Origin of the sequence: Pseudomonas guariconensis (assembly GCF_024127895.1) — a bacterium.
Lineage (GTDB): Bacteria > Pseudomonadota > Gammaproteobacteria > Pseudomonadales > Pseudomonadaceae > Aquipseudomonas > Aquipseudomonas guariconensis_B.
This window is the reverse complement of sequence record NZ_JAMYBK010000035.1, coordinates 1-44,679: the sequence shown is the minus strand read 5'-3', so window position 1 is coordinate 44,679 and position 44,679 is coordinate 1. Positions and strand designations below refer to the sequence as shown.

Below are 44,679 nucleotides of genomic sequence, written 5' to 3'. Positions count from 1 at the left end.
ATCGTCGCTTGGCGACCCGTTACTGCAAGCTCGCGAAAAGCTATGCCGCCATGGTCACATTGGCCTGCTGGCGGCGATGTCTACGACAGTACTTTTCGTACAGAGCCTAGCGCTGCATCGAGCGCCTGTTGCAACAGCATCCGATCAGAAGACTGTCCAGTACGTAGAACCATATTCAGCTCATTGGAAGACGGCGATTTTCTCCGAGCGGGCTCCCCTCCCGCTCGCCCGACCGTGACTTGGTACAGGCCGTGTTTTACTTCCAATCGAGCAGCCGCAGCCTCCCACAAGCGGAAATCCATCCGAGGGTTCCAGATGCGCCCCCCAAGCTCGACGGTTGAGAAAACGATATGGACGTGCAAATGCGCTTTATCGCCGTGGACAACGTACAAAACTTGCCTCTCTCCCGGAGCCACCTCAGCCATCGCCTCTTTCGCAAGCTCAACAGCCTGCTCGGCAGTGAGTTGATCTGCCTCATGTACAGCGTTACCCGGGAAAAAACTCATAACCGAGTGAACAAAATAATCTTCTGGAGGCTTTTTTCCGACACGCTCTTGGGCGCTGAATGACCACAGCTCGGAAGCCCATTGCTTGGCGTAGCCGAGCGGAGTTTCGCCGGGCAGCATGGGTAATGCGAGGAGCGATTCGTGTCGCAAAACCCGCTCATTCGATTTGCTCTTACGAGACAGAAGATACCGGACGAGGTTGCGCAAATGCCGCCTCGAACGATGCTTGCGAACCTTAAAAATCATCCAGAAGCCCCCGCAAAGCTCGCAACTCGACCGCTACTTCACGCAGAGCCTCCTCATCTATATGCACTCCACAGTTGGCCCAGTGGGCTAACTGGTTGAGGTTATTGCCAATACGCGAGAGCTGATTGATCGACTGCGCATCCCACACTGATCTCGGGGGGATGATTTCGCGGTCTAGGGCAGAGCGGATCAGCCAATCGGCCGTGCTGAGATGAAGATTACGAGCCTTCGCGACGATGGCCTTCTTGTCGGACGGGGTGATTCGGAGGCACAGCCTCGCTGTTTTTCTATCCATGATGAGCACCTTGTTATTATTTTTATGTCAATGCTATTGACGTATTAAGTACACCTTTCTTTTTCAAGCGAAGCGCCGAAAAAGCGAGCCGCGCTGGGAGGAACGAAGTGACGTACAACGCCTTTGCTCGCAAATCCGCAGCTCGATAAAAAGTATCTCATAAAGAAAACCGAAAAAAACATGACCGAGGAAACTTGGTCGTTTTCGACGGAAATTCGGTAATTTCCCTTCATTTTCTTCGCTTTAATTAACACCACTCTCTTCGAGAGTGTTTCCCAATTTGGCCTTTTCTTTCCAAATTTGGACGCCTAACGTCCGAATTCGGCCCAGCCTTTCCGCATTTGGAATCGCATGGCCAAGCGCGGCCACCGAATTCCGTATTCGGATCACGAAAGGCCAAATTAATCGCAGGAGAACCGAAATGAGAAGGCTAGTACCACTAGTGCAACTACACATGATCAACGAGCCCAGCCTCGCCGAGCAGTTGAAATCCAATTTGCGCGAAGCTACCGGTAGCATCTCCCTGACCGAAGTCAGAAACTGCATCTCGAACCCCAGAATCCGGGATTTCTACGTGCGGGACTTCGACTCCTCGGGTCTTCCGCTGGCCGGTGTAAGCGCCCTGAGCGAAATCAGCATGCTAGCGGACGACTTGCAGAAAACCTATGCCATCAGCATCAGCGACTGGCGCGTTAGAGAGAGAACGCTGGAACTGGTCGAAGATTTCCACTTCCAAGACCCAAGCATCTCGATAGTGCAGGTCTGGTATTGCGATCCACGCGAGATTCACCTGCATGAGCTGACCTGGCTGCTGGCCCTCACAGCATCCTTTACCGATTGCGAACTGCGCCGCTGTGAACGCACCTGTGGCGCAATTAACGAGGTACTCAAACCTCACGGTTTTGCACTTGAGGATTCCTGGTTCTAAGGGCGTATCACCAGGCCACTAAATGGGAAACGCATATGAATGAACAGTTGGAATCCTATCTTAGCTCCCGCTACCCCGCGCTACTGCCGGCAGAGGGACGGGGATGCCTTTCGTTGTTCGGCTTCGAGTGCCAAGACGGCTGGTTCGCGCTTATCTACGCAGCCTGCGAACTGATCCAGACAAACTCCAATCATCGGGACTCAGAGCAAGTAGTTGCATCGCAGGTGAAAGAGAAGTTTGGGGGGCTTCGTTTCTACTACCACGGTGGTGACGACTACATCGAAGCTGTAGTTGATCTCGTAGAAAGGTTGTCGGAATCCATCTGCGAGCTATGCGGCGCCCCGGGTCTCATCCGAGAGCGCAATGGCTGGCTGAGCGCCCGCTGCGAGGCCCATGAGAGAGAATGCGCAATGCCAACACCAGAATTGGATGAGTGGATCAGGCAGGGGAATTCGATGGCGAAAGTACTAGGCTCTGCTCTCAAACTCTTCGCCTTCAACGCGACCGAAACTTCACGCTGGCTGACATCGCCAGCAATGGCAGCGGGCATGAAATCCCCACTCGAACTTCTGCTAATGCGCAATGACCATCGTGATGTATTGAACCTGATTGGGCATATCGAATACGGATTGCCTCTCTAGCGGCAACCAACGTTTACGCTCGGCAATCCGTTACCGGGAGTTCTCCCCCCCCCCTTCACTCGCCAAATTCTGCCGTTCCTCAGAAACACCAGAGAAAGCTAGCAACGATGACTTCGTTACCACCCTATTCCACTGGGACCCTGCTACGGGGCCAAACACTAATGTGAGGAGACGAAGAACGAAGGCCTGTTGGACTCAGGTAATGAGTATGTCGCTTTCATCCACGCGATCTCGGCGTGAGGGGTGCGGCCGAAGAAACGTTTGAATTCCCGGCTGAATTGCGATGGGCTTTCATAGCCGACATCGAATGCCGCTGCTGCCGCCGAAATGTCGTCACGCAACATCAGCAAACGTGCCTGGTGCAGTCGAGTCGATTTCAAGTATTGCATAGGCGACGAGTTAGTCACCGTCCTGAAGTGAAGGTGGAAATTAGGCACGCTCATACTGGCTTCCTGAGCCAGCGCTTCGACGCTCAACTGCTCTTGATAAGAGCTGTGGATCTTGCGGATGGCACGGGTGACTTTGCCGAAATGCCCCTGTTTACTGAGCGCCGCGCGCATCGAGCCGCCCTGCTCGCCAGCAATGATGCGGTAGTAAATCTCACGTACCAGCGAGGGGCCCAAGATCTGCGCATCGACTGGATGACTCATGACTTCAAGAAAGCGCAAGGTGGATTCACGCAATCGGTCGTCCATCAGCGAGGAATACATACCTCTGGGCGGTGCAGCCGTCGGGCCGAATGTTTCATCGATTTCCAGAATCAGCTCGCCCGCCAGCTTAAAATCCAGCCGCATGTATACGGCGAACATCGGTTCTTCTTCACTGGCGTCGGTTTCCATCGTGAACGGAACAGGCACCGCCACCACCAGATAATGCTGAGCGTCGTAGATGTAGACGTCGTTCCCCAGGTAACCATGCTTGCGCCCCTGACACAGGATCACGATGCCGGGCTCATAGAGCACTGGCGTGCGCGTCAACGGTCGGTTGGAGCGCAAAAACCGTATATCGTCCAGGGGGCTGAGGTTGTATCCTTCGAGCGGCGCCAACTGCGCCATCAATTCAACCATACGTCGGGTGCCGTGTGCCTCATTGCTCATATTCAATCCTTCTGCTTGAGCGTTCAGCTATCGGTAGAGCGGGTCAGGGCTTCCCACTGCTCGAGCTCTTTCAGCGACTGCTCAAGCTTGCCTCGGACCAGGCCCAGCGCATCGCTGCCAAGCAGAAGGTGGGCGGGCGGATTAGCGTTGTCGATGAGTTGCAGCATCGCTTGTGCGGCTTTTTGCGGGTCTCCCAGCTGTTTGCCACTCTTCTCTTTTCGTGCCTGGCGCACCGGATCGAAGCTAGCATCGTAGTCGGCAATGCTGCGTGGCGTACGCTGCATTGAACGGCCGGCCCAGTCGGTGCGGAACGAGCCCGGCGCAACAGCAGTCACTAAGATGTTGAACGGTGCAAGCTCCTTGCTCAATGTGTCGGAGATCCCTTCCAAGGCAAACTTGCTGCCGCAATAGTAGGCGATACCCGGCATTGTGATGGTGCCGCCCATCGACGTGATGTTGATGATGTGCCCGCCGCGACGCTGACGAAAGTACGGTAAAAACGCCTTGATCATGGCGGCCGCACCAAACACGTTGACATCGAATTGGCGGCGCATTTCTTCAAGCGGCGACTCTTCAAAAATGCCTTCATGGCCATAGCCCGCGTTGTTGACTAGGACATCTACCGGACCATGACAGCTTTCCACGTTAGCGACGACGCTGTCGATGCGTTCAAAATCGGTGACATCCAAGATTACACCGTGGGCACGTTCAGCAGACAGCGCTTCGAACGCCTGCAACGCCTCCTGGTTTCTAACCGTACCGATGACACGATGACCAGCAACCAATGCCTCACTGGCAAGGGCCTTGCCGAAGCCGCTGCTAATGCCGGTTATGAACAGTGTTTTAGAATGATTCATGAGCATCTCCTCTCGGTTGAGTGATGCCCATGGTAGTGAAGCTACTTACAGCGACGTATGCCGGAACGTCTGCAATCTTTGCCTATTCCTATCAGTCCCGTGGGTAATGCACCGCCTACGAGTTACTGCCTCCTGGCAAAACCGGCTCGCACAACCTGTCGATGATCGTCAGCAGGGTCCGGCGACAGCCATTCTCGGCCAGCCACCACCGTGCCGTGCGCGTCCGGCTAAGTCACCTTCCGCACTCCAGCATTAAGGACGATGGTGTCCGCGTCTTTTTAAGCGGGCGCGATAGCCCTTATCGCCGGGATTTCCATGCACCAACGAAGCTCTTACCCTAAACCGTTCAAGGCCCAGGTTTTTCAGGTGCCTGCAATCCGGTGCGACCGTCTCCAGCGTCGCCATCAGCCACGACATCAACGCCAACGTCATTCGCAAGTGGCTACAGCTTGACCGAGATCAACCACCAGCGGCGTTGCCGGCGTTCGTTCCAGTGAGAGCTACGCCGAAGCGACCGGCTGAAGGTGACTATCGAGTTACCGCTTGGTGAGCAATCGGTCACGGTGAAATGGCCAACCCTCGATCCTGAAGGCTGCGCCCGCGTTGTCCGTGGACTTGCCCAGTGATCCATATCGATAGCATCTAACTCGCCACCGAGCCGATGGATATGCGTGCTGGCACTGAAACAGCGTTGGCCCGCGTGATCGCGGTGTTCGGTGCGGCATCACCCGCAGAAATCCTAGACAGCGGCAAAAGAGCTATCGAGGCCCTCTGTTTCTAACCCCTTTCCTCTAAATCTGACCGATCATAAAGATCGCTCTCGACTGAAGAGGGCTTGCGACGGCGCAAATTCCGGATTTTGGGTGATCGTAGTGGCGCTCGAACAATCTCCGTTGGTATCCAGGTGAGGATTATTACGGACAGAGCCACTGCAATTGCGAATGCATTCAGCCCCCATCCGCAGTTAACTTCAGGGGGCAATTCACTTTCTTCGCCAGCAGAAGCACACACGGCCAGGTCATTAAAAGACTTCAAATAGAGCTTCCCACCCTCCTCATTTAGGCAGCTCTGTTGGATGACCTCCCCGGTAGCCAAAACGCCTCGAACGGGGAAGTTAAAGCTCGCAATATCCACGCCACTGGCTTGAGCATCTGGTACTGATGGACCTGGTCTACTGGGAGCGCTGTCCGTACGCTTGCGCCATGCCAACATTTGAAGCATTGCTTCCATACCCGGTCGACGTGACAAGTTCGTGGACGAGTCCGATAACACCTGTGCGCTTGTTGTCTCTAGCTGCTGCACATGTGACCTGGACTGAGCCTCCAAGTGGGAGCGGAAATCCGATCCATTGGTAGTAGCTTGTATTTTATTTCCTGAAGTCGGCAACACTGTTGGAACTGACGGTAGCGCAGAAACACCAATCATAAGAGCACCTCATGCCAAAGCTAATGTCATCACTCACTCCGATGCTCCTGGCGTGACTATGCACTTCCAGGACTGAACTGCGCTGCCTAAACCTGCCTGACGGGAATCAATTGTGGCTAGTAGCGCGAATGAGATGGGCAAGTGAAGGCGCATCCAAGAAATAACTGATTCGGCTGTGAGTGTTGGGAACAGGTTCCAAATCGGACGCCGCTGTTTAGGTTCTGTACCTCATCAGATCCCGCTGAACCAGTTGTATCCCTGGTCTTCCCAATACCCGCCCGGGTTGTTGTTACTCACGAAAATCTCGACAACATGCTTGGGGTTTTTAAAACCCAACTTGGTCGGCACTCGAACCCTGAGGGGATAGCCGTACTCAGGCGGCAACGCGGCTTCACCGTAATCCAGTGCCAGCAGTGTCTGTGGGTGCAAGGCCGTTGGCATGTCCAGGCTGGAGTAGTAACGGTCAGCACATTTGAAACCGACAAATTTCGCTGTGGTGTCGGCCCCGATGTGTTCCAGGAAAGTTTTAAGCGATACGCCTCCCCATTGCCCAATCGCACTCCAACCCTCCACACAGATCAGCCGGGTGATGTCGCTACGTTGCGGCAGTCTGCGTAACCGTTCGAGTGTCCATGGTGCCTTGTCCCTGACCCGGCCGGAGACGGCAAGCGAGTAACTTGCCAGGTCCACTTCAGGGATATCGTCCTGACCATAGAATGCGTTGAACGGAAATGGCGCAGTGATCTGCGCACGGGTGAAGGTCGGTGCCAGTTTCTGTCCACTGAAGAGCCACGCCTGGACCCGATCATTCCAGCGCGACATGGCCCAAAGGACCTTGTCGACCTGATCGCCGTCCTGCAGGTTGCAACCGGTCAACATCGACATCGCGCCAACGGTCAAGCCGGCACGAAGGAAATGGCGGCGCTGGATATTCTCCAGTTCAAGCTGTTGCGCAGGCTCAAGCCTGACGCGCTGCACAGTTCTTTTTTCAGTTTCAATCATGGCCGTGTTTCCCGGTATCAAGCGACCGCACACCACCTGTAATCATTGGCAGCAGGGTTTTGGGCACCAGCATTACCAACGCAAGATGAATCACAACGAATGCAGCAATCATCACCATCGCCGCAAAATGTACGTAACGAGCGACGTCATAGCCGCCCAGTAGCGCGACCAACTCTTGAAGTTGAATGGGTTTCCAGATCGCCACGCCCGAGATGACGACGAGTGCACCTGCGGCCAGCACCATCCAGTACATCAGGCGCTGCACTGCGTTGTAGACACCCTTTTCATGGACCAGCCGGAAACGCAAAGCCTCCGTCAGATCACGCTTCAATGCAGCAAGCCCCATGGGCAGCAACGCATGTCTGAAATGGCGGCTGACGATCCCATACAGCACATAAATTGAGCCGTTGATCAGCAGCAGCCACATGAATGCGAAATGCCAAGCCAGCGCCCCACCCAGCCAGCCACCCACGGTCAGCGCCACCGGAAACCTGAAGCCGAACAGTGGCGAAGCGTTGTAAATCGCCCAACCGCTCATGAACATACAGACCATGCAGACGGCGTTGAGCCAGTGGGTGAGGCGAACCGGCCACGGATGAATTTGTTTTTGTCTCACGGTTTTCCCCTTCGAAACCATCGATGGACCGGAGCGTTGTCATAGGCACTGCTCCAGGCCCGTCAGGTGATTACATCGGTGGTTGGAAGCCATCCTTGCCAACCGCAATACCGCGTGCTGTGGTTCCATCTGCAGCCGGGAACACGACGATTTTCGCACCTTTGACCAGTTCATCGGCTTTGCCTGGCTCGACGTAGGCGATAGGCACATCATCCGGTACGACGATTTGTTTCTCGCCACCCTTGTAATTGACGGTCAATGTGCGGCCGTCAGTTTTGGAGAGTTTCCCCACGGTACCGTTGGTCATGGTGCCCGTGCTGCCATCCGCGTTTTGCCAGCCGTAATGACCTTCGCCGCTGCCCTTGAGGCTGGCATCGAATACCGTCACCTCCAGCGCCTTCAATGTTCCGTTGGCCTGCGGGATGGCCGCAGAACCAATGAAACTGTCGGATTTGATCGAGTCGATATCGGCTTTCGATACCAGGTTGATACCGGTCTTGTCAGTCAGTCCGATAGTCTGCTGGGCGCCAGAGCGGACAGTGAATGTCAGTGTATTGTTGCTGAAGCTATCCACCGTACCGCGCAGTGGTTTGATGACCGGCATGTCGGCTGCGGTGGCAACGACGGCAGCACTGAGCATCAACAAACCGAACGTGGTAGACAGGGCTTGTTTGAGTGGCATGGCGACAATTCCTCATGGGTTGATGTGCCGCCATCCTCGACCGCAGATCGGGACGCCACGATGACCGCCGAATGACATTTTTGTCATTCGCCAGCCCTGCCATTAAATGACAGAAATGTAACCGACTGCGCCCGCTCATCTCGTTACACTCCAAGGCCGAGATACCGATATCGCGGGCTGAATCCTGTCATGAAGAGACCCGAGCGCGCCTCACGATGCATATCCTGCTGATCGAAGACGACACCAAAACAGGTGAGTACCTCAAAAAGGGCCTCGGCGAGTCCGGTTACAACGTCGACTGGACCGAGCATGGTGCCGACGGCCTGCACATGGCCTTGCATACAACCTACGACCTGATCGTGCTGGACGTGATGTTGCCCGGGATCGACGGGTTTCAGATCATTGAGCTTTTGCGCGCCAGACAAGACGTTCCCGTGCTGTTCCTCACTGCGCGCGACCAGTTGCAGGACCGTATTCGCGGTCTGGAACTGGGCGCCGATGATTATCTGGTCAAACCTTTTTCGTTTACCGAACTGCTGTTACGCATCCGAACTATTTTGCGTCGCGGTGTCGTGCGCGAAGCCGACCATTTCCACCTCGCCGACCTCGAACTGGACCTAGTACGACGCCGTGTTACACGCCAGCAGCAGGTGATTATGCTGACCAACAAAGAGTTCGCCCTTCTGCATCTGTTTCTGCGGCGGGCAGGCGATGTGCTGTCCAGGACGCAGATCGCCTCGGAAGTCTGGGACATGAATTTCGACAGCGATACCAACGTGGTGGACGTTGCGGTCAAGCGCCTGCGCAACAAGGTCGACCAGCCCTATCCGGTCAAGCTGATCCATACCATTCGCGGTATCGGCTATGTCTGCGAGGTGAGGACATGCGGTCCCGACGCCAACCTTCTCTGACCCTGCGATCAACCGTGGCGTTTTCCATGGTAGCGATGCTGGCCGTGGCCGGTGCGGGCTTTTATCTGTATCAGACGATGAAAGCGTCGGTATTGGTGTATAGCGATCATGCTGTCATGGGCCGTCTGGAGCATTTTCGCAAGCTGCTGCACTACGAACTCGCCATCGAAAAGCTGCGCGACGGCCCGCAGATTTTCAAGAACATGCTCGACAGCGAAGACGACATCTTCATCATTGAAGAGCCGGGGCAGCCACCGGTAATTCAGGTCAACCCACTCAACGTCACGCTGCCTGAACTGCCGGTGATCGGTCAGGATACAAAGCTTAGCGTCAGTGACCTGCGCAGCGGCGTAACCGACTCGGGAATAATGCTGCGCGCCGCCACCGTCGTCACTACATCGGGGGGGCGTGAAGTGCACCTGACCGCCGCGCACCTAATGGGCAAGGAAATGGCGATGCTCGCGGCGTATCGCGAGCGTATCTACCTGGCAGTTGCCCTTGCCTTCCTGGTTACCGCGTTGCTGGGTTACCTGGTACTGCATCGAGGGCTGCGCCCGTTGCGCAAGATGGCCGCCCATGCGGCAGCGATAACACCTGAGCGTCTGCACAGCCGCATGGACAGCGCCGATACGCCGGTTGAACTGCAACAGCTGAGTGACGCCTATAACGCGATGCTCGATCGCCTTGCCCAGGGTTATCAGCGATTGACGCAGTTTTCCGCCGACCTTGCCCATGAAATCCGCACGCCGGTGGGGTCGCTGATGGGGCATTGCCAGGTCGCCCTTCGCCAGCGCCGCAGCGAGGACGACTACCAGGCACTGATCGCTTCGAACCTTGAAGAACTGGAACGGATATCGCGCATCGTCGAAAGCATTCTGTTCCTTGCCCGCGCTGATGAAGCGCAAGCCGTGGTGGCGCGCCAGAAACTATCACTGCATAACGAATCACAGCGCATTGCCGACTATTTTGAAGGCTTGGCTGAAGAGCGACAAATGACCTTTCAGATAACAGGCAATGGCAGCGTCCTCGCTGACCCCTTGCTGCTGCGCAGAGCCTTGAGCAACCTGGTAGCGAACGCGATTCGTTACGCCGACGAGGGCACCGAGATTCTGATGCGGGTAACACAAACCCACCGCGGTGCGCGGATTGAGGTCGAGAACCAAGGGCCGGTGCTGAGCGACGAAACCCTGAGCAAACTCTTCGATCGCTTTTACCGCGGCGATGCGTCACGCCACCAACACTCCGACTCCTACGGTCTTGGCCTCGCCATTGTCGTGGCAATCATGCAACTGCATGGGGGCCAGGTGGATGTCGAACAGCCGAGACCCGGGATCATACGTTTTTCGCTGTCGTTTCCTGGGGCTTGAACACCATCGACGGGCAATGCTTGTCGCTCGCTTCCCGCACCCAAAGTCATGCGCGCAGATCAACTATTCCAGGACTTATCCACGCCCTGGATGCTCGACCGGAGCATACTTTTCTTCGCCATCCACGGGTACCCAATCCCTCAACGGTGTAAGAAAGTGCAGTTCAAAACGCCGTCGTCCATCAGTTCCACACCGTTGACATATTTCACATCATCTGATGTAAGGAACAGCGTCGACGAGACGATTTTTTGGGCTGGGCCTGTACCCCAGCCAACTCATTCTTCTCCAGCAGTCGACGGAAATTGAGGATGCTCTTTTCGTCCGGTATACGCTCTAGGCTCAAGCCTGCGAATAGGTGCAGGATGGTTTCATACAGCGCCTCCTCCATTGCTGAATCGCTGTGGCCGAACCAGTTCTGCATCAGATACGCACGTAAGCATGGCCATCAACGGATAGGCCGGTCGACCGCCTTCACCTTTGGTGATAGTGCGGCTCGACCAGCGCTACCAACCCTTTCCAAGGTACGACCTGATCCATCTCAATCAGGAACAGCTCCTTCTGGGTTTGCTTGCGTTTGCTGGCGTATTCGGCGTCGGCGTAAGTCATCTGCTCCATTGGGCAACTCAAGCAACGGGATCGGCCTATTTCCCCAGAAACGTCCAAAAGCGGACGATCCCACAGGGGCCGAGCAGACCGCCCTTGCGCTGGAAAGCATCTATGAAACTAGGGACGGTGCACCAGATAGTGGACTTGTCCACGGCGGTTTTGTCAGTCTATGTTGTTCTATAGCCAGGGCCTTATTCGATGGAGCATTGGCCTTGTGTCAGACTATTATTTTGCCGGGGCAGACACCTAAAGCCTCGTCTTTCCTAGGTTTCTCAAAGAGGCTTATGTCAATCTATGTCGTTGCCAACTATCGCCCAGCTCGGGCCGATCGAGCAGTTGCATGCAGGCAGGTTGCCGCGCCGGCTCGTGCAACTGTTTGTCGGACTGGCTTTCTTCGGCATATCCACGGCGCTGATGATCCGCGGCAATCTCGGTTTGGCGCCTTGGGATGCACTACATATTGGCCTGGCCAAGCTGCTGCCGTTCAGCTTGGGCTGGATCATAGTCGGGGTTTCCTTTCTGGTACTGCTGCTATGGATTCCGCTACGCGAAATGCCCGGCCTCGGTACCATATCCAACTCCGTGATCATCGGTTTGTCGGCGAATTTCGCTCTGCCATTGCTGACGGCGCCGGATACCTTCACCGGGCGCTTGTTGTTCACCCTCGGCGGCGTGCTGTTGTGCGGGTTCGGCTCCGCGCTGTACATCGGCGCGCAGTTCGGTCGTGGTCCGCGGGACGGTCTAATGACAGGGCTACACCGCGTTACCGGCTACTCGCTGCGCAGTGTGCGTACCGTACTCGAGCTGAGCGTACTGCTGATCGGTTTTCTGCTCGCCGGTCCGTCTGTCTTGGGCATCGGCACCATTTTGTTCGCGCTGAGCATCGGGCCGCTGACGCAACTGATGCTGCCCTGGGTTCTAGTCAGACTCTAGTCAGCGCATCCTTTTCGCACAGCGTCAGCATACACACGCCGTAGGCGGTGACTGCCGCGTGCGCCGACGTTTATTTCTCAATTCGAAGAAATGCCAGCTAGGCTTTAGATGTTTCGACGGCACAAAATCAGGAACGCGAGGAACGGGCACCGGTAAGCTGTTGATGGCGGAATGCGGGCGACTTGCCCGTGAGACTGGATGCAGATGGGTACGGATTCCGGCACTGGCTAAAAATGTTCAAGTGCACAGCCTCTATGAGCACCTGAGCTTCTCCTGATACTTGGCCACGCTCGAAAAAACAAGTCAGCACGCACCAACGATGACTAATGCTTCCGAAACTTTGGGGCCGCCACCGATTTCAGAGAGCAGCCCAGTCGGCAGCGTCTCGGTCATGATGCATACCACCCTGTCATCGCGAGCGCCCATAGCCTTCCACAAGGTTGCATGGTAGCTCTCGGGACGACAGGAGCTTATGCAGACGACTCCAGCGCTCACATCAACCGTCATTGCGTTTTCCGACGATTTTTCGGTTTGAAATCGAGCCACAGGGGTCTGGCAGGGGTATTAAATCTGTGTCGGCTTACACAGAGACCCACACATGCCCCCCAAGAAGTACCTGATCAGTCACGCCTCGCTGCAGCACTGCTTTGACAAGAGCCGCTCTGGCCTCGAGAAGCTGCACGAAAGCGACCCCAGCTTCCCTCGCCCTATCCAATTTGGCCCGAGCAAACAGGCTGGCGTTTACTTCGTCGTTGCGGAGGTGGAAGCCTGACTGGAAAGCAAGATCAACGAGCGTGATGAAGTCACTTGGGCTCTCTCTGAGAGAGATGAGCAATGACCACACACGAACAGATACCGTCGTTCTGGGCAGAAATGCCCGAGGCAGCACGTGCCTCATATCTGGATCCAAGCAGCGTGCCAAAGCCACTGCCGAGCGGGTTGGCCAGGGTTATGCCCTGGCGTGGAGAGCTTCTGTCTGCTGTTCTTCAAGAATACGTGCTGGATGCAGCAGGCTGTGGAGGGTCGGGGGATGGGGCTTGCCGGCATTACAGTGATGCCGACAAGCACTGCCTGATCTATGAGACCCGGCCGGATATCTGCCGGGTGCACTACGCACAGCAGTTCAGCTGGGAGGCGTTTGTAGAGGTGAATGTGGAGATTTGCAAGCTGCTGCAACGTCAGGAGCAGGAGTGAGCTAAGCCACCAAATTCACAAGAGCACTGCGCCCCTCCCTGTGAGAACGACTGATTTCTGAGCACCGGCATTGCCCTCAATTGGGTTGACATGAGCTTCCTCGATTTCGCCGCCATGCGGCGACAGCAGGAAGGTGTAGCAGGGTGAGGCCTGGGGCTGCTGCGCAGCCCCAAATGGCCGACCGGCAATACCTGTTTCCAGATGCCCTTTTGCACTACATCCAATACCCGCTTACCCCATCGAACGCACGCCCACGGCCGTCCGTCCATGCCCCCGGGAGGTGACGATCCCGAGGAAGGAAATCACGATCGCCAGGCTCAGGGTAGCGCTCACCTCCGCCCGGTGCTCCTCGGTGTACATCATCACGCCCAAGGCACAGGAGATGAAGATGATCACCGCCCAGGTCAGCCAGGGGAACAGCCACATGCGGAACTTCAGTTCGGCATTCTCCCGCTCCAGGCGGGCACGCATACGCAACTGGGAAATGGCGATGACCAGGTACACCAGCAAGGCGATGGCGCCGGAGCTGGCGAGCAGGAACTCGAACACGCCCTTGGGCGCGAAGTAGTTGAGGATGGCGATGGCCGCACCGATCAGCGTGCTGCCGAACACGGCCGCGCGCGGCACACCGACCTTGGAGGTCTTGTTGAGGAAGGCCGGGGCGTCGCCGCGCTTGGCCAGGGAATACATCATCCGCGAGGCGATGTAGATCGACGAGTTCATGCAACTGGTGACGGCGATCAGCACGACCAGGTCGACCATGAACGCGGCGTTGGGGATGTTCATGATTTCCAGGGCACGCTGGTAGGAACCCACCACCGCCAGTTGCGGGTCGTTCCACGGCACCACGGAAATGATCACGAAGATCGACAGGATGTAGAAGGTGCTGATGCGCCAGATCACCGAACGGGTGGCCTTGGCGATGTTGCGCGCCGGGTCGCTGGATTCGGCGGCGGCGATGGTCACCGCCTCGGTGCCGATGAAGCTGAACATCACCGTGATGAAGGCTGCGATCACTGCAGCCGCGCCTTTGGGCGCGAAGCCCCCATGTTGCGCCATCAGGCTGCCCAGGCCACTGACCTCGCGGTCGGGCAACCAGCCCAGCAGAGCCGCGAAGCCCAGACCGATGAAGCCCAGGATCGCCGTGACCTTGAGGATCGCGAACCAGAACTCGAACTCACCGTACTTGGCCACGCTGAACAGGTTGGTGGCAGCCAGCAGCACGACCGAGAGCAAGGCGAAGATCCAGCTGTCGACCTGGGGGAACCAGGCGTTGAGCACATGCCCGGCAGCCAGCGCTTCAATGGGGATCACCAAGACCCAGAACCACCAGTACAGCCAACCGATGGTGTAGCCGGCCCAGCGGCCGATGGCCTGGTCGGCATAGGTGGAGAACGACCCGGTGTCGGGATGGGCGACGGCCATCTCGCCAAGCATGCGCATGACCAGCACCACCAGGGTCCCGGCCACGAAGTAAGAGATTATGGTGGCTGGCCCGGCCGCCGCGATGGCGTGCCCGGAGCCGACGAAAAGTCCGGCGCCGATGATGCCCGCGATGGACAGCATCGTTACATGACGTGGTTTGAACCCTTGCGCAAGGTTACTACCATCGGATCCCACGGTGTTCATTGATCTTGTTCTCTTTTTGCTGACACAAGGAAAGGACGGGCAGGCGTAAGCGAAGAAAACTCCTTTGGAAACAATGGGTAGGTACGTCGCTCACGCTCTATTGTGATCGTTCTACAGGTTTCACCGAGCGACGCGCCAGCTGGATTCGGGGGTTCATTTAAGCCCTGCGAGCCTGGGGGAAATTATTCGAGAACGTCTTGCAGGTGTTCGATCACGACAGGCCATGTCCAGGCACGCCAGAAGTCGTGCTTGGCTTGTCTGCAAGCGCCATGCAGGCCAGCGCTCAGCCCAACAACGCCCGCAATGCCCAGCAGTCCGCCGCATGCCAGTCGGCCAGCTCCGGCCAGGGGTTGTCCGGCAGATTGACCAACACCGTATGCGCCCCCGCCGCTCTCCCGCAATCCAGGTCGAAACGGTAGTCACCGACCATCACCAGCTCGCCCGGCGCCACGCCCCAGGCCCGGGCGATCTTCAGCAGCCCATCGGGGCTGGGCTTGGGCGCGGCCTCGTCGCGGCCGAGGATGTGCTCCACCGGGAAGCAGTCGGCCAGGCCGATGGCCTCCAGGGTGACATGGGCCAACTCGCGGGCATTGCGGGTGAGGATACCCAGGCGGCAACCCCGCCCGGCCAGCTCGCGCACCAGCTCCACGGCGCCGTTGGCTGGTTTGGAGGCAATCGCCAGGTCGCGCTCGTGCTCCAGCAGCCAGGCATGCTTGGCCGCCGCCTCCTCGGCCGGCAACGCCGCCAGGTGGGTGAGGATGTCGTGCTCCTGCGGGATGCTCAGCGCCTGGCGAATGGCGGCGAAATCATGCACCGCCACGGTGAGGGTGCCGTCCATGTCGAACACCCAGTTGCGCATGCGGCGAAGGCTCATGCCCAGTCCTGGCGATGGCGGATCAAACCTTCCTGGCACGACGAGGCCACCAACTGGCCGGCGCGGTTGAAGATACTGCCACGCGCGAAACCACGGGCATTGCCGGCCCAGGGGCTGTCGGTGGCGTAGAGCAGCCAGTCGTCGGCACGCAGGTTGTGGTGGAACCACAGGGCATGGTCGAGGCTGGCGATCTGCATGTCCTTGCGCCATACCGACTTGCCGTGGGGCAGCAGCGAGGTGGTCAGCAGGCCGAAGTCCGAGGCATAGGCGAGCATGTACTTGTGCAGGGCAGGCAGGTCCGGCAGGTTGCCATCGGCGCGGAACCAGGCGTACTTGATCGGATCGCCCGGCTTGGGGTCGAACGGGTCGCGCTCGGTGACCGGCCGGATCTCGATCGGCTTGGCGCACAGCACCTTGTCACGGATACGCTCGGGCAGCTTGTCGGCCATGGCGCGGGCCAGTTCGACTTCGCTGGGCAGGTTCTCCGGGCCGACCACATCGGGCATCTGCACCTGGTGCTCGAAGCCGCCCTCGTCGTACTGGAACGAGGCGCTGCAGGTGAAGATGGTCTGGCCCTTCTGGATCGCCGTCACCCGCCGGGTGCTGAAGCTGCCGCCGTCGCGCACGCGGTCGACCGAGTAGACCACCGGCATGCTGGCGTCACCCGGACGCAGGAAATAGCCGTGCAGCGAATGCACGTGACGAGCCTCCTCGACCGTCTGGCTGGCCGCCGACAACGACTGGCCGAGCACCTGCCCACCGTACAGCTGGCGGAAGCCCAGGTCCTGGCTGCGTCCGCGGAACAGGTTCTCCTCGATGGGCTCGAGGCTCAACAGGTCGACCAGGTCGTCCAATACGTGGCTCATGGGGGGATTCTCCTAGCAAGGCATCACGGCGCTACAACGCTGTTATGGGGGCAAATGATACAGGGTTTGTCATCCGCTCCGCGCATGACCTGTCATTCAGCCATGCAGGGTCCGCTCCCAATGCGCCCGGTCGATGCGATACAGCACATGGCGCCGCAGGGGATGGCCAGCCGGCAGGCGGGGATGTTCGAAACTGCCCTGCGGGTCCTGGAGCATGCCGATGGCTTGCATGACCTTCTGCGAAGGCAGGTTACCCTCGGTAGTGAACGACACCACTTCCTCCAGGCGCAACTGGGCGAAAGCACAACGCAGGCAAGTCCACGCCGCCTCGCTGGCGAAGCCCAGGCCCCAGTGCCGTCGCGCCAGGCGCCAACTGATCTCCACCGCAGGGGTGAAGGGGGCGTCGAAGTCGACGTTGAGCAGGCCGGTCATGCCGATGAACGCGCCACTGTCCTTGCGCTCCAGGGCCCACAGGCCAAAGCCGTATTCGCTGAAATGACCGCGGATCCGCCCGATCAACGCGGCCGTCTCCAGGCGTGTCATCGGTGCCGGGAAGTAGCGCATCACCTGCGGGTCGGCGCACAGCGCGGCGAACTCGCGCAGGTCGTCGTCCTGCCATTGGCGCAGCACCAGCCGTGCACTTTCCAGTTGGAGGATAGAAGTCATCGAGAAGGCTCCGTGAATCGCGGGTTCACACTCTACAGCGTAGGCTGCCAGGCCCATTGCAGGGGGCAAGCGACAGGCCGGCCTCGAACTGGCAAGATCAGCGCTGGCCCCACACCACCGAAACCACCATGCCGTTGCCGCTGATCTACCACGACGACTACAGCCCGGCCTTTCCCGCCGAGCACCGCTTTCCCATGGACAAGTTCCGCCTGTTGCGCGATCACCTGGTCGATAGCGGCCTGGCCACCGACCAGGCCCTGCTGCGACCGGACATCTGCCCCAACGACATCCTCGCCCTGGCCCACGACCGCAGCTACATCGAGCGCTACCTGAGCGGCGAGCTGTCCCGCGAGGACCAACGCCGCCTCGGCCTGCCCTGGAGCGAGGCCCTGGCCCGGCGCACGGTGCGCGCAGTGGGCGGCTCGCTGCTCAGCGCCGAGTTGGCTCTGCAGCATGGCATCGCCTGCCACTTGGCCGGCGGCACCCACCATGCCCATCACGACCACCCCGCCGGCTTCTGCATCTTCAACGACCTGGCGGTAATCAGCCGCTACATGCTGGAGGCCGGCCGGGTGCACCGGGTCCTGATCTTCGATTGCGACGTGCACCAGGGCGATGGCACCGCGCGCATCCTCCACGACACCCCGGAGGCGATCACCGTGTCCCTGCACTGCGAGCAGAACTTCCCGGCACGCAAGGCCCAGAGCGACTGGGACATCCCGCTGCCGCGCGGCATGGGCGACGCGGCCTACCTGAAGGTGGTCGAGGATGCGCTGAACTACCTGCTGCCGCTGTACCAGCCAGACCTGGTGCTGTACGACGCCGGCGTCGACGTGCACAAGGACGATGCCCTGGGCTACCTGCAACTGACCGACGCCGGCCTGGCCGCCCGCGACGAACAGGTGCTGCGCCAGTGCCTGGGACGCGACATTCCCGTGGTCGGCGTGATCGGTGGCGGCTACAGCAAGGATCGCGAGGCCCTGGCCAAGCGCCACGGCATTCTCCATCACAGCGCCGCACGCGTACTGGGTTGTTCACAATGACTGTGGAACCGCCTGTGGATAACCTGCGGGAAAACCGCCCGAGCCCTTCAACTGCCTGATCCGCAAGGCGCTGATCATTTTTTGCACAGTGCCTGCGCGGGCCGTGCTGGGGTAGAATGCCGGCTCTTTTCCACAGCCTGCCGTCCACCATGTCCGACCAACGCCCCGCTTCCCCTCCCCTCGTCGCCGTCATCGGTGGCGGCCCAGCAGGCCTGATGGCCGCCGAGGCGCTGGCCGGGGCCGGCATGGCGGTCGAGGTGTTCGACGCCATGCCATCGGTGGGGCGCAAGTTCCTGCTGGCCGGTGTCGGCGGCATGAACATCACCCATTCCGAAGGCTATCCGGCCTTCGTCTCACGCTACGCCCGGCGCCATCGCGAGATCGATGCACTGTTGCGCGACTTCGACGGCGAGGCCCTGCGCCAGTGGATCCACGGCCTGGGCATCGAGACCTTCGTCGGCACTTCCGGGCGGGTCTTCCCCCGCGACATGAAGGCCGCGCCCTTGCTGCGCGCCTGGCTCAAGCGCCTGCGTGACAGCGGCGTGGTTATCCACACCCGCCACCGCTGGCTTGGCTGGAACGCCGATGGCACCTTGCGCATCACTTATCCACAAGGCGAGCTGCAGCTTCGCGCCGACGCCGTGGTACTCGCCCTGGGTGGCGGCAGCTGGGCACGCCTGGGCTCCGACGGTGCCTGGCTACCGCTGCTGGCCGAGCGGGGTGTGGATATCTCGCCACTGCAGCCAAGCAACTGCGGCTTCGAAGTGCAAAGCTGGAGCGCCCTGCTCACAGACAAGTTCGCCGGCGCCCCGCTGAAGAACATCGCCCTGGGCATGCCCGGCAGCGCGCCGCGCAAGGGCGAGTTCATCCTGACCGCGCAAGGGGTCGAAGGCAGCCTGGTGTATGCCTGGTCGGCCGCGATCCGCGAGGCCATCAACCGCGACGGCCGCGCCACGCTGCTCCTCGACCTGCTACCGGACCGCCCTGTGGACAAGATCGTCCAGGCCCTGGCCAAGCCACGTGGCTCACGTTCCATGGCCAAGCACCTGCACGGGCAGTTGGGGATCGACGGCGTCAAGGCGGCGCTGCTTCGCGAATTGACCAGCCCAGCCACCTTTGCCGATCCCCAGGCGCTGGCGCGGGCGATCAAAGCCTTGCCGATCGAGCTGGTACGGCCAAGGCCGCTGGACGAGGCGATCAGCAGCGCCGGTGGCGTACGCTTCGAGGCGCTGGATGAAGGGCTGATGATCCAGCGACTGCCTGGCGTGTTCTGTGCCGGGGAGATGCTGGATTGGGAAGCGCCGACCGGTGGCTACCTGCTGACGGCCTGCTTCGCCAGCGGATTGCGGGCAGGACGTGCGGCGGCACAGTGGCTGGCCCGGTGTAGCTAAGGACGTGCGTGGGCCTGTCCCACAAACGAGTCAGCCCTGACACCACCGGTGTATGGCACGGGCTTCGCCCGTGTTCGCGGGCAAGCCCGCTCCCACAGGGGCCGGCAGCTAAGGTCATTTGTGGGAGCGGCCTTGTGTCGCGAAAGGGCCGCAACGCGGCCCCTGCAATTTCAAGACTTGCGCTTGCGCGGCCCGCTGTTGAAGCTCGGCACCTTGCGCACCGGCTTGACCGCTGGCTCCGAGAACGCAGGCTCGGCACTGTCCATCCAGCGCCCCAGCCCTCGCTTGGCGCTGTTCTCCTTCGGCTTCTTGGGCTTTTTCGGTTTCTTCAGCACCTGGCCGCTGGCATCGGTCAGCGGTACCCGGTGATCGGGAATGAAATCCGGCTCCTCGTGACGCGGCAGGGTCTGGCGGATCAGGGTCTCGATGGCCGCCAGCAACTGCACCTCGTCGGCACACACTAGCGAGATCGCCTCGCCCTTGTTGCCCGCCCGGCCGGTACGGCCGATGCGGTGCACGTAGTCTTCGGCCACGATCGGCAGGTCGAGGTTGACCACCAGCGGCAGGTCGTCGATGTCCAGGCCACGGGCCGCGACATCAGTGGCCACCAGCACCTGGATCTCGCGGGCCTTGAAGCTGTCCAGCGCGCGCTGGCGGGTGGCCTGTGGGCGATCACCGTGGATACCGTCGGCATTGATCCCCTCGCCGAGCAGGCGCTCCACCAATTGGTCGACGCCGTTGCGCGTCTTGGCGAACACCAGGACCTGCTTCCAGCGCTGCTTGCGCAGCAGGTGGCAGAACAGGTCGGCCTTGCGCTTCTTGTCCACCGGTACCAGCCACTGCTTCACCGTGCTGGCCGTGGCGTTGCGCGGGCTGACCTCGATGCTCAGCGGGTCGTTCAAGGCAAGGCCGGCGAGCATGCGGATCTCGTCGGAGAAGGTGGCGGAGAACAGCAGCGTCTGACGCTTGCGCGGTAGCGCGGCATACACCGCCTGCAGCTCCTCGGCGAACCCCAGGTCGAGCATGCGGTCGGCCTCGTCGAGAACCAGGGTCTGCACCTGGCCGAACTTCACCGCGTTCTGCCGGAACAGGTCGAGCAGCCGGCCAGGCGTGGCCACCAGCAGGTCGACACCACGGCGCAGGCGCATCATTTGTGGATTGAGGCTGACCCCACCGTATACCGCGTAGGTGCTCAGCGGCAGGTTCTCGGCGTATTGGCGGATATTGGCATGGACCTGCTCGGCCAACTCGCGGGTCGGCACCAGCACCAGGGCACGGATCGAATTGCTGGCGACCTTGGCGCCTTCCAGCGCCAGGCGCTGCAGCACCGGCAGGGCGAAACCGGCGGTCTTGCCGGTGCCGGTCTGGGCCGCGGCCATCAGGTCGCGGCCGGCCAGCACGGCGGGGATGGCCTGGGCCTGGACGGGAGTCGGGGTGTTGTAGTCCAGGTGCTGCAGGGTGCGCAGCAAGGGTTCGATCAGGCCGAGTTTGGCGAAATTCATGGCAATACCGTCAGGGGGTTCAGCGAAGCCGGCAGTTTACCGCAACGCCCCGCCCTACTTGCACATTTCGCCCTTCAGCGGCGCGGGCGTCTCGGGCACCTTGCGCCATTGCGGCAACCCGATCAGCACCACCGCCCCAATGATCACCGCCATCGCCACGCACTCCTCGGCGCCGATGCGCTCGCCGGCGAAGACGATCCCCAGTAGCACCGCCACCGCCGGGTTGACGTAGGCATAGCTGGTGGCCGCCGCCGGGCGTACGTGCTTGAGCAGGTACATGTAGGAGCTGAAGGCCAGGATCGAGCCGAAGAACACCAGGTAGGCCAGCGCACCCCAACCTGCGACAGTGGGCATCTGGGTCAGGCGCTCGCCGCTGACGGCACTGCCGATCAACAGCGCAGCGCCGCCTACCAGCATCTCGGCGGCACTGGCCATGGCACCCTGGGGCAGCGGCAGGGTCTTGCTCCATACCGAACCGAAGGCCCAGGACGCCGCGGCGAACAGGATCAGCGCCGCGCCCATGGGGCTGGCTTGCAGGTTGGACCCAAGGTTGAGCAAGCCAATGCCGGCCAGGCCAAGGAAGATCCCCGCCCACTCCAGGCGCGAGTTGCGCTGGCCGAACAGCAGGCCGAACAACAAGGTGAACAGCGGCACCGTGGCCACCGCCAAGGCGGCCACGCCCGAAGCGACCCCGGCATGTTCGGCCAGGGTCACGCCACCATTGCCGCAACTGAGCAACAGGAAACCGATCGCCCCCGCCGCGCGCCATTGCGCCCAGGTCGGCGCGGGCACCCCGCGCCAGCGCAGGAAGCCGTAGAGCAGGCTGCCGGCGATGATGAAGCGCACACCTGCCATCAGCATCGGCGGCCAAGACTCGACACCGATCTTGATGAACAGGTAGGTCGAGCCCCAGACCAGGTACAAGGCCAGGAAGGCACCGATGAGCAGCAGCGGGAAGCGACGGGAGGCAGGCATGGGAAAGAACTCGAAATCCGTTTACGGGTGACTTAGTTTAGAAAGGCCCCTGCGCAAACTTAAGTTACAAAACAGGTTTAAATCAGCCGTACACTTTGCAAAGCATGGTTGTAAGACCACTTTTCCGTCGATTACAAAGTGACCACTGGAAGTGCCATGGACAAGTACGATCGCATGCTCCTCGCCGCCCTGCTGGAAAACGGCCGGGCCACCTACGCGCAACTGGCGCGCCAGGTGAATCTATCCGCCCCGGCGGTGGCCGAACGGGTGGCCAAGCTGGAGGCCAGCGGTGTGATCACCGGTTATTCGGCCAAGGTCGACCTGGAGAAGATCGGTTTGCCGATCCAGTGCGTGATCGAGCTGCGCCTGGCCAGCCACGGCAACCAGCAGGCCTACGAAGCCCTGACGCGCATTCCCCAGCTCACCGAATGCCACCGGGTCACGGGGGATCCTTGCGTGATCATGCAGGCGGCGGTCGCCTCGATGAATGAGCTGGAGGCGCTGATCAACCAGGTCTCGCAGTTGGGCTTCAGCAAGACCTCGATCATCCTCTCCAGCGCGGTGGAACGGCGCGTGCCGCTCGATCACCTGGAAAGCAATGGCAGGAAGGCCTGAGTTGCGTGGTTGACCGTTCCAGCCTATGCGCGAATGGGCGGGATCAATGCCGCAACAACAACTGCCCTTCGATCGGCACATAGCGACTGGCAGCACGGATCAGCGATAGCGCGGTGAGCCCCGGCACGCCATAGACCACGGCCTCGGTGCCATGGCGCTGGATCACCCGCTCCAGCAGCAGGTCGAAGTCGCCATCGCCAGAGGCCAGTACCACCTGGTCGACCCGGGCGGCGGCATCGATCACATCGAGGGTGATGCCCACGTCCCAGTCACCCTTGGCCGAACCGTCGCTACGCTGGATGAACGGTTTTAGACGCACCTCGAAACCAAGGTTGCGCAGGATCTGCTGGAACTGTTGCTGCTTGCTGTCGCCACGGTCGATCGCATAGGCCACCGCCTCGACGATCTGGCCCTGGCGACTGACATCGGCCCACAGCGCGGCATAGTCGAAATGGCAGCCGTGGGCCTGGCGCACGGTGTAGTAGAGGTTCTGCACATCGGCGAACAATGCGATTTTCTTCACCATGAACCCTCTGGCAGGTCAGGCCTGTGACGGCGGCCTTGCGTCGTGATGGGGGCGCACGGCCCCCTTGAAGGCCAGCAGTATGCCAGAGCCCTCAGACGAACGTGTCGTCGTCGGAGAAGAACCCGCCACCGTCGCTGCCATAGTCGCTGTCCATGAAGCCGCCCTGGTCATAGCCCGGGTCACCGTTGTCGGCGACCTGGCGCTGGACCTCCTGGTCGTTCCAGCCGCCGCTGTCGCTGGCCGGCGCCGGTTCTTCCTTGATGACCTCGACCACTTCCTCGGGCTGCGCGTGATGGTTGAACAGGCTGCTGATGCCCTGCGCCAGCAATACGCCGCCCGCCACGCCGGCAGCGGTCTGCATGGCACCGCCGAGGAAGCTGCCGGCGCCGCTGCGGGCGGGGGCGGCATTGAAGGCCGACGCTCCCGGCCGGTTGAAGCCCGGCGCGCTCGGCTCACGCCAGCCACCACCGGAGGCCGCCGGGCGCTGCGGCTGCGGAGCCGGGCTGCGGGCCCCTGCGCCAAAGATGCTCGACAGGAAACCGCCACCGGCATTGCTGCCACGGGTAGCCTCGAGCTGGGCCTTGGCCTGCTTCAGCTCGGCCTCGAGCTGCTTGTTCCGCTCGTCCAGACGCTCGATCGCGGCCTCCTGGACCAGGATCGCCTGGGCCATGTAGTACGGCGCCGCCGGCTGCTGGCGCAGGTGCTCCTCGATGCACGCCTGCGCCTGGGCGTCACGCGGCTGGCTTGCAGCCTCGGCTTGCTTGATGCGGCCGAACAGGCCGTCGATCAGGGTTCGTTCTTCAGTGTTCATGGGCTACCTCATACGTCAGTGGCCTGTGTGGTCGCGTCAAAGATGGGGTGCACAGCCACGCGATTCAATCATCGAGGCCGTGAAACTTTTTTCAGCAAAGGCTGTGGGCTAAAGTGACGCCCTGCTTTTTCTGCCATGCGATCCTGACCGATGAACCCGCTGAGCGTCCTGCGCGATTCCCTGTATTTTTTCCGCCGCCATCTGGCGAGCATCCTCCAACTCTGCCTGCCGCTGGTGATGCTCGAAGCCCTGTGCACCCAACTGCTCGACCGCCAGCTGGGCGACCAGGGCTCGCCCGCCTACGGCATGCTGGTGAGCCTGCTGTTCTACCCGCTTTACAGCGCGGCCCTGATCCTCTACCTCGACACCCGCAGCAACGGCCAGGACATCGCCAAGCGCAACCTGTTCGCCCGCGCCGTGCAACTGTGGCCTGCGCTGGCGCTGCTGATCCTGATCAGCTCGCTGCTGATCATGGCGGGCCTGGCGCTGTTCATCTTCCCGGGGGTGTGGATCATGATCAACCTGGTGTTCGCCGAATACCTGCTGGTGCTGCGCGGGCTGCCGGTGGTGCAGGCCATGCGCGAGAGCGCCAGGATGACCACCGGGCACTTCATGCGCATCCTGGCCTGCGTGCTCGCCGTGCTGGCGCCGCTGTGGCTGCTCGACGGGCTGCTGCTGACAGTGTTCCCCGAGCCCCAGCCGGGCCTGCAACTGGCCCTGGACAGCCTGAGCGGCTTCCTGCAACTGTTCAGCGGTGTGGTGCTGTACCGCCTGTTCATGCTGCTGGAGAGCGAAGCCAGCGCCTGAACTGGCTCACCGACGAACGGCTCGGTTATGCTGGCGCCACCTGCACCGACAAGCCGAGCCGATGATCCGTCTACTGCGCAACGCCCTGCTGTCCCTGCTCCTGTTGCTGGCCGTGCTCTGGCTGCTTGCCGATCACCTGGGCTGGCAGCCCTCCCCCCGCGAACCCGTGGCGGTTGCCTGCCACGGCGCCAGCCCGCCGCTGCTACCTGGGCAGGCGCTCAAGGTGATGACCTGGAACGTGCAGTACCTGGCCGGCAAGCGCTACGTGTTCTGGTACGACCAGGGCCGCGGCAGCGACACCCGCCCGAGTGCCGAGGACCTGGCCTTCAACCTCGACGAAGTGAGCCGGGTGATCCGCGCCGAACAGCCTGACATCGTCCTGCTCCAGGAGCTGGACAAAGGCGCCAAGGCCACCGGTTACCAGGACCAGCTGGCCCTGTTGCGCGAGCGCCTCGCCGATCTCTACCCCTGCGCGGTCCAGGCCTACGACTGGAAGGCCGACTTCGTGCCCGACTGGCACATTGCCGGCAACGTTGGCCGCACCCTGGCCACCCTTAGCCGCTACCCGATCGCCAAGGCCGAGCGCCTGCAACTACCCTCCGCCGCCAGCAATGCCTTGAACCGCCTGCTGGAACCGCAACCGGCCCTGCTGGTCAGCTACCTGCCGGTGCAGGGTGGTGGCCGCCTGGCGGTGCTCAACACCCAGCTCTCACCCTACCGGCCCGGCAGCGACCTGCAGCAGAGCCAGGTGGCGCACCTGGCCAAGGTCCTCGACCGCCTGGAAGGCCAGGGCACGTCCTGGCTGATCGGTGGCGACTTCAATCTCCTGCCCCTGGGCCAGTACCGTCGCCTGCCACCGGCACAGCGCGGCAACTACCCCGCCGACAGCGACCTGCACCTGCTCTGGGACAAGTACCCGATGATTCCCAGCAACGCCGAGGCCAGCGGGGCCGATCGCAGCGCCTGGCTCACGCACTACCCCAACGACCCGGCCGCCAGCGGGCCCGACCGCACTCTCGACTACCTGCTGCACAGCCCCAGGTTGCAGCGGCTCCAGGCCCAGGTGCTGCAGCAGGACACCCTGCAGATCTCCGACCACCTGCCGCTCGTGGCTCGGCTGCAGCTACCGCCCCATCGCCGCGACTGAAACGACTCTCGAAGCAAACCTTCCTTGCGCCATCGATCCCCGTCGGCCGCCAGAATCGCCGACGGTGCAGCACGGTGCTGCCATCGAATGGACAAGGAGACTCCCATGACAGACGCTCATGAACCAGTGCTCGTCGCCGAGACGATCGAAGCATTTCGCGGCAAGATCTACATGCTGGTCGATAACCGACGGGTGCCGCTGCGGCTCAGCCGTAGCACCGACAAGTTCAGCTGGGGATTCGCCCCGCAGGATGATTGGCTGCAAGCAGGCGGACAGGCCGACTCCCCGGTCTTTCATTTCACCTTCCTGTCGCAAACCGAGAACCGCCATCACTTCAGTATCCGCGGCACCGGCCGCCACGCGGACAAGAAACTGGGCATCAGCCTCAATGGCTACCTGGGGCTGTACAAGCATGCCGAGGTCACCGACTTCTGGAAGCTGGAAACCCTGAACTGGACCGAACAAGGCTTGCATTGCCGCTGGCGGGACCACCAGGGCCAGCAGGTCAAGGCCATCATGGATACCCCGCACCATGAGCCGGGGACCTACTACCTGCTGAATGTCCAGGAAGGTGAGGTCCACGAGTTCCTGATCGAGCGCGTGGACTGATCGGTAGCGCCGGGGGCTTGCACCAACGCAAGCACCCCGGCGACAGGAGCTCAGGTCCCCCTGGGCTTGGCCCGTGCCGTGGCCTCAGCTACCAGCGGGTCATCCGGCCAGTAGTGCTTGGGGTATCGGCCTTTCAGGTCTTTCTTGACCTCGGCATAGGTCGATTTCCAGAAGTTCTCCAGGTCCTGGGTGACCTGCACGGGGCGCCGCGCTGGCGACAGCAAATGCAGCTTGAGCACCTGCCGCCCATTGGCGATGCGCGGTGTGTCCGCCAGGCCGAACAACTCCTGGAGCCTTACCGCCAATACGGGGGGACGCTCGCTGTAGTCGATACGAATATTCGACCCCGAGGGCACCGAGATCGTCTGGGGTGCTTGCACATCGAGTTGCTGCGGCAATGGCCAGGGCAACAGGTTGCGCAGAATCGATGCCAGGTCGAGCTGGCCAAAGTGGCTGAGCCGGGTGACCTTTCCAATGTAGGGCCCAAGCCACTCACGTAGGGACGCCAGAAGCGCCTGATCACGCAAATCCGGCCATTCACTCGCCCCCCCGCTCTCCAGATCCAGGTCACGCAGCAGTGCCACACGTGCCTGCCACTGGCGCAGCTCGGGCGTCCAGGGCAACAGCTCGAGGCCCTTGCGCCGGATATAGTCGATCAATGCCTGGACACGGGCTTCGTCATCCAGGTTGGCCAGCGGCGCGCAAGAAAGCACCAGTTCCCCGACCTTGAGCTGTCGCTCCGCCCGCAGCACGCCTTCCCGCTCGTCCCAATCCAGCGCGTCCACCTGGCTGACCTGCTCTTTCAGGACCGAGTCGAACAGCGTTTCATCCAGATCCGCCGCGAGATAGATACGCTCGTCCCGTTGCCCCTGGCGGCTCCCCAGATCAGCGATCACCAACCAGGGGTGTTTCATCAGCGCATCGCTCTCTGAGAACAACGCAGCCCGGCCATTGGTAAGGCGGTACTCCGCGCCACCGGCGCGCCGCTGTCGTGCAATGCGATCAGGGTAGGCAAGCGCTAGCAGGCAGCCCACCCACTTCGGGTTTGCAGGGTCCGGCACGCGGTCAGCCGTGGGCCCACGCAAGAACGAACGGTATTGCCTAGCCAACTGCTTCGCTCGCTGGGCGCTCCCCTGCCCGCCGCGCTGGGCGCGTTGCTCTCCAGACAAGACAGCCAACCGAGCGTGCAGGTCGGCCCCGCCGCCGCGCTGGATATCCCGCTCGCTCAGCAAGGCCGCGATATCGCATGCCAGATTCGTCAAACCCAGCTCATGACCACGCAATAGCAGGTGGGCCAGACGCGGATGAGCGGGCATCTCGGCCATCGCCTGGCCATGCCGGGTCAATTGTCCATCCGGTTGCAGGGCCCGGAGCCGGCGCAATAGATCGCATGCCTGGGCAAAGGCCGCAGCCGGGGGAGCATCGAGCCACTTGAGCTCGTCCGGCTCAACGCCCCACCGCGCGAGCTGCAGGGCCAATCCCGCCAGGTCGGCCTGTTGAATCTCCGGCGAACCAAAGCCCGCCAGTTGCTCGTGCTGGGCTTCGGACCACAAGCGATAGCAAACCCCCGGCTCGAGCCGCCCTGCCCGCCCCGCCCGCTGCGTGGCACTCGCCTTGGAAATACGCTGTGTGTCGAGCCTGGTCATGCCACTTCGTGGATCGAACCGGGGCACACGCTCAAGGCCTGCGTCGATCACCACGCGCACGCCGTCGATGGTGATGCTGGTTTCCGCGATGTTCGTGGCGAGCACCACTTTGCGTTTTCCAGCAGGGGCTGGGTCGATTGCCGCTCGCTGCTGGTCGAGATCAAGTTCACCATGCAGTGGGCAGAGCAGGATGTCTTGAGGGTCATCGAGGCTGTCTTGCAGGCCAGTGAGGACCCTACGGATCTCTGCCTGGCCGGGCAGAAAGACAAGCATGCTGCCGGTCTGCTCTTCAAGTGCATCGAGGCACGCGGCGATGACCCGGGGCTCGATGTAATCACCCGGCTGCTGTGGTTTGCTCCAGACCGTCGTGACCGGGTACATCCGGCCTTCGCTGGTCACGATGGGGGCATCGTCGAGCAGTCGGGAAAGCCGCTCCCCGTCCAGCGTTGCCGACATCAACAGGACCTTCAGCGGGACATCATCGCGAAAGAGTTCGCGCCCATTGAGCGTGAGCGCCAAGGCCAGGTCCGCGTCCAGGTTGCGAAGGTGGAATTCGTCGAAGATGACCAGGCCCACACCATCCAGCGAGGGGTCGTCTTGCAGCCTCCTTGCCAGGATCCCTTCGGTCACGACTTCGATGCGTGTCTTCGGGCCTACCTTGCTTTCAAGGCGGATACGGTAACCCACCGTCTCCCCTACACGCTCGCCGAGTTCAGCCGCCATCCGCTCGGCTGCGGCGCGTGCAGCCAGACGCCGGGGTTCGAGCATGATGATGGTCTGCGCCTTGAGCCAAGGTTCGTCAAGGAGCGCCAGCGGAACGCGAGTGGTTTTACCGGCCCCTGGCGGCGCCTGGAGCACGACCTCGTGACGTTCCCCGAGGGCTTTCAAAAGGGCCGGCAAGGCGGCATCGATGGGCAACGAACTCATGATTACTCCTGCAACAAGGCGTGCAGTATACAAAGGTTCATTGACCATTCGACGAGACCGTTCGCCAACAGAACGAATGTCTTCGAAACTTGTGGACATTCACTCGCGGCGGCATGAGTGCGGTTGGACAAGGCACTCATATGGGCACACCGATTCAACACATGATTGCCTACACGCGCTTTAAGTCATGTAGAAAATCTGTCACGGTTGAATTATAGTCCCCACGGAGCCTCGGAAGTTCCATGTCAAGCCTCATATTCATCAGGCACTGGAGAACCGACCGCAGCATGAGTATCTGCTGCGGAAGAGAAAGGAACCGCACATGCACAAAAAGACCGTTCGCCTCACGATCTTGATCGATCTGCCAACCAAGAAAAAACTAGAGGATCTTTCTGCGACCGTCGACCTCACCGTATCGCAGATCCTCAGGAAGCTCATAAAGAATCACCTGAACGAGCATGAGCAACCCAGCGGCTTTCCCCCCAAGGAAAGAGCCCAAGATGATTCGCTTCCGCTCAACTAGAACGGAAGTTCCATTTCAAGACTCAACAAGACTGCTCAACGTGCTTATTCATGTATAAGTGCATGCCGGTCTTTTATGTGACGAAGCTCACACTCACACTTTGCAACGCCAGACCTTGCTTGGACGCAGGAAGGCCTTAATGTTCAAAGGCGTGTTCGAATACCGAACGAGATAATGTTCACATAACAAACAACCTGTCTTCATCCGACATTGACAATGGATTTTCTTATGTCTTTGAAACAGCAACTAACAGCGTGTTACGATTTTTTAAAACGCCAGACAGCAGCGCTCATTGCCGATGCCCCGCCGGCCTGTACGCTGTTCTTCTCCCTCAGCGACAGTAGCCAGCGCGCCAAGGTGTTCCACGTCACCGCGGACAGTTTCGAGACCGCCTGGAGCCAAGCACTATCAAAGTTTCCGGCGCTGCAGGCCTCGCCCGGGCAGGGTCAGCCCTCCGGGCCGCTGTGGCTCCGGGTCGAGCGTGCAGTCAACCTCACCACGCTGACATGGGCGCAATTGCAGGAGCGCCTCAAGCGCCACAAGCGCAACTACTTCCGCTATGGTATCGCCTTCGACCAAGGACTGGAGATCGCCCTCACCGAACAGGAAATCAACGCCAACGCCATCCTGTACGGCGGCTCCAGCATTCCTTGTGCCAGCTTCAACCTGGGCAATTTTTCGGTCTACGTGAAAAAACGCTTTGCCGGTTCGCCAGCGCTGGCGGCAGCCCGATACGCACAAGCCCACCCCGAAGCCCCCGTCTACCTGTTCCAGACCCAAGGTGTTTTTTGTGCCGAAGACGGTATTGCCCATGCCCTCAACAGCAATGGGCCCGATGTCGGACGACGCAAGACGGGCATGCTGGACGCCGGCCAGGTGCGGGAAAGCATCGTGACGGCTGCAGGCTTTCTCTCGCGCCAGGTCAAGGACAGCGGACAGTTCGTCTACGGCTATTTCCCCTGCTTTGACCGTACGATCCAGAACTACAACACCCTACGTCACGCCAGCACGGCCTATTCCATGGTCGAAGCCTGGGCGCTGACCCAGGATGACACCCTCGGGGCATCGATAGGCCGTGCCCTCGATCACCTCACGCAGACGCTGATCAAACCCTACACCCTGCCCGATGGCAGCGCCGCCGCTTTCCTGGTGGACACCGGCGACGAAATCAAGCTGGGGGGCAATGCGGTCTGCCTGCTGGCCCTGGTGAAATACAGCGAAGTCACCGGCAACCGCGACTACCAGCCGTTGCTCGAAGCGCTGGCCAATGGCATTGCCTGGATGCAAGACCCGCAGACCGGCAGCTTCGACCACGTTCTGCATGCCAGGGACCTGAGTGTCAAAGAGCCCTTCCGGATCATCTACTACGACGGTGAAGCAGCATTCGGGCTGATGCGCCTCTACGGCCTGACAGGCGACAAGCGTTGGCTGCAGGTCGTCGAAAAGGCCTTCGATCATTTCATCGCCAAGGAACACTGGCGCGCGCACGACCACTGGTTGAGCTACTGCGTCAACGAGCTGACCCATTACCGGCCAGAGGAAAAATACTTCCGCTTCGGCCTGAACAACTTCATCGATTACCTGGACTTCGTGCAGCAGCGCATCACTACCTTCCCGACCCTGCTGGAACTGATGATGGCGGCACAGCAGATGCTACAACGCCTCGAGCAGTTGCCTGCACTGCGTCACCTGCTCGAGGAGGTCGACCTGCAAGCCTTCTACCGAGCCTTGCACCACCGCGCCGGGCATTTGCTGAACGGTTACTTCTGGCCGGAAATAGCGATGTTCTTTGGTAATCCGGCACGCATCGTCGGCTCGTTCTTCATTCGCCACCATGCCTTTCGCGTGCGTATCGACGATGTCGAACACTATCTCTCCGGGCTCATTGCCTATCACCGCTACCTGCTCGATGGCGCACCGCAGGTCCACTGCGCCCTGGCGCAGAAGCAGCATGGCACCGGCGGCTGGCACTGGGATGCGGCAAATGTCGTGCAAGCCACCGGCGGCACTTGGGTGGTAGCGCCTGCGGCGGATTGGCAAGCCAGCGGGCTGGCCCCGTCCATGTCGTACTTCAAACCGCAACGCATGTTGGTCAGGCATCCGGGCAAGGTGGGTGTCAATGAGACCCGTTTGGCGCGCCTGTGGGCCAAGGCCGCCCCCCACCTGCGCCCGTCGGCCTTTGTCTGCGTCGACCCCACGCCCTACCTCGACGCCGGCCTGCCGGTGCTGCAAGTCCCCGACACCGCCGATGCCATGCTGCACCTGGGGCGCTACGCCCGGCGGACCTTCAGCGGCCAGGTATTCGGGGTAACCGGCAGCGCCGGCAAAACCACCGTGGTGGCCATGCTCACCCATGCCCTGCAACAGCTCGACACGGTGGCGCAGACCGAAGGCAACGCCAACCTGCCCCACGGGATCGCCTGGAACCTGGCCTGCATGACCGACCCGGCACGCTTCTGGGTCCTGGAAATGGCTGTTGGCAGGATGCCCATCAACTCCGACCTGGTTCGCCCCCACATCGCCGTCGTCACCAGCCTGGCGCCGGCGCACCTGGAATACCACGGCACCCTGGCCAACCTCGCCCTCAAGAAAAGCGCCATCTTCAGGTCCATGGCGCCCGGTGGCCATGCGGTGCTCAACCGCGACATGCCGCACTACCAAGTGTTCGCTGACGCCGCCAAGCGAGCGCAATTGAGCGAGCTCAGCTACGGCGAGCATACCCACGCCGACCTACGGGTGATCGACTGCCACGCGACAGCGTCTCACCTGCTGGTCAATGCCAGCCTTCGAGGTACGCCATTGCGCTTCACGCTGCGTACCCGCGGCAGGCACATGGTGCTCAATGCCCTGGCGGTGCTGGCTTCGCTGATTGCCGCTGGCTTGCCCATCGAGCAGGCACAAGCTGCCCTGGAGACATTCGAGGCGGTCGACGGGCGCGGAAACACATTGACCATCCCCTGCGGGGACGGCGACTACCAGTTGATCAACGATGCCTACAACGCCAACCCGGGATCGATGGGGGCCTCGTTGAGAATGCTCGCGGAACTGCCTGGCCGGGCCAATCAGCGCGTTGCGGTCCTGGGGGACATGCTCGAGCTGGGGCCAGAGAGCCAACGCTATCACCTGGACCTGGCCGAACACCTGCTGGCGGCAGCGCCACGGCATACCCTGCTCTGTGGGCCGCTGATGCATGCGCTCTATGTGCAGGTACGCGACCGCTTGAGCATCGAGTGGTTCGAGGACGTCAACGCCCTGCTGGACAAACTGCCCGAGCATGCCGAACGCTGGTTCCACAAGGGCGATTGGGTGCTGGTGAAGAGCTCTGGCGGCACCGGCCTCTCGCAATTGGTCGACTCACTCACCCACGCCCAACAACGTGTCGCGGCGCTCTGACGGCACGCCTTGAAGCTTGAAACAAGGACTCGCAGGAGTGGGTCCTGGTTTCAAGGCTGGGCGCACTGGGCCGCAGTCTTCAGCCCGATATCGTCGCGCAGTTGATGAAACGCCGGGCCGAAAGCCGGCGCTTCGATCAATCGGGCCTCGAGTCCCGCATCGCGCAACGCTTGGTAGAACCTTTCCTGCAAGACAAAGGGGGAAACCTGGTCCTTGCGGTTACCTATCAAGATCAAGGGGCGACCAGGCACCCGGGCAATGCCATCGATGTGCTGCAAGGGATCATAAGGATGCAACAGGCCATTGGTGTCGCGCCCATCGCGGGCGGGCAGGCCTTTGCTGCGACGAATCATCTGCGCGCGCTCGAGCAGGGCGAACGCCCCTGAGGTCATGACCGCGCATTTGACATCCTTGCGCCCCAACGTCATCAGAGCGGCCACCACCGTCGCCCCGCCGCTGTGCCCGAGCAGCACGAAACGCCCGATGGTATGACGCTGGCGCAACTGGTCGAGTGCCGCATCCAATGCCTGGAACTCGCTGGCCTGGCGGCGCTGCCCATGATTGCCACTCGAGCCATAGGTGCCCGGCCGCGCGACAATCACCACCGGTACGCCGGCACGCCGGCTCAGGGCCGCCGCCTGCTGGTCCTTGGCCCGCAGGGTATTGCCGGCAATGGCCTGGGGCGCACGGTGCATTTCGATAGTGCGATCACCGTGAAACATCACGATCACCACCGGCGCTCCCTGGAGCGGCGAAGCACTGAAGTAACGGATACAGGCCTGGCCACTGGCGAACTCGACCCACAGGGCCGAGGCTGAATCGACGCAACGGACCTGGTCTGCCGGGGTGTTCCACAGCAGCGGCGAATCCTCCACGCCCCGGGCCAACAGAGGTGCACTGAACACCAGGACCAGGCATGACAGCCAGCGCACGACGCTCGATCCGAACATGCGATCACTCCCCCACAGACAGAACATCACTCATTGATTTGGCCGAGAGCTGGAAGCTGCATCTTCTCTGTGCGGCAACCCGCCCCGAAGGCTGGGAACCGCCTAGCGCTCGCGCAGGGCTTCACGCGCCCTATTCATGGGTTTGATCAGGTAATCGAGCACGGTCTTGCGACCGGTCTTGATATCCGCTGTCGCGATCATTCCCGGCACGATAGGAAACGCCTTGCCGGCCTTGTTGTGCAGCTCGTTGTCGTGGGTACGAATGAACACGCGGTAATAGAACACCTCGGGTTTGACTTCGTCCTGGATGGTATCGGGGGAAATCGTCACCACCTTGCCATCCATGCTGCCGTAGATGGCGTAGTCGTAGGCCGTGATCTTGACCTTGGCGTCCTGGTTGGGGTGGATGAACGCGATGTCGCGAGGTGAAATGCGCGCCTCGATCAGTAACTGATCGTCCATCGGCACGATCTGCATCAGACGGCCATTGGGAGGAATGACCCCGCCGATGGTAGTGACCTCGATGTCCTTGACGATCCCGCGCACCGGCGAGCGCAATGTCAGGCGCGAAACCGAGTCGGAACGCCCCTTGAGGATCGACGACAGGGTTTGCACATCGGAGTTGGCCTTGGCCAGCTCCTCGCCGGCGCGCACCAGGTACTCGGAGCGGGACTGGGTGAGTTTGAGCTCGAGCTCGGATTTTTGCCGTTTCAGGCGCAGCACCTCGACGTTGCTCGCGGCACCGACACGGGCCAGGTTCTCGGTGATCTCCAACTCGCTGCGCACCAGCGCCAGGGAGGTCCTGACTCCCGCTTGAGACTCTTCGAGCCCCTTGCGCCGGGTCTGGTACAGGTCGCTTTCGGCCGCCATCAGCGCTGGATAGGCCTTGAGCTCCTCGGGAAATGTCAGCGCGGTGCCATTCACTTCCGCCTGCAACCGGGCAACGCTGGCCAGGGCCGCGCGGTACTTGGCCGCACTCTCGCCGAAGGTGGACTCAGTCTTGGTCGGGTCGAGCTTGGCGAGGATCTCGCCCTGTTCGACGATATCCCCTTCGGCCACGTTGAGCTCGGCAATGATGCCCCCCTCCAGCGATTGGATGACCTGCTCGCGCGAACTCGGAATGACCTTGCCGGTGCCGGTCGACACTTCGTCTATTTCAAACAGGTAGGCCCATATCCCGAACGCCAGCAGCATCAATGCCAGGTACCAGACGATACGCATCGAACGCACCACCGTCGCGTCATCGAGGCTGTCGTCGCGGGACAGGTCGTCGCCCTGGGACGCATCGAGCAGAGGCACCTGGACCTGCCCCTGGCGCCACCTCGAAGCACTCATTTCATTGGCCATCAGCGCTATCCTTCTGTGCAGTCAATTGCATGGGCAGCCGGCTCACTGCACCGGGTTCCTGGGTTTGGAAAGCCGGGCAATGGCGTTGTCCTTCGTGTCATCGATCACCACCGAACCGTTGTCGACGACGATGATGCGATCCACCAGGCTGAGCACGCTCATCCGGTGCGTAGCGATGATCAGCGTGCGCTGCGCACCCCATTGCGCCAGGCTCTGGATCAGCTTGCGCTCGCTGACATCGTCCAGTGCCGCGGTAGGCTCGTCCAACAACACGATCTGCGGCTGGCGAATGATCAGCCGCGACAGCAACAGCGACTGCCGCTGGCCACCGGAGAGGCCGAGCCCACCTTCCAGAATCATGTGGTCCATGCCCAGCGGGAGCTTGCTGATGAACTCCAGCGCCCCGGTCAGCGCCAGGGCGTCGAGAACCTCCTGGTCGCTGGCGTGGGGCGTGCCCATCACCAGGTTTTCCCGCAAGGTGCCGTGGAACAGCCGGGAGTTCTGGGTCAGCAGGCCCACGTCGCGGCGCACATCGGCCGGGTCGATGTGACCCAAGCCCACGCCATCCAGCGTCAGCGACCCTGAGCTGAGGTCGATCATGCCGGCCATCGCCTGCAGCAAGGTCGATTTGCCCGCGCCATTACGGCCAAGCACCGCGATGCGCTCGCCCGGAACGATCTTCAAGTCCTTGACCGTCAAGGCCGGTACGGGTGCATCCTCGCTGTACTTGAACACCGCCTGCTTGAACTCATAGTCGCCACGGACCACAGGCAGGTGCACACGCTTGCTGCCATCGGCCTGGTCGACCGGCATCTGCATGATCCGATGCAAACCCTGCAGGGCCACCTTGGCCTGTTGCCAACGCGTCAGCACGACGGTGATCTGCGACATCGGCGCCACCATGCGCGAAGCCAGGATCGATGCAGCGACCAGGCTACCGGTGGTCATGTCGCCCGCCATCACCATCGGCGCACCGAACACCACCACCACCGCGAATACGCCCCCCTGCACGCTGTGCGTCCAGGTCACCAGCCCGTTGGTGAGCGTGCGCAAGCGCAAGCCAGCCTCGGCAGCGGTCGCGTTGTAGTGGTTCCATTGTTGCTGGAAACGCTGCTCGGCCTGGAGCATCTTGATGTCTTCCAGGCCTTGCACAGTCTCCACCAGCATGGCGCTACGCAGCGAACTTTCACGCATCGACTGGTTGGCCAGCCTGGCCAGGCTACGCTGCGACAACACCCCCGGGATCAACAGCAACAGCACAGAGCCAAGCGGCACGGCCACCAGCGGCCCGGCAATGAACCAGTAGATCACCAGGAACATCAGGAAGAATGGCAGGTCGGCCAAGGCGCTGGCGGTGCTCGAGGTAATCAGCTCGCGAAGCTGTTCAAGCTCGCGCAACTGCGAGATGAACGAACCGGTGGATTTCGGCCTGGCGCTATTACGCAGGCGAATGGCATGACCGAAGACCAGGTCCGACACCCGCATGTCTGCGCGTTTGCCCAGCAGGTCGGTGATCCGCACGCGTGTGATGCGCAAGATGAAGTCGAAAGACAACGCCAGCATCACCCCACCGAACAGCACGTAAAGGGTCGGCATCGACTCGGCTGGCACCACACGGTCATACACCTGCATCGAGAACAGCACCCCGGCCAACCCCAGGACGTTCGCCGCCAGCGACGCCAACATGACATGGCCATACGGGCGCAAGTCGCGCAGGATGATGTTCCTGAACCAGCTTTTCTCGTAAGGCTTGATGTAATCGTCGACCCGGGAATCCCTGACCGCTTGCGCCGGTCGCAGAATCAGGACCTTGCGCACGGCATTGACCAGGTCCGTACGGTTGATGCGGCTTTGCAGGCCCTGGTCACCGCTGTAGACGATCCCCAGTTCGTCGTCGCTGATCGTCTGCAGCACGCCGATCTGGCCATCGTCGAACTGCAGCACCAGTGGCAGGCGCCGCTGCGCCAGCAGCGCGGGGGTGAAGGCGACGATCTTCAGACTCAGCCCAGCCTGGCGCGCCATCTGGCGCAGCACCTGGTCGACACTCGCCCCTTGGCTCCACTGGCTGGCGATGCGTACATTCTGCGCCGAGCAATCCAAGCGATTGTGCCGCGCGACAGCCAATATCGCCTCCAGCCAGCCTTCGTAGTCGAGCGCGTTAGCCACCTCCAAGGTCTGCGGGTCAGTGGTGCTCGGGGTCGCAACGTTCACTGCATCGTTCATGGTCGAATCTCCACACCTTGGATCGTACTGCTGTCCAGATTGAACGCCGTGCGCAGGGCGCTGCTGTTATAGAGGCACTCGATTTCCAGGCGATGCAGGTCGGCGCGGGTGTTGGCCCGATCCATGGCAGCCTGGTGGATTTCCTGCTCGGCGTTCAGCAGGTCGAGCAGCGGCCGCGTGCCCAGCTCGAGGTATTGCTGGCGATACAAGTCGCGGGTTTCGGAAATGCTGCGCTCACGAAAATCCAGGGTCGACAGCCGCTGCTCGAGGCTGGAGGTCTGGTCGCGAGCCTCGAGCAAGCCCTGGCGCACGGCCAGGCGCGCGGCATCGTTGGCCGCCTCGGCAGCCCGCAGCGCCTGAGCGGCCGCCGATTTGCGGGCCGTGATGGCGCCGCCTTGGTACAGCGGCACCTCCACGTTGATGAAGATCCCGTAGCGCGTGCGATCACGCCCGCCGACAGTGCCATTCTCATCGTTGCTGTCCAGGTACTGGGTCAGCGAAGGATCCAACGAAACCGTCGGCAACCCCTCGGCCCGCGCCAGGGCAATTTGCGCCTGGGCATCGGCCTGCTGAGCCTGAGCGATCAACAATGATGGTGTCAGCACCTGGTCAGCATCGATGCCTTGGCAGGACTGGCGCAGAGCGGCAGGCATCGCGGTGCTGACACTGACTGGGGCCTGCGTACCGAGCAGGTTGCCCAGGGCCGTGCGCCAGCGCTTGTAGAGCGCGGTGTATTGAAGTTGCGTCGCAATGGCTGCCTCGACCCGCGAGCGAGCCTGGATCATGTCGGAGCGGGTGCTGGCGCCCATATCGCTGCGCTGCTGGGCCAACTCGGCGATGGCCGTAAGCCCCTTGACCTGCGCGCGAGAAATGTCGAGCAACGCCTGGTAGCGCTGCAGTTCGATCATGGCAAAGGCGGTATCGCGCGCCACCTGGTCAATGGCCAGCAGGACCGCAGCCTGCTGGCCATTGACCCGGGCCACTGCGCTGTCCACCGCACTGTCCACCTTGCCGAAGTCATACAGCATCTGCGAGACCGACAGGGTGAAGGTCTGGCTTTGACCATTACCGGTCAGGCCGCTGTCATAACCGCTGTTGAAACCGCCACGAATCTGCGGGTAATAACCCGCCCGGGCGATGGTGACATTGTCATGTTGCTGGTAAAGCTGACCGATCGATTCTGCAATGGCAGGATGCCAGGCAACGGCCAATTGGATGGCACGCGGCAGGTCGAGGTTGTCGGGCACCACATTCCTGGGGGCGGCCACCTGGCCGGCACCGAATGAGTCACCCGGTAAATGCTTGCCCACATCGCTTGGGCTGATGGAATTGATATGTTCGGGTTCGTAGTCACGTGTCAGTGCCACGGCCCTCTCGGTAGTCAATGGTTGTACGGCGAAGACCAACAACGCCACAAACAGGAACTCGAACCGATCCTTGGGTTTCAAGTAATGCTCCATTATCAGCTTGGGCTGAAAAAGATTGGCGCTTACTTGCCATGCAGCCCATTCGGTTTCAGGAACATGCACGGCATCACTCAACGTCAGGGTGTAACGCCCGGGCGGTGAGCAATACGCCGCCCTGGCGTTACGGTTGATGGCTAACGGAATGAGCAGAGAACGCCAGGCCTTACGGCCTGACGCTCTGCGCCTGCAACATGGTCAAACCACGTTGATACCGCTCTGTACCCAGAGTTGATGGGTTTCATCTTCCTGGCTGACGTACACCACGTACTCCTGTCCATTCTCCAGTTGAGTGGAAACCATCGACCAGTCACCGGTCAGATGGACGCTGTCTTGCTCGTCGCCCTGGATAAACAATCTATCCGTCTCGGGCGCCGTCACTGCCACCAGGTCTTCCAGACTCACGGTCAGCTCGACCGCGCTGAAGTCGTTCAGGTCGATGCTCTCGATGTCGCTGACATTACCGACCAGCAAGCTCAAGTTGATCGTCGCATCGTCACCCTCCCACAACAGCGTGTCAGGGCCTGCCGCGCCATCCACCGATACGAACCCGGTGTCATGGGCTGTCGTCTGATCAGCACCTTCGGCACTTGCGGTACCTTCGGTGCCGCCCTCGATCGTGGCGTGTGACGCCTCGTCCAGCGGCGAGGCTGCTGCGAAGCCTGGGGCTTCGGTGGCAGGATCGCCTGGATTGTCATCGTCCCAGACAAAATCAAGATCCGGCGAGTCGAGGCGTACGTACAAGGTTGCGGTGTCCTCCTGGCCACCTGGTGCGGTGATCTTGTAGCTGAAGCTGTCCACGTTGCCGAGGTCAGCCAGTGCCAGGCCTGGGGTCGGCGTGTAGACGTAATCACCGTTCGCATGCAGCGTCAGCGTGCCGTATTGACCCTGCACCACGGCTCCGGTTTGACCCGGTATGACGTAGACCCCGTCGACCAACACACTCAGCACTGCCAGCGTCGAGCCGAGGCTGTCTGCCGGCGAGTGAGCACTCTGCGCCAGGACGTTGCCCGTTGCAGCGATGGCCTCACCCGTGACGAACTCATTCGCATAGGTGGTGGTCAGCGTCTGGCTGACGGTAATCGTACCCGCCAACGATACGGCCCCCGTTGCCCCGGTCACCCGGTACGTACCGGCCTCCAGCCCGGTGAAGGTGAAGTTGGAGCTGGTCGTGGTCTGGCCCGTGGACACCCAGCTGGTTCCGTTGAACACCTCCAACGTGAGTGTGGTTGTCGGGAACAACCCAACGCCGGAGAACTGGACACTGACGGTAAGGTCGGCCGTAGTATCGGCCTCCACTACGATCTCCGCGCCAGTACCTCTCCCGGTACCGATGAGCAGCGGCGTCGAGTACTGCAATGCCGTCAGGCTTTCAGTCTCTACCAGGTTGTCGCGGTCGATCATTGCCGTTCCGATGTCATCGGTGGCAACCACCTCCACAACACCCTCCGCCGACGGATCGTCAGGGCTCCAGGTCACCGTCGAGTCGCTGCCGTCGATGCGCACGTAGAGGGTGGCCGAAGCCGTGCCGCCTGCCGCTGTCTCCAGTCGATACTCGAAGGTATCGACCTTGCCGATGTTCGCCACATCGCCATTTGGCGTGTAGCTGTAGTCGCCATTGGCAAAGATCGTCAGGTCGCCGTACAGCCCGTGCACAACGGTACCGACCGCAGGATCGTCACCGATCTCCACATCGTTGACGGCCGTGACCGTGGCATCCCCTGCCGCACCTGGGGAGTCCGGCACGCCTGCAAAGCCATCGTCGGTGATGACATTGCCGCTGACCTCACCGCCTGTTGCAGTGAAATCGACCAGGCTGGCGTTATCGACGCTCAGTTGTGCTGTGGCGCTTGCGCCAACTGCCACCAGGGCGGGGTCCATGGAGAGCGTGAAGCGATACTCACCTGCTGCCAGGCCTTCGATTTTCGCGCTGGTGTTACCCGAACCGAACAACCCAAGCAGATCGAGCAAGCCACCGCCTACGCTTCCCTGGTCTACCGGAATCCAGCCGCCAGCTCCGTCGCTGACCTCGAGTACCGCAGTGAACCCGCTACCCAGCACGGAGGCAAGATCACCGGAGCCGAAGGACAGGTTCAAGGTGCCGGTACTTTCATCCGCTACGGTGAACTCCTGCGACAACTCAGGCACACCGAGCTGAATGCCACCTACTCCCAGCAGCGTGAACACGTTCATGCTGTCGAGCCCGGTGTTGGTCGTAACCGGGGTTACGGTCAGTTCGGCAGTTGCGACGTCGTCGAAGGCTTCCAGATCGGCATCCGCGTCAGCATCCGCGTCGGCATCCGCGTCAGCATCAGCATCAGCATCAGCATCGGCATCGGCGTCAGCGTCGGCATCGGCATCGGCATCGGCATCGGCATCGGCATCAGCGTCAGCATCCGCGTCGGCATCCGCGTCAGCATCAGCATCAGCATCAGCATCAGCATCAGCGTCGGCATCCGCATCGGCGTCGGCGTCGGCGTCGGCGTCGGCGTCGGCATCGGCATCGGCATCGGCATCGGCGTCGGCATCCGCATCGGCATCCGCATCCGCATCCGCATCCGCATCCGCATCCGCATCGGCATCGGCGTCGGCGTCGGCGTCGGCGTCAGCGTCGGCATCCGCATCCGCATCCGCATCGGCGTCGGCATCAGCATCAGCGTCGGCGTCGGCGTCGGCATCCGCATCGGCATCAGCATCGGCGTCAGCGTCAGCGTCAGCGTCGGCATCGGCATCGGCATCGGCATCGGCATCGGCGTCGGCATCGGCATCGGCATCGGCGTCAGCGTCGGCGTCAGCATCCGCGTCGGCATCCGCGTCAGCATCAGCATCGGCGTCAGCGTCGGCATCGGCATCGGCATCGGCATCGGCATCGGCATCGGCATCGGCATCGGCATCGGCATCGGCATCGGCATCAGCGTCAGCATCCGCGTCGGCATCCGCGTCAGCATCAGCATCAGCATCAGCATCAGCATCAGCATCAGCATCAGCATCAGCGTCGGCATCTGCATCGGCGTCGGCGTCGGCGTCGGCGTCGGCATCCGCATCCGCATCCGCATCGGCGTCGGCGTCAGCGTCGGCATCGGCATCGGCGTCGGCGTCGGCATCGGCGTCGGCGTCGGCATCGGCGTCGGCGTCGGCGTCGGCGTCAGCATCCGCGTCGGCATCCGCGTCAGCATCAGCATCAGCATCGGCGTCAGCGTCGGCATCGGCATCGGCATCGGCATCGGCATCGGCATCGGCATCGGCATCCGCGTCAGCATCAGCGTCGGCATCCGCATCGGCGTCGGCATCGGCGTCGGCATCCGCATCGGCGTCGGCGTCGGCGTCGGCGTCGGCGTCGGCATCAGCATCGGCGTCAGCATCCGCATCGGCATCGGCATCGGCATCGGCATCGGCGTCGGCGTCGGCGTCGGCGTCGGCGTCAGCATCCGCGTCGGCATCCGCGTCAGCATCAGCATCAGCATCAGCATCGGCGTCAGCGTCAGCGTCAGCGTCAGCGTCAGCGTCAGCGTCAGCGTCAGCGTCAGCGTCGGCGTCGGCGTCGGCGTCAGCGTCAGCGTCGGCATCGGCATCGGCGTCAGCGTCGGCGTCAGCATCCGCGTCGGCATCCGCGTCAGCATCAGCATCAGCATCAGCATCGGCGTCAGCGTCGGCATCGGCATCGGCATCGGCATCGGCATCGGCATCGGCATCAGCATCAGCGTCAGCATCCGCGTCGGCATCCGCGTCAGCATCAGCGTCAGCATCAGCATCAGCATCAGCATCAGCGTCGGCATCCGCATCGGCGTCAGCATCGGCGTCGGCGTCGGCGTCGGCATCCGCATCCGCATCCGCATCGGCGTCGGCGTCGGCATCAGCATCAGCATCAGCATCAGCATCAGCGTCGGCGTCGGCGTCGGCATCGGCGTCAGCGTCGGCGTCGGCGTCAGCATCCGCGTCGGCATCCGCGTCAGCATCAGCATCGGCGTCAGCGTCGGCATCGGCATCGGCATCGGCATCGGCATCGGCATCGGCATCGGCATCAGCGTCAGCATCCGCGTCGGCATCCGCGTCAGCATCAGCATCAGCGTCGGCATCCGCATCGGCGTCGGCATCGGCGTCGGCATCCGCATCGGCGTCGGCGTCGGCGTCGGCATCAGCATCGGCGTCAGCATCCGCATCGGCATCGGCATCGGCATCGGCATCGGCGTCGGCGTCGGCGTCGGCGTCAGCATCCGCGTCGGCATCCGCGTCAGCATCAGCATCAGCATCGGCGTCAGCGTCAGCGTCAGCGTCGGCGTCGGCGTCGGCGTCGGCGTCGGCGTCGGCGTCAGCATCGGCATCAGCGTCGGCATCAGCATCGGCGTCAGCATCAGCATCAGCGTCGGCATCGGCGTCGGCATCCGCGTCGGCATCGGCATCGGCATCGGCATCAGCATCGGCGTCGGCGTCGGCATCGGCATCGGCATCCGCGTCGGCGTCGGCGTCGGCGTCAGCATCCGCGTCGGCATCCGCGTCAGCATCAGCGTCGGCGTCGGCATCCGCATCGGCGTCAGCATCCGCGTCGGCGTCGGCATCCGCGTCAGCATCAGCATCAGCATCAGCATCGGCGTCAGCGTCAGCGTCGGCATCGGCATCGGCATCGGCGTCGGCGTCGGCATCGGCATCGGCATCAGCATCAGCATCAGCATCAGCGTCGGCATCCGCATCGGCGTCGGCGTCGGCATCGGCGTCGGCGTCGGCATCGGCGTCGGCATCGGCATCGGCATCCGCGTCAGCATCAGCATCAGCATCAGCATCAGCATCAGCATCCGCGTCAGCATCAGCGTCGGCATCCGCATCCGCATCGGCGTCGGCGTCGGCGTCGGCGTCGGCGTCGGCGTCGGCGTCGGCGTCGGCATCAGCATCGGCGTCAGCATCCGCATCCGCATCCGCATCCGCATCCGCATCGGCGTCAGCATCCGCGTCAGCGTCAGCGTCAGCATCAGCGTCGGCATCCGCATCCGCGTCGGCATCGGCATCGGCATCGGCGTCAGCATCCGCGTCAGCGTCAGCGTCAGCGTCAGCATCCGCATCCGCATCGGCGTCAGCATCAGCGTCGGCATCCGCGTCGGCATCGGCATCGGCATCGGCATCGGCGTCGGCGTCGGCATCAGCATCGGCGTCAGCATCCGCATCGGCGTCAGCATCCGCGTCAGCATCCGCATCCGCATCCGCATCCGCATCCGCATCAGCATCAGCATCAGCATCAGCATCAGCATCGGCGTCAGCATCAGCATCAGCATCGGCGTCAGCATCGGCGTCGGCGTCGGCATCCGCGTCGGCGTCAGCATCCGCGTCAGCATCCGCGTCAGCATCAGCATCAGCATCAGCATCAGCATCAGCATCAGCATCAGCATCAGCATCAGCATCAGCATCAGCATCAGCATCAGCATCAGCATCAGCATCAGCATCAGCATCA

35 protein-coding genes and 2 pseudogenes are annotated in these 44,679 nt (G+C 61.7%); 15 read left to right on the top strand and 22 right to left on the bottom strand.

Going from position 1 to position 44,679, the window contains the following annotated elements; all coding sequences use genetic code 11:
* A pseudogene (locus NJF35_RS23055) lies at positions 1-110 on the top strand (IS5/IS1182 family transposase); the annotation flags it as partial.
* Here the strand turns inward: NJF35_RS23055 and NJF35_RS23050 are convergent.
* Together NJF35_RS23050 and NJF35_RS23045 are read right to left on the bottom strand one after the other, a co-directional pair.
* Positions 81-713 (bottom strand): relaxase/mobilization nuclease domain-containing protein, encoded by a 633-nt coding sequence (locus tag NJF35_RS23050; RefSeq protein ID WP_253091523.1) that lies wholly within the window; start codon positions 711-713, stop codon positions 81-83. The pseudogene NJF35_RS23055 and the gene NJF35_RS23050 sit on opposite strands and share 30 nt — an antisense overlap.
* Before the next feature lie 28 nt (positions 714-741).
* The gene (locus NJF35_RS23045) at positions 742-1,047 is read right to left on the bottom strand and encodes a MobC family plasmid mobilization relaxosome protein (protein ID WP_253091522.1); all 306 of its coding nucleotides are present in this window, start codon (positions 1,045-1,047) and stop codon (positions 742-744) included.
* A 454-nt stretch (positions 1,048-1,501) separates the two neighbouring features.
* Between NJF35_RS23045 and NJF35_RS23040 the strand changes: the two genes are divergently transcribed.
* On the top strand, positions 1,502-1,975 hold the full coding sequence (locus NJF35_RS23040) for a hypothetical protein (RefSeq protein ID WP_253091521.1): 474 nt from the start codon (positions 1,502-1,504) through the stop codon (positions 1,973-1,975).
* Between the two features lie 35 nt (positions 1,976-2,010).
* Complete coding sequence (locus tag NJF35_RS23035) at positions 2,011-2,616, top strand: antitoxin Xre/MbcA/ParS toxin-binding domain-containing protein (RefSeq protein ID WP_253091520.1); 606 nt, start codon at positions 2,011-2,013, stop codon at positions 2,614-2,616.
* A 158-nt stretch (positions 2,617-2,774) separates the two neighbouring features.
* Here NJF35_RS23035 and NJF35_RS23030 read toward each other — a convergent pair whose 3' ends face one another.
* The 5 genes from NJF35_RS23030 to NJF35_RS23010 form a co-directional block, all read right to left on the bottom strand.
* Positions 2,775-3,713, bottom strand: coding sequence for an AraC family transcriptional regulator (locus tag NJF35_RS23030; protein ID WP_253091519.1), 939 nt, complete (start codon positions 3,711-3,713; stop codon positions 2,775-2,777).
* A 23-nt stretch (positions 3,714-3,736) separates the two neighbouring features.
* Positions 3,737-4,570 carry an oxidoreductase gene (locus NJF35_RS23025; RefSeq protein WP_253091518.1) on the bottom strand — a complete coding sequence of 278 codons (834 nt, stop codon included), beginning with the start codon at positions 4,568-4,570 and terminating at the stop codon, positions 3,737-3,739.
* A 1,656-nt stretch (positions 4,571-6,226) separates the two neighbouring features.
* A complete protein-coding gene (locus NJF35_RS23020) occupies positions 6,227-6,997 on the bottom strand; it encodes a molybdopterin-dependent oxidoreductase (protein ID WP_253091517.1) in 771 nt (256 codons plus the stop codon).
* Complete coding sequence (locus NJF35_RS23015) at positions 6,990-7,634, bottom strand: cytochrome b/b6 domain-containing protein (protein ID WP_262924655.1); 645 nt, start codon at positions 7,632-7,634, stop codon at positions 6,990-6,992. Before NJF35_RS23015 ends, NJF35_RS23020 begins: the two co-directional genes overlap by 8 nt.
* Before the next feature lie 49 nt (positions 7,635-7,683).
* The gene (locus NJF35_RS23010; protein ID WP_253091515.1) at positions 7,684-8,295 is read right to left on the bottom strand and encodes a hypothetical protein; all 612 of its coding nucleotides are present in this window, start codon (positions 8,293-8,295) and stop codon (positions 7,684-7,686) included.
* A gap of 215 nt (positions 8,296-8,510) precedes the next feature.
* Between NJF35_RS23010 and NJF35_RS23005 the strand changes: the two genes are divergently transcribed.
* Together NJF35_RS23005 and NJF35_RS23000 are read left to right on the top strand one after the other, a co-directional pair.
* Positions 8,511-9,206 carry a heavy metal response regulator transcription factor gene (locus NJF35_RS23005; protein ID WP_253091514.1) on the top strand — a complete coding sequence of 232 codons (696 nt, stop codon included), beginning with the start codon at positions 8,511-8,513 and terminating at the stop codon, positions 9,204-9,206.
* Positions 9,179-10,573 (top strand): heavy metal sensor histidine kinase, encoded by a 1,395-nt coding sequence (locus NJF35_RS23000; protein ID WP_253091513.1) that lies wholly within the window; start codon positions 9,179-9,181, stop codon positions 10,571-10,573. The genes NJF35_RS23005 and NJF35_RS23000 overlap by 28 nt, the downstream gene beginning before the upstream one ends.
* A gap of 268 nt (positions 10,574-10,841) precedes the next feature.
* Here the strand turns inward: NJF35_RS23000 and NJF35_RS22995 are convergent.
* A pseudogene (locus NJF35_RS22995) lies at positions 10,842-11,188 on the bottom strand (transposase); the annotation flags it as partial.
* Positions 11,189-11,473: 285 nt separating this feature from the next.
* Here NJF35_RS22995 and NJF35_RS22990 point away from each other — a divergent pair.
* On the top strand, positions 11,474-12,112 hold the full coding sequence (locus tag NJF35_RS22990; RefSeq protein ID WP_253091512.1) for a YczE/YyaS/YitT family protein: 639 nt from the start codon (positions 11,474-11,476) through the stop codon (positions 12,110-12,112).
* An 834-nt stretch (positions 12,113-12,946) separates the two neighbouring features.
* Complete coding sequence (locus NJF35_RS22985) at positions 12,947-13,306, top strand: YkgJ family cysteine cluster protein (protein WP_253091511.1); 360 nt, start codon at positions 12,947-12,949, stop codon at positions 13,304-13,306.
* A 231-nt stretch (positions 13,307-13,537) separates the two neighbouring features.
* Here the strand turns inward: NJF35_RS22985 and NJF35_RS22980 are convergent, their stop codons facing one another.
* From NJF35_RS22980 to NJF35_RS22965, 4 genes are all read right to left on the bottom strand, one after another.
* Positions 13,538-14,935 (bottom strand): amino acid permease, encoded by a 1,398-nt coding sequence (locus tag NJF35_RS22980; RefSeq protein ID WP_253081518.1) that lies wholly within the window; start codon positions 14,933-14,935, stop codon positions 13,538-13,540.
* 283 nt (positions 14,936-15,218) lie between these two features.
* The gene (locus tag NJF35_RS22975) at positions 15,219-15,809 is read right to left on the bottom strand and encodes an HAD family hydrolase (protein WP_225790726.1); all 591 of its coding nucleotides are present in this window, start codon (positions 15,807-15,809) and stop codon (positions 15,219-15,221) included.
* Positions 15,806-16,675, bottom strand: a complete 870-nt coding sequence (gene tesB, locus NJF35_RS22970; protein ID WP_225790725.1) for an acyl-CoA thioesterase II — start codon at positions 16,673-16,675, stop codon at positions 15,806-15,808. The genes NJF35_RS22975 and tesB overlap by 4 nt, the downstream gene beginning before the upstream one ends.
* 96 nt (positions 16,676-16,771) lie before the next feature.
* On the bottom strand, positions 16,772-17,341 hold the full coding sequence (locus tag NJF35_RS22965; RefSeq protein ID WP_225790724.1) for a GNAT family N-acetyltransferase: 570 nt from the start codon (positions 17,339-17,341) through the stop codon (positions 16,772-16,774).
* A 128-nt stretch (positions 17,342-17,469) separates the two neighbouring features.
* Here NJF35_RS22965 and NJF35_RS22960 point away from each other — a divergent pair, with 128 nt between their 5' ends.
* Entirely contained in the window at positions 17,470-18,384 is a 915-nt protein-coding gene (locus NJF35_RS22960; RefSeq protein WP_225790723.1) for a histone deacetylase, read from the top strand.
* 149 nt (positions 18,385-18,533) lie between these two features.
* Positions 18,534-19,775, top strand: coding sequence for a TIGR03862 family flavoprotein (locus NJF35_RS22955; protein WP_253081521.1), 1,242 nt, complete (start codon positions 18,534-18,536; stop codon positions 19,773-19,775).
* Between the two features lie 170 nt (positions 19,776-19,945).
* Here NJF35_RS22955 and NJF35_RS22950 read toward each other — a convergent pair whose 3' ends face one another.
* Together NJF35_RS22950 and yedA are read right to left on the bottom strand one after the other, a co-directional pair.
* Positions 19,946-21,277 (bottom strand): DEAD/DEAH box helicase, encoded by a 1,332-nt coding sequence (locus NJF35_RS22950; protein ID WP_253091510.1) that lies wholly within the window; start codon positions 21,275-21,277, stop codon positions 19,946-19,948.
* Between the two features lie 54 nt (positions 21,278-21,331).
* A complete protein-coding gene (gene yedA / locus NJF35_RS22945) occupies positions 21,332-22,252 on the bottom strand; it encodes a drug/metabolite exporter YedA (protein ID WP_253091509.1) in 921 nt (306 codons plus the stop codon).
* A gap of 156 nt (positions 22,253-22,408) precedes the next feature.
* Between yedA and NJF35_RS22940 the strand changes: the two genes are divergently transcribed.
* Positions 22,409-22,867: an Lrp/AsnC family transcriptional regulator gene (locus tag NJF35_RS22940; protein ID WP_225790719.1), complete on the top strand. Its 459-nt coding sequence runs from the start codon at positions 22,409-22,411 to the stop codon at positions 22,865-22,867.
* Between the two features lie 43 nt (positions 22,868-22,910).
* Here the strand turns inward: NJF35_RS22940 and NJF35_RS22935 are convergent, their stop codons facing one another.
* Both NJF35_RS22935 and NJF35_RS22930 read right to left on the bottom strand, forming a co-directional pair.
* Positions 22,911-23,393 (bottom strand): NYN domain-containing protein, encoded by a 483-nt coding sequence (locus NJF35_RS22935; protein ID WP_225790718.1) that lies wholly within the window; start codon positions 23,391-23,393, stop codon positions 22,911-22,913.
* Positions 23,394-23,484: 91 nt separating this feature from the next.
* Positions 23,485-24,204 carry a DUF2076 domain-containing protein gene (locus NJF35_RS22930; protein WP_225790717.1) on the bottom strand — a complete coding sequence of 240 codons (720 nt, stop codon included), beginning with the start codon at positions 24,202-24,204 and terminating at the stop codon, positions 23,485-23,487.
* Positions 24,205-24,354: 150 nt separating this feature from the next.
* Between NJF35_RS22930 and NJF35_RS22925 the strand changes: the two genes are divergently transcribed.
* From NJF35_RS22925 to NJF35_RS22915, 3 genes are all read left to right on the top strand, one after another.
* Positions 24,355-25,011 carry a YciC family protein gene (locus NJF35_RS22925; protein ID WP_225790716.1) on the top strand — a complete coding sequence of 219 codons (657 nt, stop codon included), beginning with the start codon at positions 24,355-24,357 and terminating at the stop codon, positions 25,009-25,011.
* A gap of 61 nt (positions 25,012-25,072) precedes the next feature.
* The gene (locus tag NJF35_RS22920; RefSeq protein ID WP_225790715.1) at positions 25,073-26,158 is read left to right on the top strand and encodes an endonuclease/exonuclease/phosphatase family protein; all 1,086 of its coding nucleotides are present in this window, start codon (positions 25,073-25,075) and stop codon (positions 26,156-26,158) included.
* A 105-nt stretch (positions 26,159-26,263) separates the two neighbouring features.
* Entirely contained in the window at positions 26,264-26,767 is a 504-nt protein-coding gene (locus tag NJF35_RS22915) for a hypothetical protein (RefSeq protein WP_253081526.1), read from the top strand.
* A gap of 50 nt (positions 26,768-26,817) precedes the next feature.
* On the opposite strand, the gene hrpB is transcribed toward NJF35_RS22915, so the two are convergent.
* A complete protein-coding gene (gene hrpB, locus NJF35_RS22910) occupies positions 26,818-29,340 on the bottom strand; it encodes an ATP-dependent helicase HrpB (protein WP_253091508.1) in 2,523 nt (840 codons plus the stop codon).
* Positions 29,341-29,662: 322 nt separating this feature from the next.
* Between hrpB and NJF35_RS22905 the strand changes: the two genes are divergently transcribed.
* Both NJF35_RS22905 and NJF35_RS22900 read left to right on the top strand, forming a co-directional pair.
* Entirely contained in the window at positions 29,663-29,863 is a 201-nt protein-coding gene (locus NJF35_RS22905) for a hypothetical protein (protein WP_225790712.1), read from the top strand.
* A gap of 228 nt (positions 29,864-30,091) precedes the next feature.
* Positions 30,092-33,256: a Mur ligase family protein gene (locus NJF35_RS22900; RefSeq protein WP_253091507.1), complete on the top strand. Its 3,165-nt coding sequence runs from the start codon at positions 30,092-30,094 to the stop codon at positions 33,254-33,256.
* Positions 33,257-33,306: 50 nt separating this feature from the next.
* Here the strand turns inward: NJF35_RS22900 and NJF35_RS22895 are convergent, their stop codons facing one another.
* The 5 genes from NJF35_RS22895 to NJF35_RS22875 all read right to left on the bottom strand — a co-directional run bounded on the left by NJF35_RS22895 (position 33,307) and on the right by NJF35_RS22875 (position 41,432).
* The gene (locus tag NJF35_RS22895) at positions 33,307-34,206 is read right to left on the bottom strand and encodes an alpha/beta hydrolase family protein (protein ID WP_225790710.1); all 900 of its coding nucleotides are present in this window, start codon (positions 34,204-34,206) and stop codon (positions 33,307-33,309) included.
* A gap of 102 nt (positions 34,207-34,308) precedes the next feature.
* Positions 34,309-35,553 carry an HlyD family type I secretion periplasmic adaptor subunit gene (locus NJF35_RS22890; protein WP_225790709.1) on the bottom strand — a complete coding sequence of 415 codons (1,245 nt, stop codon included), beginning with the start codon at positions 35,551-35,553 and terminating at the stop codon, positions 34,309-34,311.
* 42 nt (positions 35,554-35,595) lie between these two features.
* On the bottom strand, positions 35,596-37,776 hold the full coding sequence (locus NJF35_RS22885; protein ID WP_225790708.1) for a type I secretion system permease/ATPase: 2,181 nt from the start codon (positions 37,774-37,776) through the stop codon (positions 35,596-35,598).
* Positions 37,773-39,191: a TolC family outer membrane protein gene (locus NJF35_RS22880; protein WP_253104009.1), complete on the bottom strand. Its 1,419-nt coding sequence runs from the start codon at positions 39,189-39,191 to the stop codon at positions 37,773-37,775. The genes NJF35_RS22885 and NJF35_RS22880 overlap by 4 nt, the downstream gene beginning before the upstream one ends.
* A 246-nt stretch (positions 39,192-39,437) precedes the next feature.
* Positions 39,438-41,432: a BapA/Bap/LapF family large adhesin gene (locus tag NJF35_RS22875; RefSeq protein WP_262967480.1), complete on the bottom strand. Its 1,995-nt coding sequence runs from the start codon at positions 41,430-41,432 to the stop codon at positions 39,438-39,440.
* Positions 41,433-44,679: the final 3,247 nt, after the last annotated feature.

Coding starts and splice junctions, on each gene's coding strand:
- NJF35_RS23045 (WP_253091522.1), bottom strand. CDS start 1,047: ATGGATAGAAAAACAGCGAGGCTGTGCCTCCGAATCACCCCGTCCGAC.
- NJF35_RS23040 (WP_253091521.1), top strand. CDS start 1,502: ATGATCAACGAGCCCAGCCTCGCCGAGCAGTTGAAATCCAATTTGCGC.
- NJF35_RS23035 (WP_253091520.1), top strand. CDS start 2,011: ATGAATGAACAGTTGGAATCCTATCTTAGCTCCCGCTACCCCGCGCTA.
- NJF35_RS23030 (WP_253091519.1), bottom strand. CDS start 3,713: ATGAGCAATGAGGCACACGGCACCCGACGTATGGTTGAATTGATGGCG.
- NJF35_RS23025 (WP_253091518.1), bottom strand. CDS start 4,570: ATGAATCATTCTAAAACACTGTTCATAACCGGCATTAGCAGCGGCTTC.
- NJF35_RS23020 (WP_253091517.1), bottom strand. CDS start 6,997: ATGATTGAAACTGAAAAAAGAACTGTGCAGCGCGTCAGGCTTGAGCCT.
- NJF35_RS23015 (WP_262924655.1), bottom strand. CDS start 7,634: ATGGTTTCGAAGGGGAAAACCGTGAGACAAAAACAAATTCATCCGTGG.
- NJF35_RS23010 (WP_253091515.1), bottom strand. CDS start 8,295: ATGCCACTCAAACAAGCCCTGTCTACCACGTTCGGTTTGTTGATGCTC.
- NJF35_RS23005 (WP_253091514.1), top strand. CDS start 8,511: ATGCATATCCTGCTGATCGAAGACGACACCAAAACAGGTGAGTACCTC.
- NJF35_RS23000 (WP_253091513.1), top strand. CDS start 9,179: ATGCGGTCCCGACGCCAACCTTCTCTGACCCTGCGATCAACCGTGGCG.
- NJF35_RS22990 (WP_253091512.1), top strand. CDS start 11,474: ATGTCGTTGCCAACTATCGCCCAGCTCGGGCCGATCGAGCAGTTGCAT.
- NJF35_RS22985 (WP_253091511.1), top strand. CDS start 12,947: ATGACCACACACGAACAGATACCGTCGTTCTGGGCAGAAATGCCCGAG.
- NJF35_RS22980 (WP_253081518.1), bottom strand. CDS start 14,935: ATGAACACCGTGGGATCCGATGGTAGTAACCTTGCGCAAGGGTTCAAA.
- NJF35_RS22975 (WP_225790726.1), bottom strand. CDS start 15,809: ATGAGCCTTCGCCGCATGCGCAACTGGGTGTTCGACATGGACGGCACC.
- tesB (WP_225790725.1), bottom strand. CDS start 16,675: ATGAGCCACGTATTGGACGACCTGGTCGACCTGTTGAGCCTCGAGCCC.
- NJF35_RS22965 (WP_225790724.1), bottom strand. CDS start 17,341: ATGACTTCTATCCTCCAACTGGAAAGTGCACGGCTGGTGCTGCGCCAA.
- NJF35_RS22960 (WP_225790723.1), top strand. CDS start 17,470: ATGCCGTTGCCGCTGATCTACCACGACGACTACAGCCCGGCCTTTCCC.
- NJF35_RS22955 (WP_253081521.1), top strand. CDS start 18,534: ATGTCCGACCAACGCCCCGCTTCCCCTCCCCTCGTCGCCGTCATCGGT.
- NJF35_RS22950 (WP_253091510.1), bottom strand. CDS start 21,277: ATGAATTTCGCCAAACTCGGCCTGATCGAACCCTTGCTGCGCACCCTG.
- yedA (WP_253091509.1), bottom strand. CDS start 22,252: ATGCCTGCCTCCCGTCGCTTCCCGCTGCTGCTCATCGGTGCCTTCCTG.
- NJF35_RS22940 (WP_225790719.1), top strand. CDS start 22,409: ATGGACAAGTACGATCGCATGCTCCTCGCCGCCCTGCTGGAAAACGGC.
- NJF35_RS22935 (WP_225790718.1), bottom strand. CDS start 23,393: ATGGTGAAGAAAATCGCATTGTTCGCCGATGTGCAGAACCTCTACTAC.
- NJF35_RS22930 (WP_225790717.1), bottom strand. CDS start 24,204: ATGAACACTGAAGAACGAACCCTGATCGACGGCCTGTTCGGCCGCATC.
- NJF35_RS22925 (WP_225790716.1), top strand. CDS start 24,355: ATGAACCCGCTGAGCGTCCTGCGCGATTCCCTGTATTTTTTCCGCCGC.
- NJF35_RS22920 (WP_225790715.1), top strand. CDS start 25,073: ATGATCCGTCTACTGCGCAACGCCCTGCTGTCCCTGCTCCTGTTGCTG.
- NJF35_RS22915 (WP_253081526.1), top strand. CDS start 26,264: ATGACAGACGCTCATGAACCAGTGCTCGTCGCCGAGACGATCGAAGCA.
- hrpB (WP_253091508.1), bottom strand. CDS start 29,340: ATGAGTTCGTTGCCCATCGATGCCGCCTTGCCGGCCCTTTTGAAAGCC.
- NJF35_RS22905 (WP_225790712.1), top strand. CDS start 29,663: ATGCACAAAAAGACCGTTCGCCTCACGATCTTGATCGATCTGCCAACC.
- NJF35_RS22900 (WP_253091507.1), top strand. CDS start 30,092: ATGTCTTTGAAACAGCAACTAACAGCGTGTTACGATTTTTTAAAACGC.
- NJF35_RS22895 (WP_225790710.1), bottom strand. CDS start 34,206: ATGTTCGGATCGAGCGTCGTGCGCTGGCTGTCATGCCTGGTCCTGGTG.
- NJF35_RS22890 (WP_225790709.1), bottom strand. CDS start 35,553: ATGGCCAATGAAATGAGTGCTTCGAGGTGGCGCCAGGGGCAGGTCCAG.
- NJF35_RS22885 (WP_225790708.1), bottom strand. CDS start 37,776: ATGAACGATGCAGTGAACGTTGCGACCCCGAGCACCACTGACCCGCAG.
- NJF35_RS22875 (WP_262967480.1), bottom strand. CDS start 41,432: ATGAACGTGTTCACGCTGCTGGGAGTAGGTGGCATTCAGCTCGGTGTG.